Here is a 55,998-nt window from a genome sequence, read left to right on the forward strand (position 1 = left end):
AAAGAATGTTGCTGAAAACCCGCTGTACCACGACACCTGGAAGCTGCTGAAAAAATACCGTGATGTGGTTTGGAGCCTGGAGCTGTCTGTTCAGCATGTCCGGACAAAATTTGAGATCGAGTATGGCACTTCCATCGAGGATTTTCTGGATTCTGTCTACCTGGCCGGCGCCGATCTGGCGGGCAGCGATATTGAGCATCACGCCAAGTGCATTGAGCGCAGCCACAAAATGCTGAAATTGCTGGATTCGGCAGTCGATCTGCTCCGCACCAAGCACAAGAACGGTGAAGCATACTACTGGCTTCTGTACTACTCTTTCCTCTCCCCCCAGCAGCTGAAAAATGTGGAGGAGATCATCGAGAACCTGCGTCCTCATATCCGGGATATTTCCTTCCGCACCTATTACCGTAAGCGGCGGGAGGCCATCGAAGCCCTCAGTTCCGTGCTGTGGGGATATACCTCCAAGGACAGCCTGGATGTGCTGGAGCAATTTTTCCCAGACTTGAAGGCCGGCGAAAACGAGCAGGGCAAATAATTGGCACATATCGGGAAAATAATTGGCGCGTTTCTGCCCTTGAGGCGTAAATCTCCATGTGTTAGACTGAATATGCTCAAACTTGCACCCAAAACCGAATACGGACAGAGAACAGCGCCTTTTTCTGAGGTGCTTTTTTCTGTCCAAACGGCCGTCCGGCCCGGGAATAAGCCCGCATCTGCAAATCAGGTGCGGGCTTATTCTTTGCTTTTGAGCAACGATCATCACATTTGGATTGGAGGTCCTCAAACATTGAAGAAACTGAAACTTCCCCAGCCGAAGCGGAAAGATGCTGACCGCACGCCTCAGCATCATTTTTCCGCTGCCAAACTCGCCTACATGGCTTTTCTCTGTGTCACGATGTCGCTGGTCTTCTGTCAGCCGGCCTTCGCTGCAACCGATGTTTGGTCTAAAGCCAAAGAGATCATGCAGGATGTCTACACGCAGATCGTCGCCATTTCCACCATTGCGGCCATTGTGACCGCCTCGGTCGCCCTGCTGTTGATGAACTTCTCCCGCTCCGGCCGGACCGTCGATGAAAGCCGTGCTTGGCTGAAGCGCATCTGTATCACCTGGGCGATCCTCAACGGATTGGGCTTTATCATGGCTTATGTGACGCCTCTGTTTGCCGGCGGTCAGTGGGCTGGATGACAGAGACAACTCTACACCCGCTGGAAGGAGGCGTAATTTATGGGTATCCTGGATGGCATCGTTGAATGGATTGCAGAGCAGATCATGGCAGGTCTCGACCTTGTGACTACTTCGGTTTTGGGCGCGCTTGGTTGTGACATGACCGTTTTTCTGCGCTATTTCCCCGCCGCAGAGACGATGTACGGGATTTTCGCAGCTCTGGCTGTCGGTCTGATTTTGCTCAACTGGGTATGGCAGCTATTTAAGAATTTTGGTCTGAGCGCCGGTATCGAGGCAGAAGATCCTGTGAAGCTGAGCATCCGCTCGGTTCTCTTCATTCTGCTGGCACTTTTTTCAGACGAGATCATCAACACAATACTGACCATCGGCGGCACCCCGTACCGCTGGATCATGGATTCAGAACTGCCGCCCCTCAGCTTTGCTGATTTCAATTCGGTGATGCTGGTGATCATCGGTGTATGTGCCAATGGAGCCGTGGCCTTGATCACTTTGATTCTGGTCGTCATTTTGGCATGAAACTATCTGAAACTGCTGCTTGAAGCAGCGGAACGATATGTATTGCTTGGTGTGCTGGTCTATACTGCACCAGTCGCTTTTGCGATGGGGGCAAGCCAAACCACATCAAACATCTGGAAATCCTGGTGTCGGATGCTGGGCGGGCAGATTTTTCTGCTGCTTATGAACGCCTGGTGCCTGCGCCTATTTACGAGCATGGTTGGTTCGTTTATCTCCAACCCGCTTTCGCTTTAAGGAGGGACGTAATGAAAAAACTCAGAAGAATTCTGTTTCTTGCGCTCATGGTCGGCCTTCTTGCCTGCCTGTGCTACCAACCCGCTTTTGCCGCCGTTACGGAGGAAGAAGTGCAGGCGCAGGTAGACGCCGTAGGCAAAGAAGCAGTATCTGGCAATGTCCTGATTTGGTTCATGTGTGCGATTGGTTTTCTCAAAGTATCACAGAAAATCGACTCCTTCATGGCAAGTCTTGGGGTCAATGTAGGCCATACCGGCGGCAGTATGTTGGCGGAGGCCTTAATAGCCGCCCGGGGCTTCAGTGGATTCAAGAGCTTTTCCAGCCACCATTTCGGTGGTGGGCACAGCAGCAATTCCACTCATGTGAATGCAGGCGGTGGCGGCAAGGGCGGCGGCTTTGGTGCCGGCTTTGCCAGCGGCGGTCTGGCCGGGGTAATTGGCCGGAAGGTCACGAACAATGCGGTAAAAACAGCGACAACTCCCTCAGAAACAAAAGCCTCCGGCCTTGGTGGTCTCGTAGGCGGTGCTGCAGGGGGTATCGGCGTCCACATCTATACTTCGTCCGTCAGCAAGGGCGGCAATTTCGCCAACAATGTGATCGGTTCTGTTGCCACCGGGAACATCACCCAGATGGGTACGATTTCCGGTGAAAAAGCTGTTGACGCTCTTCACTCTTACATGGGGCACGCTGCTTTGGAAACTGGCGCTGAAAACATTCCCCAATACCAGAATGTTGAGATCGGCGGCGGGCGTATCACAGGCACCGAAGTTACCGCCGAGCATCCGGAGGGTATCGCTTTCGGAATGTATCATGCAGATCAGTATGTTGCACCCGAGGGCCAATACACAACGGTTCATTCCGCCGACGGTGCGGCATGGTATAAGCAATACGCTGTTGACACTGTAGAGAAATCCCCCTACATGGCGCCGGATGGTTCGATAGCCTACAACGAGTCAATCGTCAAAAAGCTGCCCCCCACTCCCCGCAGAAAGGACAGGCTCTAAATGGATGAAGAAAAAAAGACTGGTCTTGCCGACGCTGTGGAAACCGGAGCATCCGCCGCCCACACGATAAAAGGCGCCATTAAGGCAGGCAAGGCAATTTCCGGTGCCGCAAAAGGAGCTGCTGCCGGCGGCCCGTATGGTGCCGTGGCCGGGGCCGTTTGGGCCGGACGCAAGCACATCGGCAAGATCATTACCGTCATTATCATTCTGCTTTTACTTCCGGTACTGTTTGTCCTGATGCTCCCGGGGCTTATCTTTGGAGGTCTGGTTAACGCCTTTTCTCCGGCAGATTCCGAAGCCCCTGTTCTCAACAGCGAGACAGCTATTGTGGAAAACGCCAATGACATCACATTCACCATCAATTCCATTCTGGGCGAGGCGCTGGATGATGTGATGGCCCAGATTGAGGAAGATTTTGCTTCGTCTGGTGCTGACCACATGGAGATCAAGAATTCCTATTCCTCCGGCCCTGTTTTCAATGCCAATCTCATCATCTCTCAGTATTGTGCGGCCCGGGATGAGGATTTTGAAAGCATTTCACTGGATGATTTGGCCGCTGTTCTCCGGGACAATAAGGAACACCTGTATTCCTACACCAGCGTCCAGGAATCCCGTGAGGTTACTACCGAGGACCCGGAAACCGGCGAGGAAACCACCACTACCGAAACATGGATCATTTACACGATCCGGTATAACGGTGAATCCTATCTTGCGGACCATGTTTTCGCACTCACGGATGAGCAAAAGGAACTTGCCTCTGACTACGCTTCCAACCTGAGTACCTTTTTGGGTGATGGGCTGCTCCAGAACATGACAGAGTGGACTGGAAACAGCATCCCCTCTCTTGGGGATGTAACCTTTACCGATGGTGTGACACCGGTGGTGTACTATAACCAGCTGGATGAACGCTATGCCAGCCAGCCTTATGGAACTGACAACATTGGCGGCTACGGCTGCGGGCCGACCAGCATGGCAATCGTAGTGTCTTCCCTTACGGACGATACGGTTGATCCCGTGGAGATGGCGCAGTGGTCCTATGAAAATGGATACTGGTGTAACAACAGCGGCTCCTATCACGCCCTGATTCCTGCCGCAGCGGAGGCCTGGGGGCTGCCGGTATCCGGCTGTACGACATCCGAGCCGCAGCGCATCGTCGATACACTTTCTGAGGGAAAGCTGGTTGTGGCAATCATGGCTGAAGGGCATTTCACTTCTTCCGGCCACTTCATCGTTCTCCGAGGCGTAAAAGACGGTCAAATCATGGTGGCAGACCCGGCCAGCTATAAGCGCAGTGAGCAACTTTGGGATCTGTCCATTATCTTAAACGAGGCCAGCCGTCGTGCAGGCGCCGGCGGTCCGTTCTGGATTATCGGTTGACCTTCCTTCGGTTACGGAAATGAGGTATATATGAGCAACAAAAACGACCATGATATTTATATCATACCGCCGAATTTCATTGAATCAGGCACATTTTTCGGCGGTATGTTCCGTGCGCGGAATGTTATTGAGGCCGGTATCCTGGCTTTTGCCATCGGGGTGCCGGTCTTCATGTTTGTTCCGTTCGGGTTGACGACCCGCATTATCATTTTGTGCCTGACCGCCCTTCCTGCGGCTCTGGTCGCATTGATCGGCATTTCTGGCGAGAGTTTGTCGGAATTTCTGATTATCTTTTTGAAATATCTGCGGAATCGCCGCATCGTCGGCGGCGATGGTCAGCAGCCGAATGAGCAAGCGCCCCCTATGAAACGCCCCGGCAGACATCTCAAGCAGAGGGCTCCGAAAGAAAAGGAGTCTCGACCTCCGAAGCGCAGGCGTTCCGGTGAATCGGATTTTCCAGCTGAGTTTGACGAGGTTCGCAGTTACGAGATTCGTGAGAAACTCCGGCCCAAGAAAAAGCCGAAGAAAGAACTTTCGTCCAAAAAAGCGAAGAAAAAGCCCAACAAGCGGAAGGAGAAGGCACGTCCGCCCAAGCGCCCCGCTCATATCAAAGAGCAGCCGCCCGCCTGCCTGAATCCGGTGGCAGACTATCTTCCCATCGAAAAGATCCAGAACGGCATCATCTACACCAAAGACCACCGGTATGTCAAGGTGGTCGAGGTGGTTCCCATCAACTTTATGCTCCGCAGCGCGAGAGAGCAGCGCAATATCATCTACTCTTTTGTGTCGTATCTGAAAATCTCTCCCGTCAAGCTGCAGATCAAGGTGCTGACCCGTCGGGCGGACATCAATCGTCATTTGGACACAGTACGCAGGGAGATGGCTCAGGAGAAAAATGAGCAGTGCCGTTTGATGCAGGAAGACTATCTGAGCTTTGTGCAGCAGATCGGCGCCCGGGAAGCTGTCACACGGCGCTTTTTCCTGATTTTTGAGTATGAGCCCTGGAACAACACCCGGCGTTCGGAACAGGAAGAGGAAGCTATTCAATCCCTGCAAAGCGCCGTACATACTGCATCCAATTACCTCCGGCAATGCGGTAATGAATTGATTATCCCCGAAAACGAGGACGAATTTACGGTTGATGTTCTTTATAATCTCCTCTGCCGAAATGAGAGCACCATCAAACCGCTGGCACTCCGGGCACAGGAGGTTGTTGCACAGTATGCGGCAAAAGGCCGGGAAAGCGAGATTGACCATATCCCTGCAGCCGAGTTTGCCGCTCCCAAGAGTATTGATTTTACTCATGGGCGCTATCTGTGCATAGACGGGCTGTACTACGCCTATTTGCTGATTCCGTCGAATGGTTATAAGACGCAGGCTCCCGCCGGATGGCTGAGTTTAATCGTCAACGCCGGCGACGGCATCGACATGGACATGTTCCTTTCCAGGCAGCCCAAAGAGCGCATCATCCAGCGGGTAGGTCAGCAGCTCCGCATCAATCGTTCCAAAATCAAGGACGCGAGCGACACCAACACTGATTTTGACGACATCGACGGTGCCATCCGAAGCGGCTATTTTCTGAAGGAAGGTCTTGCCAACAACGAGGACTTCTACTATCTGAATCTGTTGATTACCGTTACTGCCCCTACTGAGGAAGATTTGGAATGGAAGGTCAGCGAGATGAAAAAGCTTCTGCTTTCGCAGGATATGGATGTCCGTTCCTGCCATTTTCGTGAGGAGCAGGCATTTCTCTCCGCGCTCCCGCTGGTATCCATGGAGAAAGGACTTTTTGAGCGTGGCAAGCGCAACCTGCTGACTGGCGGTGCCGCAAGCTGCTACCCCTTCACTTCCTTTGAGATGTGTGACGACAACGGCATCCTTTTGGGGGTGAACAAGTACAACAGTTCCCTCATCATCGTGGATATTTTCAATTCCGCGATTTACAAAAATGCCAACATTTCGATTTTAGGTACCAGCGGCGCAGGCAAAACCTTCACAATGCAGCTTATGGCGTTAAGAATGCGGCGTAAAAATATCCCTATTTTCATCGTCGCTCCCTTGAAGGGGCACGAGTTTCACCGCGCCTGTGCAAATGTGGGCGGCGAGTTTATCCAAATCTCCCCGGCAAGTCCTCACTGCATCAATGTTATGGAGATCCGCAAGGTTGATCGGTCTGTCAATGAACTCCTGGACGGCCCCGGAATCCAGCTTTCTGAATTGGCGGCAAAAATCCAGCAGCTGCACATCTTTTTCAGCCTGCTCATTCCCGATATGAGCCATGAAGAGCGTCAGCTTTTGGACGAAGCGTTGATCCGCACTTACAACGCAAAGGGCATCACGCATGATAACGCTTCACTGGATGACCCGGCCAATCCGGGTCAGTACCAGGAAATGCCGGTGCTGGGCGACCTGCATGAGATTCTGAAAGCTGCGCCGGAAACTACCCGCATGGCTCATATTCTCAACCGTCTGGTGCACGGTTCGGCCAGTACATTTAACAAGCAGACCAATGTAAGTCTGGATAACAAATATACCGTGCTGGACATTTCCTCGCTCACCGGCGATCTGCTGACTGTAGGTATGTTTGTGGCGCTTGATTTCGTGTGGGACCGGGCAAAGGCCGACCGCACAGAAGAAAAAACCATCTTCATCGATGAATGCTGGCAGCTCCTTTCCGGCGCCGGCGCCACAGGCACACGACTGGCCGGCGATTTCCTCTTGGAGATTGCAAAAACGATACGTGGGTATGGAGGCTCGGCGGTCTTCGCGAGCCAAGACCTCAACGATTTCTTCAATCTGGATGAAGGTCGCTTTGGCAAAGGTATCATCAACAACAGCAAGACAAAGATCATTCTTAACCTGGAGGATGATGAAGCGGAACGGGTTCAGGAGACCCTGCACCTGTCCGATGCGGAAACGATGGAGGTCACCCATTTTGAGCGTGGCAATGGCTTGATCTCGACCAACAACAACAATGTCATGGTTGAGTTTAAGGCCAGCCCTCTTGAGAAGGACCTGATTACCACCGACCGGCGTGAACTTCGTGAAATTCTGGAGCGCAAGCGTCGTGAACAGGAGTCTGCATAACCCTTGTTCTCCTACATTTCTTCAAAACACGCCAAATAGACGCTGCGATGATGCCTTTCAGCGATTATTTTTGAAAGGCGTCCCGATGGCGTCTTTTATGCGTCATCTATTTTTACAAACAGGAGGTGAGCTCATGAAGACCAGGGCTGAAATCTATGGAAATGAAGCTGCAACGCTACTGCGGACGGTGACTATGTATCCTGGTCTCAGCCAGCAGCAGCTTCTTTGCTTTCACCCTGGCAAGTCTGAAACAGCGAAAGCCCTGCTTTCCCATTTGGAAAGGCAGGGCCGCATTTTCCAAAGTGATAACGGCGGATATTTTCCTGCCGGCTATTCGCCCAAAGCTGATCAGGCGCTTATCAAGGCGGTGTGGGTCCTTTTGGATTTCATTCAGCAGGCTGATTATCATGCACCTGCGGAGTTTCCTGTCAAACTGGTCTTTTTTGCCGATGAGGAACTGTATGAAGTCGCCCATGTCGCCCATGGACAGGAAGCGTTAGTCTGTCATGCTCTACGGGGCAACAAGGGCGGTAGCCGCCGCATCATCTTGGTCGATTCTCCGACACAGATTGCCAAAATCGACTGTCCCGACATATCCGGTTTTTGCACCGTATCCCAAGATGGACAAACCCAGTATTTCAAGAAAGCAGGAGGCACATGATTTTTGGATCGAAAACTGATTTCCCGCAGAATAGGGAGCATTCTCGACGATATATCCCGTTTGAGTAATGCGCTGTATGCGATGGACACAACAGACATCCAACGCTATCCCGACAATTACGAAATTCTCTCTACCGATGCTGCGCTTCGGGCGGAACGGATCGCCTGCCGGCTGCGGCATTTGATATATTCCAGCACCTCCATCCAGAAGGGCGAGTATCTCCAATCCGCCAGCGTGGCGCAGGGCATCTCGATAGCCTATGAAAACGGGGTCCTGGAAGTGACCCTTCCCAGGCTTCTCCCGAAGCGCCGGCAACGGCAAAGTTCCGAGTTCCTGTTAGACCCGCTCTATTTCGCTCTGGAGCAGTACGCAAAGGAACAGCCTCTCCCCCATTACCGGAATTGTGTTGTCTGCTTTGCCCAAGTTTACGATCAAACACTTCCCACCAGGCGGGTGCGTGATTATGACAATCTGGAGGAAAAGCAGTTGCTGGATCTGTTGTCCACCTTTGTGATGGCCGATGATACCGGTTTGCTATGCGACGCCTATAATACCACAGAGCTGGGAGAGCAAGACTGCACCAAGATCTTTGTCATGGAAAAGAAGCGGTTTCCCCAATGGCTTGCAGAGCGCAAAGAGAGCTTGAAAACCATCTCGGATTTTTGAGCCTTTTGGCCCTTATTTTTCCCGACATACCTTGATGGCACAAAAAAGCCCGGATTTTCAACGCTTCCAGACTTGCGCCACCGCAGATTTTTACCGAAGTTCTCAGTCATCACGGTAAAAAAACACATCACAAGGGAGGTGATCACTTGGGAAAAGCAGCCGGACATTTCCACAACCGGACACGCTCCCATTCCGGCTTCTGGCGTTGACAGCCATCTCTGGAGAGTTCCCCACCAGCCAGCTCAACCGTCTCCCAGCCAGTCCTTACTATTTGGAGTCGGTTGTGACCGATCTGAAAAAGAGCGGGCTACTCCGCACCTATTACCGAGACAAACTCCGCGGCTATCGTTTAGGCGTTCGCGCCAAAAACAGGCTGCTGGACAACTGGCCTGAGCGTTTTGCTCCCTATCTGACAGGCGATACCGACACCAACCGGCTGAAAAGCGAGATTGGGCGTCGGCTTCGTCTTCACCGTCTGGCAGAAACCTATGTCACGATGGACAATGCTGGGGTGGGACTTTTCCAAGATGAAAAACCGAAGGTTTTTGCCCCGCAGGGCTATTCCGATGGGGCCGTGGAGTATCCCTCATTTTACAGTTCCCGTGAAGTCAAGGAGATGGGGGTGGATACCACGCAGATCCGCAGTTCTCGCTTCACTGGTGTGCTCCTTACCTCCAGCAGCATCTATGTCACTTACAACAGCAGCGCAGCGCTGATGAAATGGCGCTACAAGTCCGAGATGCGGGTAAAGGCTCTGATGTGGAGCGTTCTGTGTCAGCAGCGCCTCACCGGGCAATACAATGCAGACGCTGTGCAGGGGGTCGTTCTGGGGGAAAGCATGGAACTCGCTTACCAGATGCTGACCAGCACCGGCGGCGCCAAACATGATTATTTCATGCTGGACGGAAGCTACGACCATTTTTTCTTTTTTACTAACGACCATCAGGGTGAAGTGCTGCTGGCCTTGCTGTGCGATTGCGCCAAGACAGCGCAGCTCAACGACATCTTGAAGCAGGGCCTTACAACCGGGGCTGCGAGCCGAGCCGTCGAACACGATGCCTTTGAAGCGGATGGAACACCTGTTTTGTTTTGCTACTTCTTCGATTTGCCCAGGATTGCACGCTTCAACAGCGCCCTCGATCTTATGGACAGTTCCGGAACGATCATTTGCTTTGATTTTCAGGCAGATGTACTGCGGCGCTACTGCGGCAGCAGGGTGCGCTTTCAAACCATTGACTTCATCAAATTTGAGAGGAGGTTCTTCCCATAAACAAAAAGAAAATGATTGCCTGCCTGATGGCTGCTCCTTTGGCCATCCTCGCCATTCTCTATTCTGGCGGCTTTCTGGGGCAGATATTGGGCAATTACGCAGCTTGGAAACAGGGCGGCGGCGTTCCCGGGGACGGCACATCTCCGGTGGCGGCGTCGCCCGACTTTTTTACCTGCCTGACCTCAGTGCTGCGCCCTCCCTATGGGGTATACGGCGTCCTGATCTGCATCGGCCTGCTGGCTATCCTGCTCCTGATGGTGATGAAGATGGGCTACAGCGATACGGGCGAATATGATACCGACCGGAATTTCATCTATTCGGCCAAGGGGACCTATGGCACCTCTGGTTGGATGAGCCGCAAGGAAATGGCGGGTGTACTCGATTTGGTGCCCGACCTTCGCAAGCATAAAGGTGTTGTGCTGGGAATGTTAGATGGGAAAGCGGTCTGCATCCCTGAAAATCCCAAAATCAACGGCAATCTGGCCGTATACGGCTCCAGCGGCAGCATGAAAACCCGCTCCTTCTGTATGAACCGCATCCTTCAGGCGGTGATTCGCGGGGAATCTCTGATCATTTCTGACCCCAAAAGCGAGCTCTACGAAAAATCCAGCGAGTACCTGTGCGATCAAGGCTACTGTGTCAAGGTGTTCAATCTGGTGCTCCCGGAAAACTCGGACAGCTGGAACTGCCTTTCCGAAGTGGAAGGGCAAGAATTGATGGCCCAACTCTTTGTGGATGTCATCATCAAGAACACCAACAGCACCGGCAAGGGTGACCACTTCTGGGACAGCTGCGAAATGAATCTGCTGAAAGCCCTTGTCCTTTATGTAGATCAGAGTTATGCAGCGGAGAACCGCAATATTGGTGAGGTGTACCGTTTGCTGACGCTGAACGGAGAATCCGATCTGGACAATCTGTTCGATGTTCTGCCTCCCACTCATCCTGCCAAAGCTCCGTACAGTCTGTTCAAGCAGGCCAGCGATACCGTGCGCAGCGGCGTCATCATCGGTCTGGGGTCCCGCCTGCAGGTATTCCAGTCAGAGCTAATCAAGAAAATTACCACCCGGGATGAAATCGATCTGGAACTTCCCGGCCAGGAGCGGTGCGCCTACTTCCTTGTTACCAGCGACCAGGACAGTACCTTTGATTTTCTGGCAAGTCTGTTTCTCTCTTTCTGCTTTATCAAACTGGTTCGGTATGCGGACAAAAACTGTGAGGGAGGCAGGCTCCCGATTCCTGTCCACATTTTGGGAGAAGAGCTTACCGCCTGCGGCACCATCCCTGATCTCTCGCGGCGACTCAGTGTGATTCGCTCTCGCAACATTTCCATGAGCTGCGTGTTCCAAAATCTCGCGGGCCTTCAGAATCGCTATCCGCTCAATCTCTGGCAAGAAATTCTGGGCAACTGCGACGCGCAACTCTTTCTGGGCTGCACGGACGGCCTTACAGCCGAGTTTATCTCCGAGCGCACCGGTCTGGCCTCGGTGTCAGTATCCAGCAAATCCAAGCAGCTGGGCACCTGGCGCATTTCCAACTACACTCCGGAATTCCGGGAAACTTCTGGCGTTGGCAAGCGGCCTGTGCTCACCCCGGATGAAGTGCTGCGATTGCCCATCACGCAGGCTCTGGTCATCATCCGCGGTCAGAAGGTACTTAAAGTTGACAAGATGGACTATTCCAAGCACCCGGAGGCACCTAAGCTCCATTCTTGCAAAGCCTCTTCCCACATTCCTGAATGGCGGCAGATGGAGCAGGAACAGCCGGCTGCCCCTGTTGCTCCTCCCCCGCCGCCCGCCGCACCGAAAAAAACGGCACGAAAAAAGCCCAAGCCTTCCGCTCCTGCTGCTGACGTGAAAAAGCCTGGAGCCAAACCCCCGGAGGGCATTGTTTCAACCGACAAGGATTCGATCCTTTCGTAATACACCAAATTAAGGAGGTTTTACTTATATGGCAACCAAGAAAAAGGAACTTCTGGAACAGGAGGCCCCTGTTCCTGAGACCACCGCATTGGAGGATTCCCCCGTTCCCTCCGAGGATACGACTGCTCCTGATGCTGCCCCGGTTGACGGCGAGGACCTGAACGCTCTGTTGGCCGCTATGGATCGGCCCGACAGCGCGCCCCCTTCCGATGATACCACCGGTGATTTGCCGGAGCTTACGGAAGCCGAAATGTTCGGCGATGAAGCTGTGAGCAGCGACGAGGACGCCGCCGAGACTCCTTCTGACGAGAACACAGACTTCGAGCAGGGCGATGAGGCAACGGCTGACGGCGACGGAGAGCTCCCCGCAGAGGAAGACAGCGCAGGTGACGATACCGCTGCCCCTGAGCCGACTCCCCAGGCCGTCGAAGAACCGCCTGCCGCAAAGCCCAAGCGCACCTCCCGCAAGAAGAAGGTGTCGGATACCGCTGCTGAGGCGGAGGCCCCTGTTCCGCAGGCAGACGCTGAGCCGCTTCCGATGGATGAGGCCCCGGCCGAGGATATTACTGCGGAGGGTGAACCCGTTTTGGAGGATGATCCCGCTCCGGTGGAGGAGCAGGTGCCTGAAGCCACCACTCCCCGGGCGCCCGCTCGCCGGCGGAATGTGCAGACGCGCCGTGAGCCCTCTATTCTGACCATTCGCAGCCGTGAGGATGTAGAGACGGCGGAAGACCGTGAGGATGTCATCTGGCATGAGATCCACAATGCCTACCGTACCCGCCGTATTCTGACGGGCCAGCTGGGCGGCATCGAGCAGCTGGACAACCGTAAGACGGTGGCCGTGGTGGACTACAAGGGTTTCCGCATCATCATTCCCATCAAGGAAATGATGATCAACCTGGGCCGCAGCCCTTCCGGCCAGGACTACGCCGACCTGATGCTGCGCCAGAACAAGATCCTGGGCAATATGCTTGGCGCCGACATCGACTTTGTGGTGAGGGGCATTGACTCCAAGACCCGCAGCGTGGTCGCCAGCCGCCAGGAGGCGATGATGCGTAAGCGCCAGACCTTCTACTTCGATCTGGATGCTGACGGCATGTACCGTGTCTACGAAGGCCGCATTGTGCAGGCCCGTGTGATCGCCGTGGCTGAGAAAGTCATCCGCATAGAAGTGTTCGGCGTCGAGTGCTCCATCTTGGCACGGGATCTGGCCTGGGACTGGATCGGCGACGCCCATGAGCGTTTTGCTGTGGGCGATGAGGTGCTGGTACGCATCCTCAGTGTGCGGCGTGAGAGTCCGGAAGACCTGAGCATCCGGGCCGACGTTAAGAGTACCTCGGAAAACACCGACCGGGACAACCTGCAGAAGTGCCGCATCCAGGGCAAGTACGCCGGCAAAGTCACCGATGTCCACAAGGGCGTCGTCTATGTCCGGCTCTCCAACGGCGTCAATGCGGTGGCCCACTCCTGCTATGACTACCGGATGCCCGGCAAGAAAGATGATGTGTCCTTTGCCGTCACCCGCCTGGACATGGAACGTGGCGTAGCCGTGGGCATCATCACGCGGATCATCCGGCAGAACCTGTAATAACATAGTATTAAGCCCCCGCTCCAGTAAGACACAATCGAGTGTGCTACTGGAGCGGGGGCTTTATGTTTTGCTGCTATTTTATTCTACTTTTCCTCGCATTTTCCCCAGTCCCCATCCAAACAACATTCCAACAGAAGAAATAGCGATAATGACAAGGAAATCAAAAATGCCGGGGAATGCAGCAACTCCTGCAAGTATCTGTTGAAGAAGAGATTGGGTAAGCAACCGGGAAAACAAATAGGCAGCAGTAAAGCAAATCGGAACTAACCAGATGTACTTTTTGCTAGGGTGTTCTTTGCCAATAAGGATAGATAGGAGCAAAGTTACAATCGGCAAGAGTATGTATTGAACCACTATGACATGCAACATCGCCATTTGTGGATCTCTACAAAAAGCCCAGAACGTAGCTATTGATAGAAGCCAAATTAAGCCATACACACCAATAATATTACGGATACGACGATTAGTTCTCATATCATGCACCTACTATTCAACATTTCGTGAGGTAAGGCTTGAACTGGATGCAAGTGCTGCCGGAGTATAAATATGTCTTGGAATAGAAGACCCATGCAGATTTATTCCCGCATTATAGTAACCAGCCCATGCCAATTCTGAACAATACCAGTTGACAGTACTGCTGCTATGGCTCACTTCAGTGAGCAACGGAACTTCCAAACTCCATGGTTTTCCAATTTGACTAAGGCAAAATTCAACTGCATTACTTTTTTGAGTATCCGAAGCATTTGTAACATAATAAACATCGACGCCTCGATAGTCGTATCGTTCATCATCAAGGACACCATGAGTGACTGTTGGTAAAGTCGCTTCAACCGTTCGGATATAATACTGCCGATAGGTAGAGTCCCAGTACTTACCTTCAACAACAGCAATATGGCCAACAATTGTAGCTATGCCACCACTTGTCTCATGGATGATGTCACCTTTCTTTACCTTTGTAAGAATATTGTACGAACTATAGTCTGCTGCCTGGGGAAGTTTGGGATTTGTCTCTCCGATATTATCATACCACTGTCCACGAGTGCTGCGGGTAGAATACTCAGCAGAGGAAGCTTCGCTATGAGCGGCAAAGTACTCAGAAGCAATCTGCAAGTTTCGTCTCACCGTAGTGTTCAGACCAGGCGCCTGTCTCGTTTCATATTCAACAAGAGTACTAATATACTGCTCTATACTGCCACCAAAAGATTCATACCCAGAAATGAAGTCTTCCAAACAAGTTTGAGCCGAAACTCCTTTTTCTGCCAACTGTTCGGAAAAACTGATATACGCATCACTAAAGTCATTCCCATCAAGGCTGTTCTGGGTTGATGCTGCGTTTACAGAAACCCCGAGAGAAAGACAAAGCGAGAGCGACAAGAGGAATACCAATAGTCTTTTCTTCATTTCGTTTAATCCTTTCTGTTACGCAAATTTGATGATATGTATGATTATTGCCGCAGACATCTAATCTTCATTTCGTTTCACTAGTTCTTCGTTCTCAGTCCCATTGGAATCACACCTCTCAAAGAATCTCCATCATGATTTCCTCTAACCTATATAACGAAACAGTTTCCTGATTTTGGACGCCATACCTAAACAATTTTCACACGACAACTCGAAAGATCAATGTCTCCCCCTATTGTCACCCGCCTGGATATGGAGCGTGGCGTAGCCGTGGACATCATCATGCAGATCATCCGGCAGAATCTATAATGTAAAAGTCGCCTGGGAAGTATCGAACATATACTTTCCAGGCGACTTTTTTTATCGTCTTATAGCTCGCTTACATAGATATATACAAAGTTCTCTCGACCTGACAATCGCACATTACTTTTTGCAAAATCGATGTGTTATTGTCATGTAAGCGCAAGTAGGATGTCTCTGAGTTTTTTCCATTGTTCTACTACATAATCAAAAGACAGCACATCTTCTTCTGAAAAAACATAGTTCCGCTGCATATTCTGATAATCTTTACGCAATGCAGCGTTATCACCGAACCCTCCAAGCAGTTGAAAATCGGAAAACTTCTTTTCTGCCAAGTCGCTGCCTGTTCGTCTGGTTTCTTCCAGTCTTTTATACCCCAGCATTTCAAGAAACATTTGTTGGTTTCCAATCATTTTTTGAATCTGCTCTAAATCGAGCATGACACTGACATCATAAAGATGTTTTGCCACATCAAAATACATTTTACGTTCATAATAAAACTCAGCTGCAAAAATTTTGTCTGCAAAAATACGCTCCAGGCGAATTGTATTGATCTGGAAAGGTCCAACATCATATTGCGCTTGAAGGATTTGGCGTTGTTCTTCTGTGGCATAAGTATAAAGTATCGGTTCAATTTCAAGTGGAGTAAAGGGTTCGCTGACAGTGAAAGAGGTGCCTTCTACTTTCACATATCCGAAACGCTGTAGTGGATCATCTGAGTCAATCCCCACGAGTGGAGCATAGTCGTAAACTGCTGTGATACTGCCTTTACGGTCGTCCTCCAGTTCTTTTCTGGATGTGCGGGGGAGCGATTGATATTTCTTTGTTGCCAGTTCCAGCCGTTTCTTTGCCTGATTATTACTGCAGTTATCAATACATACCGTCAAATCAATATCCTCAGAAAAACGACGGATGCTTTTCTATGCTTTATACAGAGCTGTTCCGCCTTTAAAATAAGCCGGCAGCTCTGCTTGCTTGCCTGCCAACTCTCTAAGCAGTAGCGTAACATAATAGTCTTTTTCCAAAATATCGGATCTAATACCGCTATCTTCATGAACCAGATTGATGATATTCAAAAAAGCAAACTTATCCTCGTGCAGATTCATAACTACCCTCCAACATAATATCTATCGTCCGAACTAATGTCTTTTGCCCATAATACTTTCGAGCCATCAGAATCAGCTGATCCGTTTCTAACGCAAATTTCTGAACTGTTGCTCTTACTACATCAACCGGCCTCGCTGTATCGACGGGTGCCATATCCAGTTCTCGAATTGCATCCAAAATTTGCAGATATCGAAAATTGTCGGCATTGACTATAATTGGCGGTTTCCGAATCTCTATCTGCATTCCTTTCGGGATCCTTTTCATGTGCAAGTTTGTTGCAATGCACCTTTTTTTGGGCATCTGAGATACCAGACCAATGCGATTGAGGGCAGATAGTCCTGTTTCATATCCAATCACTTCGTTTTCATTGCGAAGAAGCTGCTTACAAAAAAGCGTTTCTCTATCCGGGGTATAGTATCCAAATGCTGTTTTTACCTTCCTACAATAAATACCTTTTGTCAAACGCACAATTTGCCCTTCTTTTTCAAGACGGGCCATATTTACATTGACTGTCTTTTTTACTGTTGCTGTTTCGAGTTGAAGTTGTTCCGCTACATACTGAGCAACTTGTTCTGTTGTAATTACTTGATTTGGGTCCAATGCAGTAAGATACCGCATGATCAAATCTCTATATTTTATCTTCTCCATACAGTTCTCCTTCCTGCCGCAGATACTCGCTTGTTATTATGATGCTCTATTGTCATTTATTTTATGCGCTTATAATAACATCTTTTTCTGTTGTGGTCAATGCTGACCGAGAAGACATGTTGAAATACTTTCCGCAGAACCGCATCAAAGGAATTCTTTTCACGGTTCCCAGTTGATTGGCACAATCTTGCCCCTACATTGGCGCAGTCCTGCCCTTTCGCCGTAAATCCATATCTGTTATACTTGGTACAGTCAATACTTTGTAAAGCAGCCGCTCCGGCAGGGGGCGGCTGCTTTCATTTGTCAGAAAAGGTGGTGGTTCACATTCATACTTTCCTGCAGAAAGCCCGCAGGACAATGAAGAGCGAGCGAGGTGAGGCCAACTATTTCTCCACGGTGTTCTTCATCTTTATCGCCGTTGTCCTGCTGGCATTTATCATCGATCTGTTCGGTATCATCTCCACGAAACAGGAGTTGGATCACGCAGCCGATCAGATGGTAAAGCAGATCCAGCTGTCCGGTGGCATCAACAGCGAGACGGATTCTCTCTTTGAATTTCTGTGCTCGGAGATCGAGGGAGCGGAAAACATAACCTACTCCATCGATGCCACATACAAGTCGCCCACACCGGCCGGAATGTCCAGGGCCATTCAGCTCGGGACTCCTTTCTATATCACCATTGAGGGTGAAGCAAAGCTGGGCGGCTTCTGGAATCTGGATCTGGTCAACATCACGGTGGTGGCCCGCGGCTCCGGCGTCAGCGAACACTACTGGAAGTGAGGTAGCCTATGAAGCATTTTATGCGGTGGCTGCGACGGCCACTCCGCAACGAGCGGGGTGAGATCACTTTCTTCGCCTGCTTTTTTGTGGTCGGCGTAGTGATGCTCATTTCCTTTCTTTTGTTGTACGCCTCAGTGCGGATCACTTGCATCAACATCCGAAACGGCGCTAAAATGGAGCTGAACAACCTGAGCGCCACCATCTATACGGACACTTACCGCTCCCAACGGGAAACTAACTTTGAAGAGTACCTGCGCACCCTCTATTCCAGCAGTGACTACACGGAAATGCTGGAGGCCACGGTGGCAGGCGGACTTGCCTCCAAAATTCCGCTTTCTACGGACGACTACCAGGTATCCGACATCAGCCTGGAGTTCAATGTGGTGGGCGACCGAGTCGAGTATATCTTCTATTGTGATGTGGAGTTCTATGTGCGGATGTTTGGGCACAACTACCCTACTATCACACAGCGGGTAGAACTGACTGGCTACCATAACACCAAATTTTAGCGGCGCTGTTGAAACATCAATCAGTTCCGCAGTATATGCTTTATATAACAGTAAAGAAGGAGTGTGGACACACATGAAAAAGTTTTTCCAATCCAAGGGCTTTATCGTTTCGGTCCTGGCCGTTCTCTGTGCTGCGATCCTGGACGTCTGCTGGTTCGTAAGCCGGGATCGAACGGAGGATTTTAAGCAGGAGGAATCGCCTCCCAGCAGCCCCACCAGCGATTGGTCGGACGGAGGCACCCAAAGCGGGGACAATTCCGGCGGAGCAGATGCGTATTCCCCTGGGCAGTCTCCCAGCTCTGAGGAGGAATACCCCAAGGTAACCTCCGAAACGGAAAGTGAAGTGGTGATCGACTTCACTGATACGGACAAGCCGGAGGAAACTCCGCCCCCTGCTCCGGAAGGTAAGACAGAGATCGCAGACCCCGGCGAAGATCACGATGTCAACCCCGACCCGTCTGTACCTCAAGTCACGGCGCCGCCGGCAGAAGAATCCACTTCCAGCAACGAGCCGGCCCCCGGCTCCAGCAATGGCAGCGGTGCCGTCTACGATCCCGTCTTTGGGTGGGTAGTGCCCGGCGATGTGCAGCAGTCCACCGGCGGCAGCGATGGTGACCTGAACAAGCAAGTCGGAAACATGGGCTGATTGCCCCACAACTAAACACGGATCTCCAGGGCCGTCACAGCTATGTGGCGGCCCTTCAATTTTATATGATTGGAGTGTGATGTCATTTGAAACGACTTCTCGCCCTCCTGTGCAGTCTGGCGCTGACCCTGTGCCTTGTTCCTGCCACTGCTTTTGCTGCCGGCGGGAACGGCAACATTGACGGCGGCGGCGGTGGTATGGGCCAGGGCACCAGCACCAACTTCTGGAACCCGGGCAATGACGGTGTTCGCATTACGGTGGTAGATGCAGCGAGCGGCTCTGCCGTCTCTTCTCCGATTGACTTTTCCAACCGTACGCAGAAAAGCAGCATTCTGCACTTCGGCAAAGTCAATAAACTGCAATATCTGGCCGGTACCGGGCTTTCTCTTCAATCCGGCGTGGCCTATACCTGCATCAAGCCCACCCAGTCTATGCCCACAATCGTCAGCAGCAGCGGGCAGAATAATATTGATGCCATCAAACGGTACTTCTGCTCAGAATATGCCTGCATGATGGTTGCTCAGGCAGCAGGTGTAGATTACGAGCGGATGATTGCCGGCGAATATAAGCTTCTTATCGAGCCCATCGCCTACTTTACCCACAATGGCCAGTATTACTGCATGACAGCAACTGAAGCCGGCCTGTACGATCAGCTGGCGGGTGGTTCACTGCGAAGGACTATGACCTCGCTCACCCATAAGAACTTGCCCTTGAGCATGTTTCTGGAGTTCAGTGACCTGGGCATTTCTGCATGGGGCGGCAGCACCACCGGGACGCAAAACAACTCCGACATCATCAATACCCTCGGCGTTGGCATCGTCTGGTTTGATGAAATCCCGCCCGAAGGCGAGATTGAGGCTCCTGATGTAGAGTATCGGGTAGATACCGATGTAATCACGACCGTGACACTTCGGACTGACACTGACCTTACACCGGATAACCCCGCTTCGGTGACTTTTTCTATTCTCGGCACATCCTACCGGGTCAACAATATCGTGATTCCGGCTGGCGACAGCCAGAAAGTCTGGGTCAAATGGCACACTCCCTCCACTCCCCAGACAGTCACTATAACGGTATCCGTCAGCGGCGCTTATACCGCTCAGGATACCTTTGTGGCGAAAATCGTAGATCTGAACGAACACATACCGCCCGATCCCGTAGCTACGGATACCAATCCGAGCTATACACTGCCTTCCCTTCCCAGCGAAACACAGAAGCTGACCGCCAACTGGGGTGTTTGGAGCTGTTACTGGGTGCCGGTATGGGTATGGTGTGACCACGGAGAAGATGGTGGTCACTGGGTCGATGAAGGATATTGGGAGTATGAATACACCGGTTACTCCGCTTCAATCAGCGGCGTCATGTCTCTGATGCCGGATGATATTGTACCGACTGCCTCCGGCAAGGCCATGAAGAGCGGGTATGGCGTCAAGCAGGATGTGACCGCAACACTCTCTACCGATGCCCCCACCAGTCACATTACCCATCCGCAGACTGCGTTTTCTGTGTTTCCGGAATTCCAGTACCAAACCTATCTGCGTCTTCTGCAGCGGGTGTCCAGTGGTCGAAGTGCAAAATTCACTTTCCAGCCCAACGATTTCTCCACTTACAACAGAACGGTGCATTTTACGCCTATCTGGTTCCCGGATTCTACCAACTACACAGTATTTACTCAGGTTTGGGACACGTGGACGCCGGATGGGATGCTGAGCATCAACCTGAACGATTATGTATCGATCAACGGGAGCCTCTATGATGACTGGTATACCAATCGAGAATAGTATCTGGTCGGCATATCTGCTCACCGCGTTTTTGGTGATTGTCGGTTTTGCCTTCTACGATATCTTTCATCGGCGAGTGCCCGACCGGGCGCTCGTCTTTTTTATCCCGCTGGCTGCGGCGGCGCCGCTGATCAAAGCGTGGTTCGCACTGGACTGCGGACAACCTCCGCTTTGGCTCTGGCCGATATTCGCAAAGTCCTTAATAGGTGCTCTGCTTGGATTCAGTATTCCTCTGGCTGCTGCCATGGTGACTGGAGGGACCGGCATGGGCGGCGGTGACATCAAATTCTGCGGTGTGCTGGGACTCATCTATGGTCCTTCCGGTATGTCCATCGTTTTTCTGGTTTCCGCAGTATGTGCTATGCCCATCATTTTGATGATTCGGCGGATTTACCGGGATCGGCGGCCTTTGTCTATCCCGTTTCTACCTTTTCTGGCCTGCGGCTGCTCTGCGGCGACATTGGCCGAACTATTTTTGCATTAGGAGATTATGCTTATGAAATTGAACAACCGTTTTATCTTCGGCATTTTGTCCCTGGTCCTGGCAGCAGTCATTGCCTTTGTTGCCCTCCCCACCATCGCCCGCCAGACCAACGGAAAAGCCGAAATCGTCCGTATTACGCAGTCGGTGCTGAAAGGCGAAAAGATCACCTCGGACAATGCCGAGGTTGTGGAAGTTGGCGGCTACAATCTGCCCTCCAATGTTGCGCACAGTCTCAGCGATGTGGAGGGGCTGTATGTAACAGCGGATCTGGCTGAGGGTGACTACATCCTTACCAGCAAGGTCAGCAGTGTTCCGGTTTCTTCGGATGTGGCACTCACTGACATCCCTTCTGGAAAGGTAGCTATCTCAATGACTGTTAAGACGCTGGCCTCCGGCCTCTCCGACAAGCTCCAGCCCAACGACATCATTCGGATCTATCACTTCCTGGAGACAGCAGAAGAGGTCCCGGAGCTCCGCTTTGTTAAAGTGCTGTCGGTTACCGATTCCGATGGTGTCAATGTGGACAATACCAAGGAACCCACGGAGGACGAAGAACGGCAGCAATCTGCTACCATCACAGTTCTGGCGACGCCTGAGCAGGCCCGGATCATCACAGAGATGGAAAACGACGACGTCGCCCATGTGGCCCTGATCTCTCGTAACAACGATCAGCTGGCCGAGGAACTTCTGGCAGCGCAGGACAAAACTCTGCAGGAGATCTATTTTCCCGAAACGCTGACGGAAGATGGTGAGACTACGGAGGGCAGCGAGCCTACGGCCGAGGACGGTTCTGAGGCGCCGGACAGTGGCGCTGAAACGCCCCCCGCGGACACCAGCCAACCGGCTGAGTAACAGAAGGAGGTCGGAAACGATGGGAAAAGTCATTACTGTCTGGGGCAGTCCGGGAAGCGGGAAAAGTATGTTTTCCTGCATTCTTGCAAAAGCCCTGACCCGAGATAAGCGGAAAGCCATCATCATCAACGCGGAGATCAGCGTTCCCATGCTCCCGGTCTGGCTGCCGGATCAGATCATTCAGACCAACGCCTCGGTAGGCCAGGTTCTCAGCAGCGTAGAGATCGATACCTCGCTGGTGGCAAGCCATGTCACGGTTCTGAAAAGCTATCCGTTTATTGGCCTGATGGGGTATTCCGCCGGTGAGAATCCTCTGAGTTACCCGGAAATCAAATACGCCATGGTGCTCCAGCTGGTCAATGCGGCAGCCAAACTGGTGGATTTCGTCATTTTGGACTGCAGTTCCAACATGACCAATGTGTTCACACCGGCGGCCATTGAATCCGGTGATCTGATCGTCAGACTGCTCACCCCTGATTTGAAAGGGATCAACTACTTGAAGGCCCATCAGCCGCTGCTGGTGGATGGACGTTTTCACTACGATCAGCACCTGACCTTTGCCGGTATGGCCCGGCCGTTCCACGCTCTGGATGAAATGGGGTATATCATCGGAGGGTTTGATGGTTTGCTCCCCTACGGCAAGGAAATCGACCGTTGTGCCACTGAGGGTGGCATGTTCCAGGCCATTAAATATTGCAATCCCAAGTACACCGCTTCGCTCAACAAGGTGCTGGACGCACTGGAGCAGATGGAGTTGGCGAAACAGGCCGCAGAAGAAGATTCTGACGATGAGGAAGAGTTCGAGGAGGACGATGCCGATGAATAACCTCAACGACATATTCTTTGCGCCTGCCGCCAATCAGGATCTGACCTATGACCAGGTGTTGGAGGATGTGCAGCGGTATTTTGCCGAGAATCACGCATCCACTATTGCCGAAGCTGGCGAAGCCAATGCCGAGCGGGCCACGGCCTTGCTGAAAGAACTGATGGTGCAGTACATCGTCAAACGCAAATATGCTATCAGCGGGCTGACCACCGAGCAGCTTTGCGAGCAGCTCTATGAAGATATGGCCGGGTACTCCTTTTTGAAGAAATGGATCTACAAGCCCGGCATCGAAGAAGTCAATATCAACGCCTACAATGACATTGAGGTGATCGAGGCCGGCGGCCGCAGCATCAAGATCCCGGACAAGTTTTCTTCTCCGCAGCACGCCATTGATGTGGTGCGGCGTATGCTCAACGCCTGCGGCATGGTCATCGACGATACGATGCCCAGCGTGGTGGGGTTTCTGGATAAGAACATCCGTATCTCCGTGGATAAGACCCCTATCGTGGACCCGGATGTTGGTATCAATGCCTCCATCCGTATCGTCAATCAGCAGACGGTCTCTGAACAGAAGCTTCTGGATTCCGGCAGCGCCACAGCTGAGATGCTTCACTTCCTGATGGCCTGTATTCGGTACGGTGTCAGTGTGTGCATCGCCGGTTCCACGGGTTCCGGCAAGACTACCATCATGGCCTGGCTGCTCTCCAATGTACCCAACAACCAGCGCCTCATTACCATCGAGGAGGGCAGCCGTGAGTTTGATCTGGTCAAACGGGACGAGAACGGCAGCATTCTGAATTCTGTCATCCACCTGCTGACCCGCCCCAGCGAGAATCCGGCTCTGAATATCAACCAGGACTTCCTCTTGGAGCGGGTTCTGCGCAAGCATCCCAATGTGATTGGCGTCGGTGAGATGCGGTCTGCGGCGGAAAGTCTGTCTGCAGCAGAGAGCTCTCGAACCGGCCACACGGTCTGCACCACCATCCACTCCAATTCCTGCAACAGCACATACCGCAGAATGATGACCCTCGCCAAGCGCAAATACAGTATGGATGACTCTGTGCTCATGGAAATCATGGTAGAGGCCTACCCCATCGTGGTGTTCACCAAACAGCTGGAGGATCGCTCCCGCAAAATCATGGAAATCCTGGAGGGTGAGGACTTCCGAGATGGTCAGCTCGTCTCCCACACACTATATCAGTTTGAGGTAGAGGACAATGTGACCGACAGGGATGGGAATGTCCGTGTGGTCGGGCACCATCGGAAGGTCGGCCTGATCTCCGACACTTTGAAAAAGCGCCTGCTGGACAACGGTATTTCCAACAAGGAATTGGCTGAGTTCATGCAGCCCCCTAAGGAGGTGGATTAAGCATTGCAGTGGATCTATATCATATGTTTTTCGCTTATCAGCGCGGGCCTCCTGGCTTTGTTCGGTGTGCGCCCGGGCGATTTCATTGACGCTCTCTTCCGCTCCCAGCGCAAAGCGGCCACGTTGTCTGATGAACTCAATGTTCTGATGGGCACACCCGCCAAGGGATTCTTCAATCAGGATTATGAGCTGAAGCAGATCCTGAAAGGCACCGGCCGGTCTGACCGTTATGAGGCCGTCAAACGGCTGTCGCTTATCCTATTTGCGGTGGGTGCCGTACTGGCGCTGCTCATCAATAATGTGTATATGGTGCCGATTCTGGGCATTGGATTTTCCCTTGCCCCCATTTGGTACCTGCGAAGCACCGCCGCCAGCTACAAGAAACATCTCAATGAGGAACTGGAGACCGCCATCTCCATCATCACCACCTCTTATCTGCGCACCGAGGATCTGATCCGGGCTGTCAAAGAGAACCTGCCCTACATCAACGAGCCGGTAAAGGCCAATTTTGAAGCTTTCGTCTACGAGGCGGAGCTGATCAATGCCAATCTGACAAGCGCCATCAACTCCCTCAAGATGAAGATACCCAACCGGGTCTTTCATGAGTGGTGCAACATCTTGATTCAGTGCCAGTCTGATCGTTCCATGAAAAACACGCTGCCCACCATTGCCCAAAAGTTCAGTGATGTGCGTGTGGTACAGTCTGAACTGGAAGCCATGATGCAGGGGCCGCGCCGGGAAGCTATCACAATGATGTTCCTGGTGATCGCCAATGTGCCGCTGCTCTACTTCCTGAACAAAGACTGGTTCCACACCCTCATCTTTACGACTCCCGGCAAAATTGCTCTGGCGATCTGTGCAGCCATCATTCTGTTCGCTTTGACCCAGATCATGAAGCTGAGCAAACCCATTGAATACGGAGGTGACGGCGCATGACGCTTCTGGCTCTTTTGGCGATTATCTGTTTTGGGTTCGCCACCTATAACCTGACTTGCGCCTTCGTGGACATTCCCACTAAGAAGACCTCCCGGATGATGATGCTGGCCCGTAAGCAGCAGGGCATCAAAGCAGAAAAGCTGCTGGACGTCTACACCACCAAGATTGCCGGGCTACTCGCTCCTTATCTGAAACTGGACAAGCTCAAGCGCAATAAGCTTCAGCGGGCACTGGACATTGTTGGCCTGGAACTGTCACCGGAAGCCTATACCGCCCGGGCATGGGTCCGAGCGGGCGCCGTTGGTCTCTGCGCTTTGCTCATGGCGCCGCTTATGCCGTTGGCCGTTCCGATCCTGATTGGTTTGGCGGTAGCACTGTGGTTTTCGACCTATTACAGCGTTTTCGATTTTGTTAAGAAGCGTCGCAAACTCATTGAGAGCGAGATACCCCGATTTGCTTTGACCATTGGGCAGAATCTGGAGAATGATCGTGATGTACTGAAAATTCTCACTTCCTACCGTCGCGTTGCAGGTAAGGATTTCGGTGCAGAGCTGGATCAGACGATTGCTGACATGAAAACCGGCAATTATGAAAACGCTCTGATCCACTTTGAGACCCGCATCGGCAGTCCCATGTTGTCTGATGTGATCCGAGGCCTGATTGGCGTACTACGCGGTGACGACCAGCGGATGTACTTCAAGATGATCTGCTTTGATATGCGGCAGATTGAACAGAACAACCTGAAAAAAGAAGCTGCCAAACGGCCCAAGAAGATCCAGCGTTATTCCATGATGATGCTGATCTGTATTATGATCATCTATCTGGTTGTCCTCTGTACGGAGGTGCTGGCTTCTCTCGGGGCTTTCTTCGGCTAAAAGGTTCCCGCTCACACTTCAAGTCTGAGCTTTAATATACCAACTCCCCGCTCGGGAACCAACCCATAATGGAGGTGATACCGTGTATGTCAGCGGGTTCCCATAGCAGCCGGCGTACCGGCTGCTATCAACCTTGCCACAAGGCCGGCCTGCTGACAGGCCGGCCTTGATTTATCGTCTGAACAGGAGAATTCCATGGCGAAGAAAAAGTTTATTCCGCCTGACGGCGAAAATCGGATTCGCCGCCGGTTCCACCAGCTTCTGCATCAGAAGCCCAAGGTATATCCTGACAAGCCCCGTTCCAACAAAAACGGCCTGCTCAAGCCGATCCGTCGCTCCTAACAGGCTGCACCCAACCATTCAATAATCACACTCTCAGGAGGTATTTTCATGAAGAAGTTTACCAGCTGCATCTGCAACAAAGCCAACAGCCTCGTCCTTCGCACCCGCACGGCGCTCTCCAACCAGCGCGGCGATTTTTATATCTCTGACGCTGTGAAGATCATCATCGCTGTCGTCCTCGGCGCGCTGCTCCTGGCGGCTCTGACCCTCATCTTCAACGATACGGTCATCCCCCGGATCACCCAGGAGATCGAGGGTCTGTTCGCCTAAGCGCCAATATGTGGGGGTCGGTTTGTGGATATCCACAACCGGCCCCCGCTTTTTGTTTTTCAAAAAACGAATAACGGAGGTACAGGATGAATACACCCTGCAAATTTTATTCCTTTCTGCGTGCCACTGGTGGAAACTGGCGCAACGCCATTTTTATCTCCTGTGATTGTGAGGTCTGCCCACATGAACATGAAAAACCATGCTCGGGTTTTCTGTTTACCGTGGATGAGTGCGGGCAGGTCATGCTGCTGTCTGCCGAATCGGTTCATCAGCTGACCGGCGAGCAAGTTGATCCCGCCGAGTGCAGCGCTGTCCTGCCGCGCCGTTCCTTTGAATCTGCCTTTTCAAAATACATTGAATGGCACACGCCGGACCCGTCTGACTGCACACTTCACCAGCGTTGCTCTGCGTGGTCCTGTGGCAGCGCCCCCTAATTTATACCCAAAAAGACGTCATTGCGCCGTCTTCGGCGCGTTTTTGGAGGTGATGATTTTATGATGAAGTCAAAAAATATTAAATGCCCATACTGTCACGCCAACGCTTCGCTTCGCCCCGCTAGTGTTGTATATGGGCACAACCGACGCTCTCAGGGAAAATTTCTCTATCTCTGTGATCGCTGGCCTGCCTGTGACGCTTATGTGAGCGCCCATGATCGAACGCACCTGCCCATGGGGGTCTTGGCCAATGGTGATCTGCGACACAAACGGATTTTGGCGCACCAGGCACTTCGTCAGCTGCAACAGAGCCGGAACATGGAAAAATGGGAGGTCTATATCTGGCTACAGGCCAAATTGGGCTTAAACGAGCACCAGACTCATATCGGACAGTTTTCTGATTGGATGTGCGATGAAGTGATTCGTCTGTGCAAACAGGCGTCTGGCCCTCCCGCCGACATGAAGGCGGCAGCCTGATGGGGGGCGAAAATATGAATAGCCTAACGAAAGCACAACAGGAACTCGTTGCACAGAATCTGCCTGTGGTACATTGGGTGATTTGTGACTATATCCATGTCAATCCCACCATTTGCGGCCTGGAGTATAGCGATTTGTTTCAAGAGGGATGCCTCTGGCTCTGTAAAGCTGCAGCCACTTATAAGGATGACGGGCGGGCACAATTTTCCACCTACGCCAAAACAGTCGTAAAAAACGGTCTCTTATCCTACTGTAGAAAGGTATGCAATCACCGGAGCCATTTCAGCCGTCTTATCATTGGCGAGCATGGCGAGTTGGCGGCAGACGGTGAGGCGTTGGAACCGCAGGCCGATGATTTTGATGCTCGTATGTCCCTGGTAGAAACACTGTCGCTCCTGGAGGCCAGCAAACAGGAATATGACGGTGTAGCCAGACTCGGTATTGAGGCGCTTGCTCTTAAACTACAAGGGATGCGGGTCACAGATATTGCGGAAATCTATCATGTGCCTCCTTCTCATGTAGGCGCCTGGATCTCTCGCTCTGCGGCCAAGCTGCGCTGTGATCCCCGCTTTTTGGCAAGTCTGCTTTGAGTCTGTTGAAAACCGCGGTCATACAGCAGTAAAGGATATTTAAAAGGAGGTTTTGAAGCTATGGAATTAAAAAAGCTGTATACTGCGGTCGGCCGTCTGGAGCGGGAGGCCAACGGGTGCGGACATTCCTGCCCGGTCATTGTGCTGGGTGGTGAGCGATACATGGTGGATATGCAGGAAATGGTCGTGTGGACTGCACTGAACTGGCGGATCTCCAAATGGGATGATATTTCCTTCCAGTGTGACAAGCTGGCCTCCTCCCTGGGCGGATGTGTTGCCCGTCCCTGGGATGCCTGCGTCAACCGTTTGCTCATCCGCGGCCTTCTGGTATCCGGATGCGGCGAAACAGAATTCGATGCATTGTACGACCTGCTCAGCTCTCTTGGGGTCATCCCCACCAATGGCTCCGCATTTGTACGCGGCGTGTCCGCTGCCAAACTGGTACTCAGCCGGCGGATAACGATGAAGCAGGCTATGAAGCTATTCCATAAAGACCGCCAGACTGATTATGAATCCCGTGTAATGAGGCTGGCCCATCAGGCGCTTCTTTCCACCGCCGAAATCATCAAATGTGTGGAGCAGGATGTCTTCTCTCTCCCCAGTGAACGGGTCCTGATGGAAAAGGTGTACGGTGACAGCGAGACCACCTGCCAGAATATCGCCAGCATGATGAAGAACAGCCGGAGCAGTCAGGCTGTCACGCTGGCTGTGGCCAACCTGTACCTGCGCCAGCAAATCATTTTTGAAAGGATCAGCACATGAAAAAACAATGGGATCAATTCCCCTTTGTGCTGCGGCGTAAGATTCTACTGACCGCTTTGGCCGGACTTGCCAGCCTCGCTGTCAGTCTCGTAATTTTTACCGCAACCACAGATCACATCCTTCTGGCATTGGGCGGAATTATTTTCATCGCTTCGCTGGTGCTGAGCGAAAGCCTGTGGAGCACCGCCGCTCGTGGCCGGTATGAGGTAGTCGAAGGAGTTTGTACCAGTGTCACTGCCCCCGCATTGCATCGTTATCGCAAGGTACAGTTAGTAGATGCCCAAGGCGCAGAAACCACTCTGCTTTTGAGCAAAGCTTCCAGGTTTCGGATTGGTTCCCACTACAGATTCTATTTCCAGACTGGGAGCCGTCCCGCAGTTGGAAATGACTACCTGGACGCAACCCTTTCTACCAATAGTTTTCTGGGGTATGAAGAGCTTGAAACGACTTCCTCTGCGGATGAAAACCTTGAATAAGAACCCACGGAATAAGGAAAAAGCTGCGGTGCCGTTCAAACCGTTATGGTGCCGCAGTTTTTGCTTGCCTTTTCAAATTTAATCTGCATTGCAGAAAAGTGAAAATACTTCCCTTCCCGCCGCCGGCAAAACTGGAAGATGTGCAGGCCTTTCTCCAAACTTTCCGTGCGCTTGATCCAAAGCCGAAGCTGCATTCCTTTGAAGATGTCACACGCTGGTGGTTAAGTCATTCGAATCCTTTGACCTACCAGCAGGCCCTGTGCCTGTCGGACGAACTCTATCGCCGCTTTCTTTCCCGCCTAATGCTCCAGGAAGAAGATTGCTGCCGACTGGCCGCCTCCGGCCTTGTAACCGAGGAAGAATACCAGGACATTCAGCTCTGGTTCTTTGACGAGGGCAAAAATTACTGCTGGCTGGGTCCCCTTGGAGTGGATGGTACCGGAAACATCTACGGTCTGACAATTCACTATGGCAAAACTTATGCCAGAAGATTGAAGTTTTACCTGCTGGATGACTACTATCGTTACATGAACCATATGTTGTAAGTCGCCGCGCAAAAATATCTATATATAGAATTATACCACTTGACAGGTACAAGATATAGTGTTACAATTACCTTGTAATTGATTTTTGTGCGCTTCCCGTATGGGATACAGACCGATGTTCTGTACCGCAGGCCAAAAGCCCGCATTGCACACGCTGTTAAGTTTGTATGCAAGTGTCAGTGGTATCTCCGCGCCCATTTTGTGGCCGGATTGCTGCTGGCACTTTTTATATATAGATAGTAACGCCAAAGGCGAAGAAAGGAAGTGTTATGGCACAGATCCATGTATTTGGCCGAGTCATGCATGATCTTGTTCCCAAAGAAGGCCAGACAAAACAACCGTATGTCTGCTTTGACCTTATGGAGTGAAACGGCGGTAACCAGCCGGACTTTTATCAGGTATGGGCCCGTGGCGACGCTGTTGCCAGGCTCATGAAGCTCAAGGTTAGAAAGGGCAGCATGATCTGGCTCACCGGATCGCAAAAACTGGTGGATGTCCGCCAAAAGGACGGAAGCACGGTCAAGAAGCTGAAAGTATGGCTGACTGACTTTGGCTACCTTCCCGGACAAACCTCCAGAGCAAAGCCGGAAAGTGATCAGAATGGCTCCGACCAAGCGGAGACTGTTCCTGCACCCGCAGAGGTGATGGACGGTGACCGCGAACCCCTGCCGGGATAAGTACCGGCACCTCAGAGGGACCGTATCAAGTTTTCAGAATGGACTGAAAAACTTGGTGCGGTCCCTCTTTTTTTGTTTTCAGGCAAAATCTAAAGGAAGGACGGCAACAAAAATGAGTAACGACAAAGGACTTTTGAGCGGCAGCATCACCATTCTGATCGGTGCTGTTATCGCCATCATGGCTCTGGTGCGCGGACCGTGGCAGGCTTGGCTGCTGATTGGGGTATTCACCCTCTGGGGGCTTTGGGTCGTACTGATCCTCCTGCTCCCCTATATGCAGCAGGCCAAACGCCGTCGGCAGCGCCAGCAGCGGGAACGGCAGCTCCATGCCGAGGGCGTTGGCCGGAGCACATTTCAGATCCCGGAACTGGAAGAACCGATTTCAGATGATCTGCTGCTCCGCTATGCAAACCACCGCATTCTGACCTACCTACGCTCCTCGTATGCAAATGCCTGCTTTGAATGGTGCGAACCTAAACCGACTGAACTGATCCGCACCAATGGTACCGGACGCATCCGCCTTTACAATGTGGGTGATTTTGACCATGCGGACATCACCTTCGGCAAGGACGCAGCTATTCGCTGCGACCTGCTCCGGATTGTACCGCTGTCCAAGACTGAAGCAGGGGCAGACGACCCGAACAATATTCCCCCCAACAAGCAGCCAATCGATCCGCGCATCTGGTATGAAAACAGCGGACGCACGGTTTTGGAGGCACTGGTGGCGGATTTGAACTCTCGTGGCCACAGCAAGCTCACTCTGCGTGAAAACGGCGATATCTGCATTCAGCAGGGTGAGGAGTTGGTGCCGCAGGAACACCTCTCCAACTTTCCGGCGAAGGTCTACTGGCCCCGTCTGGTGGAAGTATTTGAGAGCAATGGTCTTTCTGCCGAAACAACGGCGCAGGGCATTCAGGTCTCTTGGTAAGCACCATCATACAAAGAAGGGAGTGAAAACACAATGAAATCCGGGATAAGCCTTGTTGAGATGGCAAAGGAGATCCAGCGTCAGGCCGAACTGAAGGCCGATTATGTGATGGATACCCGAAGCCTCCGTCTGGAGCCTTTTGGCTCGGACTTATATCTCAATGCCTATACTCCGTCTGGCGAGATGGCTGTGGAGCCGCTGGAGATCGATGCCATCGCCCACAGGCAGATCGGCACCCATCTGAAGATCCCGGCGGCCTACTACGACAAGATGCTGACACAGCATCCCCAGCTGCTTTCGGAAAATGTGAACGCCTGGTTCGAGCGTGAGCCCGCTGTGCGCTTAGTCCGCACCATTGGCGGCACCGCCCGGGCATTCCTTAGCAACCGCTACCGGCGTATCGACAATCTGGATATTGCCGGCATCGTTCTTCCTGTCCTGCAGGATATGGAAGGGATGCACTTTGAAAGCTGCCAGCTCACCGAAAGCCGTATGTATATCAAGGTGGTGAACACCCGGCTGCAAGCAGAGGTCTCTCCCGGCGATATCGTCCAGTCAGGCATCATCATCAGCAACAGCGAGGTGGGGCTTGGCTCGGTGAATATCCAGCCGTTGGTCTACCGTCTGGTGTGCAGCAATGGCATGGTGGTCAACGACGCCCAGACGCGCCGCAACCATGTTGGCCGTGTCAACGAGGCCACGGAGAATTATCAGCTATACTCCGATAAGACGCTGGAAGCCGACGATAAAGCGTTTGCCATGAAGATTCAGGATACGGTACGGGCCGTGGTGGATGAGGTGCGTTTCACTCAGGTGGTCAACCTGATGAAAGATGCCAAAGACGCCCGGATGAATACCGCGGATGTTCCTGGTGTCGTCAAGCTGGTCAGCAGAGACTTTCATATCACGGAAGAAGAAAGCTCCGGTGTGCTGCAGCGGCTGATTGAAGGAAACGATCTGACGCTGTATGGCTTGTCCAACGCAGTGACCCGCCACAGCCAGGATGTCGAGGACTATGACAGAGCCACCGCTCTGGAGGGCATCGGATACAACATTCTTTCCATGCCGGCAAGGCAGTGGAGCCGTATCAATCAGATGGCCGCCTGAGTGGCTACCAACCAGTCAATTCTAAGGAGGAACGAACTATGTACGAACAGAACACTTCCATGATGAACATTCCCGAGCAGAACGCTTTCCTGCTTCCCGCCATGGTAGAGGGCGACTTCAGCAGCGAGGAGATCGCGGAGGATGCCGACGGTCTGCAGATGATGAGTTTCCAGCGGGTGAAGATTCCCGCCGGCGGCCAGCTGCAGTTCGAGATCCCCACCGAAGACCCGGACAATCCGGACTATGCCCGGACGCTGGAGGGCGTGATTCTCTATAATCACGCCGCCTGCACCCTCTGGCCGGAAGGCAGTGAGTATGACGAGGACACCAAGCCTCTCTGCTCCTCTGTGGACGGCAAGACGGGAATTGGTGAACCTGGCGGCGCCTGCGCCACTTGCCCGATGAACGAGTATGGCTCGGCCCGAGACGGCGGACGGGGCAAGGCGTGCAAGAATATGCGGGACATCTACCTGCTGCGCAGCGGCGAGTATATGCCTCTGCTGATCTCGCTCCCGCCCACCAGCATTAAGCCGTTCAAAGAGTTCCTGAACAGAGCCTTTGTCTACCGGCAGCGTGCCACCTACGGCAGCCTGGTGCAGATTTCGCTGAAGAAGGAAAACAACGGCAGCAACGACTACAGCGTTGCCACCTTCCGTCTCGTGCGCGACTTCCAGGGCGAGGAGTTGAGTCAGATCCGTGCCTATGCCAATGGCTTCAAGGAGCAGATCAAGCTCATCAACATCCAGCGGGCCCTGATCAACGAAGAGCAGCGCACCAACGACTGCGAGTATGAGATCCCCGCATCCGCCACCGAAGCCGCAAATCCTGATGGGAGCTATGAGGTCGGAGCGATCAACGGCGACTACGAAAAGCTGCCGGCATAATGGATTTTCTGCGGGCATAACCGCATGACATGTCATCACGGGATACCTCTGGCTCACGCCGGGGGTATCCCTTTTTTGTTTTAGACTGGAGGAAATATATATGTTGTGTGAAGTACCGTTAACAAAGGAACAGCAAGAGTTTGCCGCCGAACATCACGGCCTGGTTTATAAATTTCTGAATGATAACCATCTCTCTGAAGACGAATTTTATGACGTGGTTATTTTTCCCTATTTAGCTGCAGTCCGGGATTACTGTAACAGTTCGTCTGCTCAGAAATACTCGTTCAGCACCATTGCCATGAGGCAAATGAAATTTCGGTTATGTGATTATTTTCGGGCTCAAGAGCGTCACAAACGAAATGCCGAAATCCTCAGCATCCACCTTGGCCTGTATCCCGACGGCACTCCTTTGGAAGATACACTGGCGGTGCAGGACAAACTGATGCAGGAATTCGAGATGGGCCAGCTGCTCCATGATCTGGCTGGTCGCATTTCCAGACAGCAGATGAACATTGTCCGTATGAAAGGTTGCGGCTATGGCGAACGAGAGATTGCCAAAAGCGAAAAGCTCCCTGTCCGGTGTATCAAAGATCTTCTTGAGGAAGCCCATGTGGTGTTTCTGGAACTCTGCCGCGAGTAATCTGCCCCGGCGGGAAATCAAAATCATTTTGAATGGAGGTCGAATACTATGACGAAATCGAAGAAATCCATTGTGATGCACGGAACGCTTCTGTGCCCGCTGGTTCTGGGCCACTGCGCTTTTCTGCGTGCCAACGGCACCACCTACCGCACCTCGACCGTCGTGGCGATCCACGAGCAGTCGGCGGATATGATCCATTTTGAGACGCTCAATTCCGACTACTACCTCTCTATGGACCCTTTCCCGATGGCAGCCGTCTTCCCGGCTTATACGGCCCTGGCCGCGTGCGCGTAGAATTCAACAAGTAAGGGGCCACGCCCCATAAGTCCCGGCCGTGGCAGGCGTCTTTGTCTGCCGCGGCCTTTTTTATGGAGGAATACGATGGAAGAGCAATCCAAAACCCTTGCCGTGTCGGTACGAGCAAAGGAGTTCGTTTCATATCACTGCAGTTGCTGCGGTCATTGCTGCCGTCATATTGAAAATTGCGTCATGGTTGAGAGCCTGGATGCCTACCGGATGGCTAAGCACCTGCGTAACCAGCATTGCGGTATCAGCAGCACGGACGATGTGCTGCTCCGATACTGCGAACCCATGCCGCTTACCGATGAAGGTTATCCCATTTATGTACTCAAAACGGTCGGCGCAGATGCCACTTGTATTTTTCTGCGCGAAAACCAGTGCAGCATCTATGCTGCCCGCCCTCGAACCTGCCGCCTTTACCCGTTCTCGGTGGGGCCTGGTGAGCGTGGACGGGATTTTGAATACTGCCTGTGCTTTGATGATAATCAGCAGCATCACTTCAACGGCGGAAAGGTATTGGTCAAAGACTGGCTGTACCACAACTTTCCCAAAGAGGACAAGGAATTTTTGAAGCAACAGTATCTGGTCATCCCAGAGATTGGCCGGCTGATGCACCGTATGCCGGAAGAAATGCGCCAAGCAGCTGTATTCAAGATATTGTTCTATCACTACTATCATTTTGAGCTGGATCAGCCATTCCTGCCTCAGTACGAGCAGAACAACCGCAGCTTGCTGAACGAGCTTCGCAAATTGGCTCCTTCAGAGTGAGGTGGTACCCGTGATTTATGTGCTGGAGCATCTCTCGTCACAGAACGGTAACGGTCAACCGTGCCATCAATGGTTGCAATATGCCGTCTGCGGAAAGCATGAAATTTTGCAAAAGATCTGCCGAAGCCAGCGTCACCCGGAAGAATGGCGTGTGACACCACTGGCTGTAAGCACAGCAGAGAAAAGGAGCGTTGCATGAGTACCAATCAATATCAGGAGATGCGTAATCGCCAACAGGCGGAAATCAACGCATTCCCTATGTTCTTTGCGTTCAACAAACAACAGTTTGCCGAAGGGATGCGCACACTGGGCCTCTCTCTTTCGGACACCTGCCAGATGTGCAGCATTTTCGGTGGCGGCTACTGCCGCAAAAGCGATGCTGCCAAGCTGGATGAAATGCTTGCCCGACATCGCAAAGAGCTGGAAGATGCTATTTCCTCGGATAAAACGGGGAAAGGCTTTATATTCGATATGTTCCTACAGGAATTGGAGAATCACGAGTATAGTTACACCGGCGATGTGCAGGAAGAATTGGATGCTTTGGGTATTACGCCCCAGTATATGGAGGCTATGCCACAGTTGATGACAGGCCTCTCTCTGGCCTGCAATAAGGCTATGCAGCACGACTGTTTTGGCTGATTTTCAGTATCTATTATGGATGGTCTATGACCTTATCAGAGGTCTCAATCAGTAACCACCGCAGCTTTTGTACCGTCGGTGGTTCTTTCATTGACAGGAGGTACCAACCTTTGAATTTCCACGAAACGATATACGGTCACCGCTTTTTTGAGGCCCAGCTGCCCAATCTTATCAAGGCGATGGAACGAATTGCTGACGGACTTGCGCATCTTGAGGCGGGTTCGCCGCAGAGTGCAGCTCCTACATCCAATTTTCTGCACGACCTCTACTACGGTGACTGTGAGCCGAGCGTGTTCAAAACGCAGAGCAGTGAGCAGAAAAAAATGGACAAGTCGGTTTCCGCTGCCGAAGCAGCCCTGCGAAACATCCTGCAGAAATCCCCGTCAGCCATAAAAGCGTTCGAGGCCTATCAGATCGCTGTTGGTGAGCAACACGGCGCCGTTACTGAACAAGCGTTTGAATCCGGTTTTCAGACTGCCTTTCAGATGCTATTGGCTGGTCTTCCGCTGCCTGAAGGCACGCATGATGACGAGTTTCCTCTCACTCTGCAGGAACTCAGAAAAATGAACGGCCAACGAGTGTTCTGTCTCGAAACAAATGAGGAAGTCCAGGTCGTGGCCTACAAAAAGGGATTTATCCGAGTAACCAATGACAAAGAGAACCTCCCTATCCATGGCTTGACTTTATATCGTCGTCGGCCAAGCTGGTGTGAATAGAACCAATGCCTCAATCAAGGAGAATACGGCATGAATATTTGCGAAGATAAAATCAAAGTGTTTCTTGAGCGGCTTTTACCCCTTCATGAATCGGAACAACAGATTCTCTGCCCAAGGTGCGGCCACAATGAGTTATATACCGGCAATTACTTTTTTCTGAACCCGCTGATCCGATACGCTCATGTTTATATCTGTGAAAAGTGCTGGATGGATGAAGCGTTGCGGGAAATAGACCGCCAACCAATTCCTCTCAGGATATGGAGTGCGGCACTTCCCCTGGTTTTAAGCGGAGAGTTACCGTCATCTATGAATCCAACAGCTGAGGAACCACATCCATGAAGTATGAGAACTATAGACTGCCCGGTGGAAAAACCCTCTCTGAAGCTACATTCGAGGATATCCGCTGGCAATATGGAGTGTTCCGCTGTAACAGCACCGGTGCTGGCCGAGATAAAAAATATACTCCTTGGCGGGCTGTCAAAACCAAATTAGGTGAGATCGAAGAATGTGACTGGTGCAAGCTGGTGGAGGCTGTCATCGAGCGGGAAAATGAGGTTCCGTTGCTGAATGCGCTTATCCAATGGTGCAATGAGCACAACTATGTCTCAGCATCTGTGTCTGAAATGCGGAAGGAGGCGCTCCAGCTTCATGCTTCCCGGATCTTCGACAATCCTCAATGGATCGGTTTTATCTCCTTTAACGCAAAATATCGGCCAGAAATACTGAACACTGCCAACATCGTTTTTGTTCGCATGGCGTGCTGCCCCGAAGCCGGCACAGTCACCCAAGAACAAATTGACCGCGCTTGCAGCGGCCAGATTTCTTGCCCACACTGTGGGCGTTGGAACAGCTTCACGATTTTGGAGCGAGGATCTGTCCCTGGTACTTATCCTTTCGATTCAGAGCACACCCGCGTGGAGCACATGGAGCATATGACAAAGAAGGAGGCTGACACAAATGATGCAGATTCCCCTTGGGAAGAAGATGACGAACTTTAAGTGTAAACCGCCTGAGAATCGGCTGAACCTACCCGGCAGGGGTTCCGTCAAGCAGTCCTCTAAAATGCAGGCGTACCGCGCCTATGGTGCCGCCCATTTTTATGTTCAGGAACGGTGCCGCCACTTCCGGCGTGGATAGCCAAAATCAATCCAGGGGCAAGGATATACCCCTACCCTCTAAAGAAGGAGGTATGACCTACGATCTACCAAAATGAAAACGAAGAACTCTGGCACGAAGGCATCTGCTTCAAAATCGGTGCACGGGTCTTTGCCAACGATCAGAGCGAATACGAAGGACTCTTTGGAACCATCTTCGAGATCCGCACCGGAACCGACAAAGAAACTGAAAACGACACGCCGGATATTTACTGCAGGTTTGACCTGCCTGTTCTCTCCGCTGACCGCAAAGCTCTGGAACGGACTTTTTCTGAACTCTACCATGAGCCAAAGAGCGTGGAGGATCTGGGACTTGATTTTGTTATCATGTCACCGGAAATGTTGATTCCTTTGCCGGCTCCGAAACAGGATTATCCCCAAGCGACACTTTATATTGTGGCTTCCCACTGGGCCAGCGACGGAGAATATGGCTCTTATGAGATCCCATTCACCAGTCTGATCGATGCCCAGAGGCAGTTCCATGATGATCTCCGGGAGGAACAGGACGGCGGCAGCATTGATAGTTGGCGCCAAAAGTGTCAGTTTGTGGAGGAAGAGACGCAAAATAGCTATGAATGCTATCTGGACGGTGAGTATTGTGAAAACCACTTTTCCATTGAGCTGAAAAGTTTTTCGTTGCCGATGGCCCCCTGCTTTATGGAAAATGTGGCTGGTCTCTGGCAGGGAAAAAATATGCAAGAGGACTTCAGAGAGCAGGTTGAAGACTGGGAGGAATTTCAGGAGCTTACTGTATCCCAGCGTGAAAGATTGCTGGCCTCTCCGGATTTTCCCCGGCGCCTTCTTGCACAGTTAAGAAGCAGTTCTGCTTATCAGGAGGCCTATTGGGAAGCGGTGTCTGAAGTAGCGGCGGCGCTTTTGACGGAAATCAGCCGACAGCCTGATACTGATAAATGAATGGAGGGATATGTTTTTATGGACGAAATGGAAAAGGCTCTTCGTGAAGAATTGGAAAAGCATCTGGACACGCTCCGCCGCAATCTGGAGGTCGTGCCTATGGATGTGCTGAAAACCAAGTATAAGAAACCCTATCAGGAGTTGAAGGAAAGCATCTGCAAAGCCGCTACGGCGTACACCCGCCATGTGTCTCTCGGGGGTATTCGCATCAAACAAAAGTATGGAGATGAGGCAACGAGCTATGCCAACGAAGCGGTAAAAGACTCCCAATGTCTGAAGCGGATTTCCGAGGCTGCTTTTGAGCGGCAGGACATGAATGAGATCGCTGCTTTGGCGAAACAGCTGAGAGAGGAAATTCTTCAGGTCCTCCATGTTTTTTACCTGCAGCATATGTGCATTTATGTGTCCAAAGAATGCATGAGCGACCATCATCTGGCGCCGGAGGTCTATAACGACGCTACCGCACAGGTTTGGCGAAACGGAGAATGGCAGACTATGGAGGATACTTCCTGCGGTGCGTTGCTTCCCGTTGAGGTCATCTATGAGGTTCCTGGCCCTGTCGAGGCAGCCGCATGACAAAAAAGCAGAAATATCTGAACAGCGAGGCCCATGGCTATCTGTTGGAATCGGACGCCTATGCTCTTCTGATCAAAGAATTGGAGCGAGTTTGCACCAAGTTTCAGCGCCGCATAGACAAGGAAAATGCCGCACGGCAGGCTGATTTCGATGCCGCTATGGAGTACCACAGTGAAAATGAGATCCAGGATGCTTACGGCTGGGAGTTGATCACCGAAGCACAGTACCATGCATACATGGACCTGTTCCACCGCGGTCGGCAGGCTCTTGAGGAACACGCTCCCACCGTATCTGAGCTGGCGTTGTCCATCGCAAGGCGGGTCATCTATGATTTGGAGTCTGATCAGCGTGAGTTTGCCTTCTCTGCTCTCACACCAGAACAACAGACTGCCGAACTGCTGCGCGCAGAGAAAGCTCGCAAAGAGTGGAAAGAACATATTGCCCGGTTGAAAGAGCAGCAGGGGCGAATCGTCAAATGGGAAGACAGAGACAGTACATCAATATGGGAAGACAGAGACAGTACATCAATGTTGACTCTTTGACTATGAGAAAAAGACCCTTCTGGTTCATTCAGAGTAAGTGTCAAAAGCCCGGCAGATTGTTTTCTTGCAATCTGCCGGGCACTTTTATGGAGGGACAGTTTTATGATCATATACCATGATACATCTTATGTGAAACCGTCCAACGCAAAGTGGAGCGCAAAGGATATGCGATGGAGGACATCTATTCTCTGCGCCTGCAGTTCTTATATACGGAAGCGCAGCAGGAAGAAAACAGAATGGCTCATGCGGCCGGAATCAGGGATACCGTTCAGCTCCGGCAGGCCGCCGAACACAGAAACGCGGTTATGGCTCCGATCATGGCTGCCATTGCTCATAATTTCATTTGCTACGGCTACACAGAAGATGAGCCGGCACCCTACCTCAGCGATGGTTGGGAAGTCTATTTCTGGTGCAACGATTTCAGCAATACTGCACACGGCTGTGGACTCTCCCGCAGAGATTATTCTTACTTTACGCTGACTTTCAATGAACGGCAGACGGTTATTCAGCGCAGAGAGCTTTGTGAGCGGCTGCTGGAATTTCTGGATACGCATTTTAAAAACCATCCGAACCTGCATGTGGCGGTTCAGTATTCCACCTGGTATGACACCAAAAAAATTGAAAGGGACGCCCGAAAGATGCAGTATCTTCTGGATGGGCGCCGCCATACCTACGGTGGGAAAGAGGGGCGATTTTTCCTTGAAAACGGAGACTTGCTCTTCCGCCCCAAATACGCCAAACGAACTGTCTATCGTGTAGACCGGGCAGACATTCTCACAATCTGCTGGGAATTGGGACTAATGCCTGATAGTTGTAGCGAAGATAGTCATCCCACATCTGCGGAAACCGACTCTGCCACCACGCTTCTCCCCTATGAGAAGTATGGCTCTACCCACCAGATCCAGCTCGCAGTTACCTCCTATGTCGGCGGCAATCTTGCAATTCAAATGGTGGCCTGGGAGGACGGCTATCCCGAGCCGTGGGCATCTCTGACTGTCAATTTGGACGGCAAGCGTCAGAAAGACTGTGCATTCATTGACACCAACGGGGACCCCGACTTTCCTGTTTGGATCATCCGCAACGGGCTGGCAGTCCCTACTGGCATCCTACAGCGCAGCGGGTTCTGCGAGTACCCGGAATACCGTTTCCGAGCAGGCCGGCTGCAAGAGCTTGATCCGGATGGGTACGCCTCTTACCTTGCTTCACAGCAAAGCGGGAAAAGCGCATAAACAACAATGACGACGAGACTGCTCTCCCCTATCCTGCACTCTGGAGTCAGTCTTACAACACAACGACCGGTGGGTTGCTTTTTGCAGCCCACCGGTTTTGCTTGGAGGAAAGCAATGCAGCCAATACCATTCAAAATGAAAGGAACAGACTATGCCATAACCATTAAAGTTGCCACCTACTCGGAAGGCAACCTCGCTATCAAACTTTATCAAGAGAATTTCGGGCAGTTGATATTCTGGGACACTCTCACCACAAATCTGGGTGGTCTGCGGCCGAAGGACTGTGGTTTTGTCAACACAAAGACCACTGGCAAACGGTTTTATGCATGGATTAAGCGCAACGGACTAGGAGAACCAACAGGCCAAATTCGCTCTGAAAACGGAGTGGATAATGTGGAATATCTCTTTAATAGCAAGAAGCTTAAAAAGCTTGACCCTGACGGCTATACCTACTATTCCAGGCGATTGAAAGGAGAGCTTGGCCGCCAATATGAACGCTTGTATTTGGCACTTCGCCGGCTCGCAAATCATGTTCCTCACTTCCACTACACGGATTACAGCGGATGGCGAAAACTCCAAGGCTCTGATGATACGCTCCCATTATGGATTGAAGCCGAAGATCCGGCTCACTGCTTGCGGTATATTTTTGAGCAGCGCGGAATTATGCTGCGGACCACAATCATTAACTGCGAGACCCAAACTGTGCAACGCTATATTCACCGCCGCAAAGAAGATATGGCCACCAACCTGCTTTCGTTTTATCAAGGGGAACTTCCTGTATACCCGCCTTGGTCAGAAGATCGGCGGCGCCAGAGTGACACAAGACACGAAAATCCCCTTATCCAGACTTTCAAAGAAACCGCAGAAATCCGCCAGCAGGCAGGAAAGAAAAAGAAATCTCAAAAAAGGAGGACTTGACAATGAAACTGCTGCTCTACCCCAAGGGGCTGTTAGAAGCAGCCTGGCGCAAAGACAAAAAACTTTATGCGGACGGTGACGCCGCAGATCCGCCCAGATGTCTGCGGTGTGGCGCCCCGTTGGCTCCCCATTTGATGGTAAACGCCCTTAGCCGCTATGTGGATGTCCAGATCTGTGAGGCCTGCGGGATGGACGAAGCTCTCCGAGATGCAGCGCATATTCCCTTGCCTCTTGAAGAATGGGACGCGATTAAGCAGGGGCGGCTGTTGAGGCCCAAAAAAAGTCGTGACTGCTATCTGAAGACCACCTGCAGCTTCGATCAAGTGTTCCAGCACACCTATACTCCCCCCATGCAGGCCACCAAGCGACCTGTCAGCGAGGCGGCTTACTCCCGCTCCGATTATGACGGGTGCCGGTGGTGGACAACCTGGCATGATGAGCGTGAGAAAAAACCAGCTCCGGAGCTGGTAAAAGAAATCGACGAGTTCCAGAGTGCCCTGTTCAAACTGCCGGCCTTCAAAACGCTGGATACCATGCGGCGGTTCTGCAGGTACGCACAGTCTACCAACGAGGCAACGGAATTCAACCTGTATTCCGAGACCGATCATCTGTATATCTGGATTCGTTTGATCACCCGGTTTCGGGATTACAATGTCTATGTTCACTATTACGATAAGGCTGCTGTTGAAGTCAAGCAATGAGGCTGAGCCCCTATGGATCACCTTTCTTATGTACTCTGGAGCCTATCTAATAAACTGTCGGCTAGGTCAGCTGTAGCCGCAGACTTTTTTGATGATAGTTAGGCTGGGATTTCAGCACGATTTCTAAGCTCCAACGGAGATTAGGCACCGACATTATCGAAGTAATGCGGGGGCACGGCTGCAAATTTGTTATCCCTGACTCCTGCCCAAAATAAAGCAAGCGCACAGCGGGTCTCCTTCCGCTGTGCGCTTCTTTCATTCCTCGCGCCGTCAATGTGGCTCCGGCATATGGGGTTCCTTCTGCTACTTTCAGTATTTCTCCAACGTCCGTACCGATTTCCCAAGGCTTCCCACACTGTAGTCAACCGGCTCATCACAAACCACGCCCAGCATAATGCGCTCTAAATGCTCAAATTCTGAAAATTGATCCAGAGATGCCATCACAAAAGAGTCTCGGACATAGCCGGCATTAGCTGCCATCAACTCTTGATCCACATAATATCCGTGATACTCCACAAAGAAGTTGATCATCATTGCGACAGTCCGTGTATTGCCCTTTCGAAAGGGATGCACTTGCCAGATCACCGGGAAGAGTCTGGTTATTTGATGAACAAATTGTTCTCGACCAATGCCCTCCCAGTGAGCATTTTTCAGCCACTGAAAAGCATCATTCAGATCTTCTTCTATTCTATCTTTATTGCTGTACCAGACACTCCGGCCTGCCAGCAGCTTCTCTTTCTTTTCGATATTGATAATGCGATACTGGCCAGCCCATTCATAAATGTCACCAAACGGGAACCGATGGATTTCCCGCAGTCCATCTGGTGAAAAATTCTGAAATCCCTTTTCATGCAAAAGCATTATATTTACTCTGGACTGCTCAGCCTCGATGCGATCCAGGATTTTCTCATTTTTGATGTCCAGTTTGTTTTTCAAAACAAGAGATTCTTCATACAGATATGGGTCAACCATGGCTCTGGTGCTCCTGTTCCGCGATCCGGCGATGATTCGCCAGAAGTGCTTGCTTCATCTGTTTGCCTGTCAACTCGCCGTGGGCCCAGCTTACAGACAATGACTGTGCATAGCTGGAAATTGGCGCGCCTCCAATAGCGGTAATAGCATCAGCAGCGTTGACCGCTGCAATTTGTTTCTTTTCCAATGGGCTCATGCCGGCTCCACCTCCTTAATTAAGCCCAGTATAGCACAGGGCAGATCCTGTTGCCAATAGGCCAGTAAAATACAGGTTTTTATAAATTAGCAGCATGCCTCAATGGTTTCTGATTGGTAACTAATTTATATTTAGAACATTCTTTCCCCACAGGTCGAACCTGGCAGGGCACAACACACTACTGTTTAGTTGTATATAGCTTCCCAGTGAAATTATATCTCAACTATTTTAAGCTCACGAGAAAGACCCTGAGACAATGCGCTCTCAGAGCCTTCCTCATAAACTCAAATCCGGAACAGTTTGATAGCCCGCATCAGCGTGATACACAACTCCTGGTACAGATCCTCGTCCAACCTGCCATCAAGCACAGCATTTTTGAGCAGCATAGGTTGGTACATGAGCAAAATGCTTGTGATTGCCTCATGGTCTCCGTCCTTGGCTCGCCGCAGCATCTGTTCAAATGTCACAATTATTCACTCCCTTGATGCTCCTCTTCAGCTTTTGAATGGCTCGGTAGTATACCGCGGCCGTTCCTTTATACGATAATCCCAGATGCGCGCCGATCACATCGAAAGAGCGTTCATCCAACACGCGGGAAAGGAGCACATACCGCTCACGCTCATCCAGCCTTTTCAATGCGTTCAGAAGATCACTGCTCTCGATCTGCTCCCAGAGAGGCAGTCGCTCTATCAGTTCCTGCTCCAGCGACTGGCCCACAGCGCAAAACACTTCCGAAAGTATCTCGTTTTCACCATATTTGCAAAGAGCTCTCAGATAGTCCCGCTGTGTGCGCCTAACCGCCTGGATTAAGTAACCTGTAAATCTGATTTGCAGTTCTTCCCTTGCTTGTCCATTATTTCGTTGCCACATGACCTTTTCCTCCAAATCATTCAAGAAGTCCAACAGGTTTCTTGAACTTTCGGAGGAGACCGGCATCGAACTAACGGGCGTGTGTGTTTGTTACATAAACAAACACAGACAACCGCACACCGCAAAAGTGAACGGTCGGCCGTGTAAAACACATAAAGAAGTCCGTCACGACTTCCGCCGCCCACAGGAGGAGGCTTGTCGCTCGATTTGCGATGTTCCGCCTGCTCCTGTGAAAAGGGCGGCGGAAAAACCGTATTGTAAAGTAAGCTGTGTGTCGAAATGTAAGCAGATGGACGAACCTCTTTATGTGCATGATCCATCTTTCTCTCATGCACCTTTGGCTCCCTGCCATCTGAACCACACTCTGCACACGAGCCCGCAACTATCAAGACTAGGTAGAGGGCCTGCCAACGCTTTGGGTTCAGTATCGTTCTAAAAATATTGTCGTTTTTTGTCGTCTGTAAACAAAGAGGCGGCCTCATTCATCTGCGAATAAGGCCGCCAAAAGCAATTTGAAATTTCTTTTGCCTTTCTGATTTTTAGTTTTCATATTCATTTCTCCATTTCTTTGAGTGCAGTTTATACCGATCCAACTAAAATCTCATTTTCATTGTAGTCGACAAAGCTGTCTGAATTCTGACTAAATTACCATTTTATTGCACTCTCTATAGAGTAAGAAAGTGCAGCCCCGCTGATGGACAAGAGCCGCACTTTCTTAGGTTACTTTTTTTCTAACAAAGTCGTCCGCAATCAACTGCGTAAGACTGCTGCGCAATGGAAAGCGTCGATGTGCGATGGGAAACCAGGATCACGGTTCGGTCATCCTGTTCCTCACGCAAAGCTCGTAAAATAATTCCTTCATTGAGGCTGTCCAAGTTGCTGGTGGGTTCGTCCAACAACAAAAAGGGCGCCTCATGAAGAAAGGCTCGGGCCAGGCCGATCCGCTGTCGTTCACCGCCAGAGAGGGTATCGCCCAGCTCGCCCACCGGCGTATCATAGCCCTGGGGCAATGTGAGAATAAAGTCGTGGAGGGCTGCCTTGCGGGCTGCCGCTTCGATCTCCGCCTGAGTGGCATCCAGTTTTCCGATGCGGATGTTGTCCGCAATGCTGTCATGAAAGAGGTCGGTGTCCTGGATCATATAGCTTTCCAAATGCCGCAGGTGATGGGTGGGGATATTACCCACATCGGTGTCTGAGATCAAAACACTTCCCGCCGGCGCAGACCAGAAGCGCATCAGCAGTTTGAGCAGGGTGGATTTCCCGGAACCGCTCTTCCCTGTGACGGCAATGATCTTTCCCTTGGGAAACTGAGCGGAGAGATCGTGAAGGATCTCCTCAGAGCCATAGGAAAATGTGAGACGCTTTACCTCCGCCCCGGAGAAGTCCGGGCATTGGCCGGTCAGCACCTCCTCCGTCTCCGGCTTTTCTTCCAGAAGCGCCAGCACTCGTTCCCCGGAAGCCAGCGTCTGATCCATGGTGGCGGAGAGATTTGCCAGCGCCAGTACAGGTCCAAAGGATGACGAGAGCATTACTGTGGTCAACAGAAGTACGGGGAACGATACATTCAACACCATTCCCACACCCAGCATCGCCAAAGTCAGCCCCATGACCGCCCCGCCGGACCAGGAGGACGCCGCCGCCTCATGCCGCTTGAGCTGCTTTTGCAGCCGGTTGAGCCGCTCTGTTTTCCGCTCCATTTCACGTGCCCTGGCTCCATCCTGTCCGTACTGAAGACTCTCGCGCAGACCACGCAGACTTTCCAGCACATAGCTGTTCAGCTCACCCAGCTGATTTCGAACCTCCATGCCCTGCCTCCGTCCGATACGGGAGGTAGCTAAGGGGATAACACAGCCCACCAGCAGATAGGAGATGCCAGCCAGCAGGCCCAGCAAAGGATGGAAGCTGCCGATCAAAACCGTCATGGAAAGAGAGACCAGCACGGCAATACAGACGGGGGCAATGGTATGGGCGTAAAAGACCTCCAGAAGCTCAATATCACTGGTGATCAGAGAGATCAGGTCACCCCGTCCCTTGCCCTCCAGCTTTGCCGGAGTCAGACGCCGCAGGGCGGCAAACACCTTGTCCCGGATGACCGCCAGCAGTTTGAATGCGATGTAGTGTCCGCAGGTCTGTTCTCCATAACGAAGCAATGCCCGGGCCACGGCGCACACAGCCATAATCGCGCCACCGGCAGCAAAGGTGAGGCTCCAGGGGGAAAGTTCCATGGCAGTGAGCAGCAGATTCACCGCCAGAACCGTGATGGCAATGGCGCAGAAAAAACCAAGTGTACCAAGGGCAATACAGAACACCATGATATGGGCCAGAGGCCGCAGCAGACCCAGCAGACCCCACATGATCTTTATGCCGTTTCTTCGCATTCCTCCCCCTCCTTTCCACCCGGATGCTCCAGTTCCTGCTGTGCCCGGAACAGGGCGGCATAGCCTCCGCCCATCCTCATCAGTGCGTTATGGGACCCGCTTTCACACAGCCGGCCATGTTCCAGATACAAGATCTTATCTGCGTCCGTCACATTGGCAAGCCGGTGAGAGATGACCAGAACTGTGTGCCGCCCTTTGAGGGAACGGATCACACCCATGATGTCCTCTTCGCTCTCTGCGTCAATGTTACTTGTGGCTTCATCAAAGATATAAATCGGGCTGTCCTTGAGTAAAGCGCGGGCCAAAGCAAGACGCTGCCGCTGCCCGCCCGAGAGGTTGGACGCCCGTTCCATCAGGGGCATATCCAGACCGCCCTGGGACTGCACGAAATCCAGCAAATTGACCCGGCGCAGCACCTCCTGCAGCGCCGACTCGTCGGCGTCCGGCCGTCCTTCCAGGAGCGTACTGCGTACCGAACCGCCAAAGATATAGCTATTAAAGGACACCACTGTGATCAGGCTTCGCAGGCTCTCCGCGGATCCCTCCCGCAGTTCGGTACCGCCGATTTGAAGACTGCCCCGGTAATGGGTCTGTGCGCCGCTGATGACAGCGGCAAGCGTAGACTTTCCACAGCCGCTCCGGCCGGACACGGCGAAAAAGCCGCCCTGAGGGATGGTGCATTCCAGCCCCGAAAGGGCATCCTTCCTGCCGTCATAGGAGAACGAGAGTTCCTGAATTGAGATGGGGCCGTTCTCCAGCGTTTTACCCCCTTCCTCCGGTTCCGTCAGATCCAGAAGACGAAACATCCGCTCGCTGGCAGCCATGCCGTTCATGGCCACATGAAAAAAACTGCCCAGCGCCCGCATGGCAAGGAAGAATTCGCTGGCCAGCAGGATCATGGCTACGGCTCCGGCAAAAGAGACCTGACCCAGCAGGAATGCACGCCCCGAAAGAATACTTCCCAGGGCTGTCCCGCCATAGGCCACCAGATCCATGATGGTTACGGAATTGAGCTGCATGGTTAGCACCTTCATGGTAACCTTGCGGAAATGTTCCGCTTCCTCATTCATCGCCTTATGCCGGGCCTGGTCCGCGCCATAAACCTTCAAAGTGGTCAGCCCCTGAATATTCTCCAGAAAACTGTCCCCCAGATTGGCATAGGCGTCCCAATATTTCCTCAACAGGCGCTTTGCCACTCGCTGGACGGCAATGATAGCCGCAGGAATCAAAGGCACACAGAGAAACAAGACCGCCGCCGTCAGAGGCGAGAGGGGTAGGAACACGATTAGAAGCGTTAGGGGTGCCAACATTGCATAAAAAAACTGGGGCAGATAATTTCCAAAGTAGGTCTCCAGCTGTTCCACGCCTTCACCCGCCAGCTGAACTGCTTCCGCTGTTGGGAATCGGTCTGTGTAGCTGCTGCCCAGCCTGCGCAGCTTATCATAAATGGCCGGGCGAAGCCTGGCCTTGACGCAGGCCGACGCCTGGTGGGTGTATCCGGCCGACAGGCGGGTGAGGAAAAAGCGGATCACGATGCATCCCCCGGCGACAAGAAACGCAGTCCCGGTGTCCTCCGGCCCTTGCTCCAGAACCTGTTCCAGCGTCCTGGCCACGGTGAACCAGAGAAGGATACCTGCCAGCAGCGAGACCCAACTGGCCACCACTTTTTTGAAAATAAACGGTTTCACCTCGGGTACCATGGCAATGAGACGCTTATTGATCATCATATCATGTCACCTCACCGGACTTACCGTGCTTGGACGGGCAGGTCTTGATAATAAAGCAAAAGGCAATGACGTGGGCAATCCAAACCACAGCAAGGCAGATCCGACCAACAAGAACGTTCTGCATGGCGATAAAAGCAATTGCCATAATGACGGTCACGGTGCCCATGATGCGCAGCTTTGCTTTCCAGGTCATTCCCTGGCCCCGAACAAATGTCTCCAGATTATTTTTGTAAAGCTTAGTCCCCTTAAACCAAGTGTTCAGCCGCTCCGAACTTCTGGCAAAGCAAAAAGTGGATACCAGTAAGAAGGGGGTGGTGGGCAGGACAGGAATCACAAGCCCTACGGCGCCCAGACCAAGGGCCAAAAAGCCCAGAATAATAAGCATGATTTTCATGAAATTGATTCCCCTCGCTACACTGCCATGACACACAGCCGGCCATCCGCCCGGATCACCGGCAAATCAATGCCATACAGAGTTTGAATACTCTCGGAGGTAATGACCTCTTCCGGAGGCCCCTGAATGGATACCTGACCGTCCAGCAGTCCGATCACCTCGTCCGAATAGGACAGCGCCTGGTTGATATCGTGGAGTACCATTACAATGGTGATCCCTTCCTCTTTGTTCAGCCGCTCCACCAGGCGCAGAATCTCTACCTGATAGCGGACATCCAGAAAAGTAGTGGGCTCGTCCAGGAATAGCAGCTTCGTATTCTGTGCCAGCGCCATGGCAATAAAAGCCCGCTGCCGCTGACCACCGGACAGTGCGCCCACCCGTCGGTCCCGAAGCTCCGTCAGGTCGGTAAGCGCCAGAGCCCGTTCTACCTGCGTCTGATTCTCCTGGTCCAGCCCTGCCTTAAAAATCGAGCTGTACGGCAGGCGGCCATAGGCCACCAGCCGCTCCACAGTCAGATCATCGGGCGCTGTGTTCTTTTGGTGGACGATGGCGGCTCTCCTGGCAAATTCTTTGAGGGAGATGGCGGAAAGCTCCGCTTGATCGAAACGAATTGTCCCGCTGTCCGGCTTCAGATTTTTTGTGAGGATCTGGAGCAGGGTGGATTTTCCGCAGCCGTTGGCTCCCATCAGCGTGGTGATGGCTCCGCTCCGGATGGTCAGGGACAAGTCCCGCAGAACGGGCGGATCGTTGTCATAATGAAAGGTAAGATGCTCAACGCTTACCATGCCGGTCACCTCGCTTCAACAGGATGATAAAGAACGGGCCGCCCACGATGCTCATAATGACGGAGGCAGCGATTTCATTGGGCGGCGCAATGCACCGGCCCACGGTATCCGCCAGCAGCAGCACAAAGCCGCCCAGCAAGATACAGAAGGGCACCAGAATACGGTGGTCGGAGCCTACGATCCGCCGGGCCATATGGGGCACGATCAGGGCCAAAAAGCCAACCACACCAATCACAGCGGTGACGCCGGAAACCAGCAGCACCGCCGCCACAGAGATCACAAAGCGGACCAGATCCACATTGACCCCCAGACCACGAACCGTTTTGTCGTCCAACGCCAGCAGATTGCAGACAGGCGACAGCACCAGCGCCAGGACCAGTCCGACAATGGAATACACCGCCATCATTGCAACATCCGACCATACCAGCTGGGCAAGTCCACTGACGGACACGGACACACCGGTGCGGTCCGTCAGCCCACCCAGCACCGACTCCAGTCCGGTGAACACCGCCGCCACGGCAATGCCGATGAGGATGATGCGCACCGGATCCAGGCTCCCCTTCCAGGAGAGAGAGTAGATCAGCACAAAGGCAAGAAGCCCGCCGAGAAAAGCGAAGAGGGGCACAGAGAAATAGAGGACGGGAAAAAGGTCCGAGATGACGGATGCTGCCAGAGATGCGCCGCCGGAAATACCGATGATTCCCGGGTCAGCCAGAGGGTTCTTCAGCACCGCCTGGAACAGCAAACCGGAGCAGGACAGGGCCGCACCTCCCAGCAAGGCTACGATGATCCGGGGAAACCGCAGGTCATAGATCGTGGCCACCCGTTTGTCATAGGTCACGAACAGCCCCTCAAAGAGCTCCCGGTAGGAAATGGAGATACTGCCCATCTTCATAGCAATCAGCGCAAGGATAAAAATCAGCAGCGCCAGAACCAGGCAGCCCACAAGGCCCTTCAGGGCATCCTTATGTACCGCTTTCCGCATAAGCCGCCTCCGCATCATAGGCTTCATAGGTACCGTCATAGAGGATCTCCTTCAGGATCTCCAGGGCCTCCGGCCAGTCAAAGGTACAGCTCATGCCGAAGGTGTTGTAGTCCAGCTGATAGACCCTCCCCTCCTGCACGGCCCGGAAATGTTTCCAGATGTCGTTGGTGGTAAATTCCTCCGCAAACATTTCCATGGCCAGATCAGGAAGGCCGTGGGCAGTCAGCAGGATCACATCGGGATCCAGTTCCAAAAGCTCCTCCGTGTTCCAGGAGACAAAATTCATCTCATCTTCCACCTGAACCACGCTGGTGGCGCCGGCCAACTCCACCAAAGAGCCCACATAGGAGTTAGGGGTACACTCGATATAGGCCCCGGGCAGCCCCATCAGTACCAGCACCGTGGGATGCTCCTTCCCGGCGATGGATGACTCGAACTCTGCCATGGTCTCTTCGTATTCTGAGATCAGGGCCTCAGCCTCAACTTCTTTTCCGTACTTTTCTCCAAGCATGGCAATGCTGTCGTACATACCCTGAACACTTTGCAGATCGATCCAGGTGTAGGGAACGCCGGCCGCCTGGTAGGTCGGCTCAATATTTTCTTTCAGTGTATCCGGCCCAATCACATCCGTGGGATCCAGAAGGGCAATCTGTTCTGCATCGGGAGCCATGGCAGTGCCGATTTCGGGCAGCCCCTGATAGCGCTCCGGCACCTCGCCGGTGGTGGTGGGGATGGCAACCAAGTCCAGCCCCAGCCAGTCGCAGATCTGGAGGGTGGCGTTGGAGGTGGCCACGATACGGCTCTCTCCAGCCGTCTCACCATTCCCGGTATTTGAGCTCTCCTCCGGGTGCTGGTCCACACAGGTTGTGAGAGAAAGCGCCATTGCACAGGCCAACCCGCCTGCCAACAGCCGATTCAAAAAACGGTGCTTCATCTTTATTTCTTCCTCTTTACAAAGTAAATCACTGCGCCCACAACGATAGCTGCCACGACCACGATTGCTGCAATCACTCCGCCGGACACGCCCGCAGAAGCCGACTCCTGCTCAACGGTGCTGCCGGTCTCAGCGTTATTCTGCTCAGGAGTCTGACTGCTCTCCGAGTCCTTTTCAGTTGTATCGGGTGTTTCTGGGGTTTCAGTGGGCTCCACCATATCTGTCTCCTCCGGAAGTGTGCTCTCCACAGGTTCCTCCGACTGCACAGGATCTGCGCTGTTTCCAGGTGTTTCCTCCGGTTCCTGAGCAGAGGGCACGGAAGGAGTCGTGGATGCCGCGGGGGTAGAAGGTGCCTGGGTGGAGGGAGCGGAAGTCCCGACGTTTTGCTCCGGTGCGGATGTCTCCGGCTCCGCACTGGGGTCGATGCTCACCACAAAGTCGCCGCTGCCGGCAGTCAAGGAAGCGGTGTCTACATATAAGTACCACAGCACATCACGCCCCATGGGAGAAACATACATGGTGCATTTCAGCTTTTGCCCCACATCACTGACCTTGATCCGATAATCAATCGAGTCATTCGCGGCATCTTCAGACATGATGTCATAACTGACCTGCGAGTAACTGTCATATCCACTGCGGGAATAGAGAGCAACATTACTACAGTTGCTCTGAAGCAACAAGCGGACAGTGATCCAAATATCATCGCCATCAACCTCGACAAGGCAGGTTTCATCGGTCGCTGAGCGACACATGCCCTCGCCCAGCGCAGCATTGGCAGTTCCACCATCATCCACATTTCCAGTATCCGGATTATAATAGGTGGTGACCATGCTGGCGGTATAGACACCGCTTTTGACCTCTGCTGCAGAAGCGCTGACGGACAACAAACCGGTCATCAGGCCCAGGCACAATACCAATGAGAATATCCTTCGTCTCAACATGTTCATAACTCCAATCATTGTGTTATACCATCGTGGAAGCGGATTCATTGCACAGCTTCAACTGATCCAGCAAAAACACTAAATCCGCCTCACTCTCCGGCATTCTGAAAACAGGAACTCGCGCTCTGACCCGGATGCGGAGCTTTGCAATGTGGCCATCCAGTCCGCTCTCACACACCAGTGCTTCTCCGGGGATCATACGGCTTCCGCTCTCTTCCTCCGGCGACTCATGCCATACTCCGGAAAGCGAATACCAGAGTCGCTCCAGCACACCTGTATGTCGGCGAGCTTTAACCGTTGATAGGCGGTACTGAAAGCTGCGCGGAAACAGGAATACCGAGCATCCGTCTTCCTGACAAACCAAGATGGCCGGTTTCCTAAATCCTTGATCACCCATGGACGGCTCATTGCTATCTTTTTTCCATACATGGAACGGAAGCTGATAGACGCCATATGTAAGGTGAGAAAAGAAATCATCCTGAACCAACGCCTGGGCTTGTCTGGGCTGCTCCCAATCTCTAATAATTGCCTCTACTGTTTCCGGCTTTAATGTAACTACCATGCGCCGTGCCTCGTGCTCAGCAAGATTCGGAGCAAGCCCTAATCCGGAGACCATCCAGGTTTCTAACTCTTTTGCACGATTCAGCTTTTCCATGATTTGAGCGTAGCCAAGTTCCGTAAGTTCGATTCTTCCATAATCACTCTTGCGGATCATGCCCAACTCTTCCAGCGCAGTGCTCAGATGGGAGGCGGTTGCCTTAGACACTCCAAACTCTTCTGATGCATTTGCGATACAACCTCCACTGCTACTGCGTACTGCAAACAAAAGCAAATATTCCTCTTGTCGATTTGTCATCTACAGTTCCTCCTATGTACGCAGACAGGGTGGGTGGCAGGAAGCTCTATTTCAGGCCTCCTGCCAACTCCCACCCGATCTTAGAAATCAGCCTGCGTAATCCAGGTAGCGGCAGAGCATGGTAGCAATCTGAGAGCGGCTGGCACCCACCTCAGGAGAGAGCGTGGTGGAGCTGGTACCGCTGATGATCCCAGCCGCATTGGCCCAAGCCATAGCATCCTTTGCCCAGGAGGCCACGGTGCTGACATCCGTATACTTGGACAGATCCGCTCCGGAACCAGGAGTCTTGCTCAGCTTATAGAAGTTATACAGCATAGTGGCAAACTCTTGACGGCTCACAGCCTGATCAGGGTAGAAAGTCTTGTAGCCGCCAATAATGCCGTTGTTATAGCCCCAGGCGCAGGCAATCTCATACCAGGAGCCCACAGCCACATTCTCCATGGAGTCCGGCAGCGTGGTGGCAGGAGAACCCGCCATGCGGTAGAGGACCGTAATCACCATCCCGGCCGTCATGGAGGTGTCAGGGCTGAAGGTGGTAGAACTGGTCCCGCTGAACAATCCCTGGTTCGTGGCGCGGATGATATACTCCTCCGCCCAATGACCGGAAATATCAGTAAAGGCAGAAGCAACATCCGTGGTAGGCGTGTCATCGCCATTCCCGGTGTCAGGCTTGACCGTAATTTCCATCTTGGTGCCGCCGAAAATGGCAAAGAGTCCAATCTTTGTGGTCATGATCTCATAACCCTCGTCACCTTCCGTACCCCGGAGGACGGTTTTGGTGCCGGTATCATTGATGCGGTACATAGAACTCACATCACTGTACGGGAAATACAGGGTGACCGCACCGAACGGATCAGTCTGGGTGCCGTTTTCGGTCACCAGAGAAACTTTATAAAGGGTGAAGCTGCCGGAGACGCCGGTGAGGGCTTTCTTAGCAAGGGTATAATCCGAACCGGAGGTCACCTGCTCCACCTTGAACTGGGTCGTAGTGGCCACCTTGGTGCTGTCAGTCACCAGGCGGACGCCGGTGGCAGCATCCGTGCGGTCCACATTTTCAACCTCGCCGCTGCTCATGGTATTGTCCGGCTGGATCTGGGTCAGAGAGGTGGTGGACACCTGATCCCAGTCGATGCGCAGGCGGGCATCCAGATACCCCTCCCCTACTACCTCATCCATGGGGGTATAGGGAACCATCATATGCAGGGAGATATATTCCACGCCCTCGCCGGTGATGTAGTCCGGCAGCTCAATCTCAAAGCTGCTGAGATAAGTGACGGTATGGTCGGTGCCGTCATATTTGGTCCCGGTCTGGACCGTTCCGGTAGAGAGGATCTCCACATCCTCATAGTTACCCTTGCCGGTGGTATCGTACTGCGCCTTGGTGATGGCGGACTGATAGCCGCTGACACTGACAGGATTGGTGGCAATCTGAAGTGTGTTTTCCTCGGGGTTATAAAGTGCTTTGCTGTTATTGTCGGTAGCCACGTTGCCCATAGACGCCTGGTTGCGGGTGGCATGCCAGAGATCCACTTCCACCAGCTTGTTGCTTTCCGCGGCAGCCGCGGGAACCACTGCCATACCAAGCGCCAGAGCCCCGGCCAGCAGAGAGCTCGTCAGCTTCTTAAGCCATGTCTGTTTCATTTCCATAATTCCTTTCTTTACAAAGTGTGGTCAAATAACCAGCTCAGGAACCGCCCTTATCGGGCAGCTCCCGTTGCTGAATTCAGCCAAACAGTTCGGCTTTCCGTGTCGTTATTTTGTCTTTGTGCCCTCCTCCTTCTGCTGCTCAGCGGGAACGGCGATCTTTTCCTCAAAGCGCATCAGGATCACCGCCACCTGAGAACGGGTGGCGCTGCCCTTCGGGGAGAGCGTGGTGCTGCCGGTCCCATGGACGATCCCATTCGCCGCCGCCCACTGCATGGCACGGATGGCATAGCCGGATACCTGATCGCTGTCCGTGTAGTCATTCAGCCCCTTAACCAGGCTGACATCGTATTTCATGTGCTGCGCATAGCGATAGAGCACCACAGCCAGCTGCTCCCGGCTGACGGGATCCGTGACGCCGAAAAGTCCGTTGCCATAGCCCCCGGCGATCCCGTTTTGTGTGGCCCAGAGCACGGCGTTGGTGTAGTAGGCATCAGGCGCAACGTCCGAGAATTTGCTGGTTCCTTCCACCGCGGGGGAACCGGCCAGACGATACAGGACCGTAACCAGCATGGACCGGCTCATGGTCAGATTCGGTTCAAAGGTAGTTTCAGAGGTGCCTGCGAACAGGCCCTTCTGAACCACATACTTTACGGCCTCATAGAACCAATCCTCTTCCTTGACATCCGTGAAGGGGTTTT

65 protein-coding genes and 1 pseudogene (2 of these 66 only partly in view) are annotated in these 55,998 nt (G+C 52.4%); 46 read left to right on the forward strand and 20 right to left on the reverse strand.

Features of this window, described 5'->3' with window-relative positions:
- From B5G43_RS05585 to B5G43_RS05635, 11 genes and pseudogenes are all read left to right on the forward strand, one after another.
- Window positions 1–535 carry the 3' portion of a hypothetical protein gene (locus B5G43_RS05585; RefSeq protein ID WP_087259491.1) on the forward strand. The gene continues 17 nt to the left of window position 1, outside the view, so 535 of the gene's 552 nt are visible here — the last part of the coding sequence; the start codon falls outside the window, past its left edge; its stop codon occupies window positions 533–535.
- Between the two features lie 252 nt (window positions 536–787).
- On the forward strand, window positions 788–1,186 hold the full coding sequence (locus B5G43_RS05590) for a hypothetical protein (protein ID WP_007712699.1): 399 nt from the start codon (window positions 788–790) through the stop codon (window positions 1,184–1,186).
- Between the two features lie 39 nt (window positions 1,187–1,225).
- Window positions 1,226–1,936: pseudogene (locus B5G43_RS05595) on the forward strand (hypothetical protein).
- Between the two features lie 11 nt (window positions 1,937–1,947).
- Complete coding sequence (locus B5G43_RS05600) at window positions 1,948–2,940, forward strand: hypothetical protein (protein WP_087259492.1); 993 nt, start codon at window positions 1,948–1,950, stop codon at window positions 2,938–2,940.
- Window positions 2,941–4,317, forward strand: a complete 1,377-nt coding sequence (locus B5G43_RS05605) for a C39 family peptidase (protein ID WP_087259493.1) — start codon at window positions 2,941–2,943, stop codon at window positions 4,315–4,317.
- 30 nt (window positions 4,318–4,347) lie between these two features.
- On the forward strand, window positions 4,348–7,404 hold the full coding sequence (locus B5G43_RS05610) for an ATP-binding protein (RefSeq protein ID WP_087259494.1): 3,057 nt from the start codon (window positions 4,348–4,350) through the stop codon (window positions 7,402–7,404).
- Window positions 7,405–7,537: 133 nt separating this feature from the next.
- Window positions 7,538–8,065: a DUF5697 family protein gene (locus B5G43_RS05615; RefSeq protein ID WP_087259495.1), complete on the forward strand. Its 528-nt coding sequence runs from the start codon at window positions 7,538–7,540 to the stop codon at window positions 8,063–8,065.
- A 3-nt stretch (window positions 8,066–8,068) separates the two neighbouring features.
- Complete coding sequence (locus B5G43_RS05620; protein ID WP_087259496.1) at window positions 8,069–8,731, forward strand: DUF6100 family protein; 663 nt, start codon at window positions 8,069–8,071, stop codon at window positions 8,729–8,731.
- Window positions 8,732–9,014: 283 nt separating this feature from the next.
- Window positions 9,015–10,001: a hypothetical protein gene (locus tag B5G43_RS05625; RefSeq protein ID WP_343214392.1), complete on the forward strand. Its 987-nt coding sequence runs from the start codon at window positions 9,015–9,017 to the stop codon at window positions 9,999–10,001.
- A 26-nt stretch (window positions 10,002–10,027) separates the two neighbouring features.
- Window positions 10,028–11,920 (forward strand): type IV secretory system conjugative DNA transfer family protein, encoded by a 1,893-nt coding sequence (locus B5G43_RS05630; RefSeq protein WP_206405008.1) that lies wholly within the window; start codon window positions 10,028–10,030, stop codon window positions 11,918–11,920.
- Window positions 11,921–11,948: 28 nt separating this feature from the next.
- Window positions 11,949–13,508 carry a S1 RNA-binding domain-containing protein gene (locus tag B5G43_RS05635; RefSeq protein ID WP_087259499.1) on the forward strand — a complete coding sequence of 520 codons (1,560 nt, stop codon included), beginning with the start codon at window positions 11,949–11,951 and terminating at the stop codon, window positions 13,506–13,508.
- 81 nt (window positions 13,509–13,589) lie between these two features.
- Here the strand turns inward: B5G43_RS05635 and B5G43_RS05640 are convergent, their stop codons facing one another.
- From B5G43_RS05640 to B5G43_RS05655, 5 genes are all read right to left on the reverse strand, one after another.
- Window positions 13,590–13,985 (reverse strand): hypothetical protein, encoded by a 396-nt coding sequence (locus B5G43_RS05640; RefSeq protein ID WP_140397562.1) that lies wholly within the window; start codon window positions 13,983–13,985, stop codon window positions 13,590–13,592.
- Window positions 13,986–13,997: 12 nt separating this feature from the next.
- A complete protein-coding gene (locus B5G43_RS17025; protein WP_140397561.1) occupies window positions 13,998–14,912 on the reverse strand; it encodes a hypothetical protein in 915 nt (304 codons plus the stop codon).
- A gap of 452 nt (window positions 14,913–15,364) precedes the next feature.
- The gene (locus tag B5G43_RS05650; protein ID WP_275532313.1) at window positions 15,365–16,126 is read right to left on the reverse strand and encodes a nucleotidyl transferase AbiEii/AbiGii toxin family protein; all 762 of its coding nucleotides are present in this window, start codon (window positions 16,124–16,126) and stop codon (window positions 15,365–15,367) included.
- Window positions 16,127–16,132: 6 nt separating this feature from the next.
- Complete coding sequence (locus B5G43_RS17735; protein ID WP_242960468.1) at window positions 16,133–16,318, reverse strand: hypothetical protein; 186 nt, start codon at window positions 16,316–16,318, stop codon at window positions 16,133–16,135.
- On the reverse strand, window positions 16,299–16,967 hold the full coding sequence (locus B5G43_RS05655; RefSeq protein WP_087259502.1) for a DUF6088 family protein: 669 nt from the start codon (window positions 16,965–16,967) through the stop codon (window positions 16,299–16,301). The genes B5G43_RS17735 and B5G43_RS05655 overlap by 20 nt, the downstream gene beginning before the upstream one ends.
- A gap of 357 nt (window positions 16,968–17,324) precedes the next feature.
- Between B5G43_RS05655 and B5G43_RS05660 the strand changes: the two genes are divergently transcribed.
- From B5G43_RS05660 to B5G43_RS05795, 29 genes are all read left to right on the forward strand, one after another.
- Entirely contained in the window at window positions 17,325–17,747 is a 423-nt protein-coding gene (locus tag B5G43_RS05660; protein ID WP_007712733.1) for a DUF4320 family protein, read from the forward strand.
- Window positions 17,748–17,755: 8 nt separating this feature from the next.
- Window positions 17,756–18,256 carry a hypothetical protein gene (locus tag B5G43_RS05665; RefSeq protein WP_087259503.1) on the forward strand — a complete coding sequence of 167 codons (501 nt, stop codon included), beginning with the start codon at window positions 17,756–17,758 and terminating at the stop codon, window positions 18,254–18,256.
- Between the two features lie 73 nt (window positions 18,257–18,329).
- Window positions 18,330–18,902 carry a DUF6550 family protein gene (locus B5G43_RS05670; protein WP_087259504.1) on the forward strand — a complete coding sequence of 191 codons (573 nt, stop codon included), beginning with the start codon at window positions 18,330–18,332 and terminating at the stop codon, window positions 18,900–18,902.
- Between the two features lie 86 nt (window positions 18,903–18,988).
- Window positions 18,989–20,683 carry a hypothetical protein gene (locus tag B5G43_RS05675; protein ID WP_087259505.1) on the forward strand — a complete coding sequence of 565 codons (1,695 nt, stop codon included), beginning with the start codon at window positions 18,989–18,991 and terminating at the stop codon, window positions 20,681–20,683.
- Window positions 20,655–21,167, forward strand: a complete 513-nt coding sequence (locus tag B5G43_RS05680; protein ID WP_087259506.1) for a prepilin peptidase — start codon at window positions 20,655–20,657, stop codon at window positions 21,165–21,167. Before B5G43_RS05675 ends, B5G43_RS05680 begins: the two co-directional genes overlap by 29 nt.
- 12 nt (window positions 21,168–21,179) lie before the next feature.
- Window positions 21,180–22,019: an RcpC/CpaB family pilus assembly protein gene (locus B5G43_RS05685; RefSeq protein ID WP_087259507.1), complete on the forward strand. Its 840-nt coding sequence runs from the start codon at window positions 21,180–21,182 to the stop codon at window positions 22,017–22,019.
- 19 nt (window positions 22,020–22,038) lie between these two features.
- Window positions 22,039–22,845, forward strand: a complete 807-nt coding sequence (locus B5G43_RS05690) for a hypothetical protein (RefSeq protein WP_087259508.1) — start codon at window positions 22,039–22,041, stop codon at window positions 22,843–22,845.
- Window positions 22,838–24,214 carry a CpaF/VirB11 family protein gene (locus tag B5G43_RS05695; RefSeq protein WP_087259509.1) on the forward strand — a complete coding sequence of 459 codons (1,377 nt, stop codon included), beginning with the start codon at window positions 22,838–22,840 and terminating at the stop codon, window positions 24,212–24,214. The genes B5G43_RS05690 and B5G43_RS05695 overlap by 8 nt, the downstream gene beginning before the upstream one ends.
- A 3-nt stretch (window positions 24,215–24,217) precedes the next feature.
- On the forward strand, window positions 24,218–25,150 hold the full coding sequence (locus B5G43_RS05700) for a hypothetical protein (protein ID WP_087259510.1): 933 nt from the start codon (window positions 24,218–24,220) through the stop codon (window positions 25,148–25,150).
- On the forward strand, window positions 25,147–26,025 hold the full coding sequence (locus B5G43_RS05705; RefSeq protein ID WP_087259511.1) for a hypothetical protein: 879 nt from the start codon (window positions 25,147–25,149) through the stop codon (window positions 26,023–26,025). The genes B5G43_RS05700 and B5G43_RS05705 overlap by 4 nt, the downstream gene beginning before the upstream one ends.
- 195 nt (window positions 26,026–26,220) lie before the next feature.
- Window positions 26,221–26,367: a hypothetical protein gene (locus tag B5G43_RS17495; RefSeq protein WP_164488728.1), complete on the forward strand. Its 147-nt coding sequence runs from the start codon at window positions 26,221–26,223 to the stop codon at window positions 26,365–26,367.
- 48 nt (window positions 26,368–26,415) lie between these two features.
- A complete protein-coding gene (locus B5G43_RS05710) occupies window positions 26,416–26,637 on the forward strand; it encodes a DUF6133 family protein (RefSeq protein WP_087259512.1) in 222 nt (73 codons plus the stop codon).
- Window positions 26,638–26,723: 86 nt separating this feature from the next.
- Complete coding sequence (locus B5G43_RS17740) at window positions 26,724–27,071, forward strand: hypothetical protein (RefSeq protein ID WP_242960469.1); 348 nt, start codon at window positions 26,724–26,726, stop codon at window positions 27,069–27,071.
- Window positions 27,072–27,131: 60 nt separating this feature from the next.
- On the forward strand, window positions 27,132–27,548 hold the full coding sequence (locus B5G43_RS05720) for a zinc-finger-containing protein (RefSeq protein ID WP_087259513.1): 417 nt from the start codon (window positions 27,132–27,134) through the stop codon (window positions 27,546–27,548).
- A 14-nt stretch (window positions 27,549–27,562) separates the two neighbouring features.
- Window positions 27,563–28,138, forward strand: coding sequence for a sigma-70 family RNA polymerase sigma factor (locus B5G43_RS05725; protein WP_087259544.1), 576 nt, complete (start codon window positions 27,563–27,565; stop codon window positions 28,136–28,138).
- A 60-nt stretch (window positions 28,139–28,198) separates the two neighbouring features.
- On the forward strand, window positions 28,199–28,900 hold the full coding sequence (locus B5G43_RS05730) for a hypothetical protein (RefSeq protein WP_087259514.1): 702 nt from the start codon (window positions 28,199–28,201) through the stop codon (window positions 28,898–28,900).
- Window positions 28,897–29,376, forward strand: a complete 480-nt coding sequence (locus B5G43_RS05735; RefSeq protein WP_087259515.1) for a hypothetical protein — start codon at window positions 28,897–28,899, stop codon at window positions 29,374–29,376. Before B5G43_RS05730 ends, B5G43_RS05735 begins: the two co-directional genes overlap by 4 nt.
- Window positions 29,377–29,516: 140 nt before the next feature.
- Entirely contained in the window at window positions 29,517–29,921 is a 405-nt protein-coding gene (locus B5G43_RS05740) for a hypothetical protein (protein ID WP_206405006.1), read from the forward strand.
- A gap of 431 nt (window positions 29,922–30,352) precedes the next feature.
- Window positions 30,353–30,598, forward strand: coding sequence for a hypothetical protein (locus B5G43_RS17745; RefSeq protein ID WP_242960470.1), 246 nt, complete (start codon window positions 30,353–30,355; stop codon window positions 30,596–30,598).
- A gap of 112 nt (window positions 30,599–30,710) precedes the next feature.
- Window positions 30,711–31,526, forward strand: coding sequence for a hypothetical protein (locus B5G43_RS05750; protein WP_087259516.1), 816 nt, complete (start codon window positions 30,711–30,713; stop codon window positions 31,524–31,526).
- 33 nt (window positions 31,527–31,559) lie between these two features.
- Window positions 31,560–32,633 (forward strand): DUF932 domain-containing protein, encoded by a 1,074-nt coding sequence (locus B5G43_RS05755; RefSeq protein WP_087259517.1) that lies wholly within the window; start codon window positions 31,560–31,562, stop codon window positions 32,631–32,633.
- A 38-nt stretch (window positions 32,634–32,671) separates the two neighbouring features.
- Complete coding sequence (locus tag B5G43_RS05760; RefSeq protein ID WP_087259518.1) at window positions 32,672–33,517, forward strand: hypothetical protein; 846 nt, start codon at window positions 32,672–32,674, stop codon at window positions 33,515–33,517.
- A 100-nt stretch (window positions 33,518–33,617) separates the two neighbouring features.
- The gene (locus B5G43_RS05765; protein ID WP_087259519.1) at window positions 33,618–34,157 is read left to right on the forward strand and encodes an RNA polymerase subunit sigma-70; all 540 of its coding nucleotides are present in this window, start codon (window positions 33,618–33,620) and stop codon (window positions 34,155–34,157) included.
- Between the two features lie 48 nt (window positions 34,158–34,205).
- Window positions 34,206–34,451: a hypothetical protein gene (locus tag B5G43_RS05770; protein WP_007712849.1), complete on the forward strand. Its 246-nt coding sequence runs from the start codon at window positions 34,206–34,208 to the stop codon at window positions 34,449–34,451.
- Window positions 34,452–34,538: 87 nt separating this feature from the next.
- Window positions 34,539–35,225, forward strand: a complete 687-nt coding sequence (locus tag B5G43_RS05775) for a YkgJ family cysteine cluster protein (RefSeq protein WP_087259520.1) — start codon at window positions 34,539–34,541, stop codon at window positions 35,223–35,225.
- Window positions 35,226–35,420: 195 nt separating this feature from the next.
- Window positions 35,421–35,864, forward strand: coding sequence for a hypothetical protein (locus tag B5G43_RS05780; protein ID WP_087259521.1), 444 nt, complete (start codon window positions 35,421–35,423; stop codon window positions 35,862–35,864).
- A 110-nt stretch (window positions 35,865–35,974) separates the two neighbouring features.
- On the forward strand, window positions 35,975–36,580 hold the full coding sequence (locus B5G43_RS05785; protein WP_242960472.1) for a DUF6809 family protein: 606 nt from the start codon (window positions 35,975–35,977) through the stop codon (window positions 36,578–36,580).
- Window positions 36,581–36,610: 30 nt separating this feature from the next.
- Window positions 36,611–36,919, forward strand: coding sequence for a hypothetical protein (locus B5G43_RS05790; RefSeq protein ID WP_087259523.1), 309 nt, complete (start codon window positions 36,611–36,613; stop codon window positions 36,917–36,919).
- Window positions 36,916–37,578 carry a hypothetical protein gene (locus B5G43_RS05795; RefSeq protein WP_087259524.1) on the forward strand — a complete coding sequence of 221 codons (663 nt, stop codon included), beginning with the start codon at window positions 36,916–36,918 and terminating at the stop codon, window positions 37,576–37,578. Before B5G43_RS05790 ends, B5G43_RS05795 begins: the two co-directional genes overlap by 4 nt.
- A 177-nt stretch (window positions 37,579–37,755) precedes the next feature.
- Here B5G43_RS05795 and B5G43_RS17750 read toward each other — a convergent pair whose 3' ends face one another.
- Window positions 37,756–38,019 (reverse strand): hypothetical protein, encoded by a 264-nt coding sequence (locus B5G43_RS17750; protein ID WP_242960473.1) that lies wholly within the window; start codon window positions 38,017–38,019, stop codon window positions 37,756–37,758.
- Window positions 38,020–38,031: 12 nt separating this feature from the next.
- On the opposite strand from B5G43_RS17750, the gene B5G43_RS05800 reads away from it, so the two are divergent.
- The 6 genes from B5G43_RS05800 to B5G43_RS05825 all read left to right on the forward strand — a co-directional run bounded on the left by B5G43_RS05800 (window position 38,032) and on the right by B5G43_RS05825 (window position 42,615).
- Entirely contained in the window at window positions 38,032–38,649 is a 618-nt protein-coding gene (locus B5G43_RS05800) for a hypothetical protein (protein WP_242960474.1), read from the forward strand.
- Window positions 38,650–38,667: 18 nt separating this feature from the next.
- Window positions 38,668–39,225: a hypothetical protein gene (locus B5G43_RS05805; RefSeq protein WP_040411874.1), complete on the forward strand. Its 558-nt coding sequence runs from the start codon at window positions 38,668–38,670 to the stop codon at window positions 39,223–39,225.
- Window positions 39,222–39,767 carry an adenylosuccinate lyase gene (locus B5G43_RS05810; protein WP_087259526.1) on the forward strand — a complete coding sequence of 182 codons (546 nt, stop codon included), beginning with the start codon at window positions 39,222–39,224 and terminating at the stop codon, window positions 39,765–39,767. Before B5G43_RS05805 ends, B5G43_RS05810 begins: the two co-directional genes overlap by 4 nt.
- A gap of 170 nt (window positions 39,768–39,937) precedes the next feature.
- Complete coding sequence (locus B5G43_RS05815) at window positions 39,938–40,996, forward strand: DUF4313 domain-containing protein (RefSeq protein ID WP_242960475.1); 1,059 nt, start codon at window positions 39,938–39,940, stop codon at window positions 40,994–40,996.
- Window positions 40,997–41,002: 6 nt separating this feature from the next.
- Window positions 41,003–41,914 (forward strand): DUF4313 domain-containing protein, encoded by a 912-nt coding sequence (locus B5G43_RS05820; RefSeq protein WP_242960476.1) that lies wholly within the window; start codon window positions 41,003–41,005, stop codon window positions 41,912–41,914.
- A gap of 2 nt (window positions 41,915–41,916) precedes the next feature.
- On the forward strand, window positions 41,917–42,615 hold the full coding sequence (locus B5G43_RS05825) for a hypothetical protein (protein ID WP_204244532.1): 699 nt from the start codon (window positions 41,917–41,919) through the stop codon (window positions 42,613–42,615).
- Window positions 42,616–42,924: 309 nt separating this feature from the next.
- Here B5G43_RS05825 and B5G43_RS05830 read toward each other — a convergent pair whose 3' ends face one another.
- The 14 genes from B5G43_RS05830 to B5G43_RS05895 all read right to left on the reverse strand — a co-directional run.
- Window positions 42,925–43,587 (reverse strand): Fic family protein, encoded by a 663-nt coding sequence (locus tag B5G43_RS05830; protein ID WP_087259528.1) that lies wholly within the window; start codon window positions 43,585–43,587, stop codon window positions 42,925–42,927.
- Window positions 43,580–43,783 (reverse strand): antitoxin VbhA family protein, encoded by a 204-nt coding sequence (locus B5G43_RS05835; RefSeq protein WP_087259529.1) that lies wholly within the window; start codon window positions 43,781–43,783, stop codon window positions 43,580–43,582. Before B5G43_RS05835 ends, B5G43_RS05830 begins: the two co-directional genes overlap by 8 nt.
- Window positions 43,784–44,067: 284 nt before the next feature.
- A complete protein-coding gene (locus B5G43_RS05840) occupies window positions 44,068–44,250 on the reverse strand; it encodes a helix-turn-helix domain-containing protein (protein WP_087259530.1) in 183 nt (60 codons plus the stop codon).
- Window positions 44,240–44,653, reverse strand: a complete 414-nt coding sequence (locus B5G43_RS05845; RefSeq protein WP_242960477.1) for a sigma-70 family RNA polymerase sigma factor — start codon at window positions 44,651–44,653, stop codon at window positions 44,240–44,242. Before B5G43_RS05845 ends, B5G43_RS05840 begins: the two co-directional genes overlap by 11 nt.
- Window positions 44,654–45,384: 731 nt before the next feature.
- Window positions 45,385–47,031 (reverse strand): thiol reductant ABC exporter subunit CydC, encoded by a 1,647-nt coding sequence (gene cydC, locus B5G43_RS05850; RefSeq protein ID WP_087259532.1) that lies wholly within the window; start codon window positions 47,029–47,031, stop codon window positions 45,385–45,387.
- Window positions 47,013–48,758 carry an ABC transporter ATP-binding protein/permease gene (locus B5G43_RS05855; RefSeq protein WP_206405007.1) on the reverse strand — a complete coding sequence of 582 codons (1,746 nt, stop codon included), beginning with the start codon at window positions 48,756–48,758 and terminating at the stop codon, window positions 47,013–47,015. The genes cydC and B5G43_RS05855 overlap by 19 nt, the downstream gene beginning before the upstream one ends.
- A 1-nt stretch (window position 48,759) precedes the next feature.
- Window positions 48,760–49,152: a YbaN family protein gene (locus B5G43_RS05860; RefSeq protein ID WP_204244530.1), complete on the reverse strand. Its 393-nt coding sequence runs from the start codon at window positions 49,150–49,152 to the stop codon at window positions 48,760–48,762.
- Window positions 49,153–49,169: 17 nt separating this feature from the next.
- Window positions 49,170–49,937 carry an ABC transporter ATP-binding protein gene (locus tag B5G43_RS05865; protein ID WP_087259533.1) on the reverse strand — a complete coding sequence of 256 codons (768 nt, stop codon included), beginning with the start codon at window positions 49,935–49,937 and terminating at the stop codon, window positions 49,170–49,172.
- A complete protein-coding gene (locus tag B5G43_RS05870; protein WP_087259534.1) occupies window positions 49,924–50,922 on the reverse strand; it encodes an iron ABC transporter permease in 999 nt (332 codons plus the stop codon). Before B5G43_RS05870 ends, B5G43_RS05865 begins: the two co-directional genes overlap by 14 nt.
- The gene (isdE, locus tag B5G43_RS05875) at window positions 50,903–51,856 is read right to left on the reverse strand and encodes a heme ABC transporter substrate-binding protein IsdE (protein ID WP_087259535.1); all 954 of its coding nucleotides are present in this window, start codon (window positions 51,854–51,856) and stop codon (window positions 50,903–50,905) included. The genes B5G43_RS05870 and isdE overlap by 20 nt, the downstream gene beginning before the upstream one ends.
- Before the next feature lie 2 nt (window positions 51,857–51,858).
- Window positions 51,859–52,752: a heme-binding Shp domain-containing protein gene (locus B5G43_RS05880; RefSeq protein WP_158097366.1), complete on the reverse strand. Its 894-nt coding sequence runs from the start codon at window positions 52,750–52,752 to the stop codon at window positions 51,859–51,861.
- A gap of 67 nt (window positions 52,753–52,819) precedes the next feature.
- Window positions 52,820–53,653 carry a hypothetical protein gene (locus B5G43_RS05885; protein WP_087259537.1) on the reverse strand — a complete coding sequence of 278 codons (834 nt, stop codon included), beginning with the start codon at window positions 53,651–53,653 and terminating at the stop codon, window positions 52,820–52,822.
- 87 nt (window positions 53,654–53,740) lie between these two features.
- Window positions 53,741–55,294 (reverse strand): S-layer homology domain-containing protein, encoded by a 1,554-nt coding sequence (locus tag B5G43_RS05890; protein ID WP_158097367.1) that lies wholly within the window; start codon window positions 55,292–55,294, stop codon window positions 53,741–53,743.
- A gap of 111 nt (window positions 55,295–55,405) precedes the next feature.
- Window positions 55,406–55,998: the final stretch of an S-layer homology domain-containing protein gene (locus B5G43_RS05895; RefSeq protein WP_140397560.1), read on the reverse strand. It continues 3,937 nt past the right edge of the window; only the last 593 of its 4,530 coding nucleotides appear in the window; its start codon lies off the right edge, out of view — the gene reads right to left on this strand; it ends in the stop codon at window positions 55,406–55,408.

The organism is Flavonifractor sp. An92, from assembly GCF_002159175.1.
Taxonomy (GTDB): Bacteria; Bacillota; Clostridia; order Oscillospirales; family Oscillospiraceae; genus Pseudoflavonifractor_A.

What these genes read in the sequence shown, in the direction of transcription:
- B5G43_RS05600 (WP_087259492.1), top strand. Translation starts at nt 1,948, where the DNA reads ATGAAAAAACTCAGAAGAATTCTGTTTCTTGCGCTCATGGTCGGCCTT.
- B5G43_RS05605 (WP_087259493.1), top strand. Translation starts at nt 2,941, where the DNA reads ATGGATGAAGAAAAAAAGACTGGTCTTGCCGACGCTGTGGAAACCGGA.
- B5G43_RS05610 (WP_087259494.1), top strand. Translation starts at nt 4,348, where the DNA reads ATGAGCAACAAAAACGACCATGATATTTATATCATACCGCCGAATTTC.
- B5G43_RS05615 (WP_087259495.1), top strand. Translation starts at nt 7,538, where the DNA reads ATGAAGACCAGGGCTGAAATCTATGGAAATGAAGCTGCAACGCTACTG.
- B5G43_RS05630 (WP_206405008.1), top strand. Translation starts at nt 10,028, where the DNA reads ATGGCTGCTCCTTTGGCCATCCTCGCCATTCTCTATTCTGGCGGCTTT.
- B5G43_RS05635 (WP_087259499.1), top strand. Translation starts at nt 11,949, where the DNA reads ATGGCAACCAAGAAAAAGGAACTTCTGGAACAGGAGGCCCCTGTTCCT.
- B5G43_RS05640 (WP_140397562.1), bottom strand. Translation starts at nt 13,985, where the DNA reads ATGAGAACTAATCGTCGTATCCGTAATATTATTGGTGTGTATGGCTTA.
- B5G43_RS17025 (WP_140397561.1), bottom strand. Translation starts at nt 14,912, where the DNA reads ATGAAGAAAAGACTATTGGTATTCCTCTTGTCGCTCTCGCTTTGTCTT.
- B5G43_RS17735 (WP_242960468.1), bottom strand. Translation starts at nt 16,318, where the DNA reads ATGAATCTGCACGAGGATAAGTTTGCTTTTTTGAATATCATCAATCTG.
- B5G43_RS05655 (WP_087259502.1), bottom strand. Translation starts at nt 16,967, where the DNA reads ATGGAGAAGATAAAATATAGAGATTTGATCATGCGGTATCTTACTGCA.
- B5G43_RS05660 (WP_007712733.1), top strand. Translation starts at nt 17,325, where the DNA reads ATGAAGAGCGAGCGAGGTGAGGCCAACTATTTCTCCACGGTGTTCTTC.
- B5G43_RS05665 (WP_087259503.1), top strand. Translation starts at nt 17,756, where the DNA reads ATGAAGCATTTTATGCGGTGGCTGCGACGGCCACTCCGCAACGAGCGG.
- B5G43_RS05670 (WP_087259504.1), top strand. Translation starts at nt 18,330, where the DNA reads ATGAAAAAGTTTTTCCAATCCAAGGGCTTTATCGTTTCGGTCCTGGCC.
- B5G43_RS05680 (WP_087259506.1), top strand. Translation starts at nt 20,655, where the DNA reads ATGATGACTGGTATACCAATCGAGAATAGTATCTGGTCGGCATATCTG.
- B5G43_RS05685 (WP_087259507.1), top strand. Translation starts at nt 21,180, where the DNA reads ATGAAATTGAACAACCGTTTTATCTTCGGCATTTTGTCCCTGGTCCTG.
- B5G43_RS05690 (WP_087259508.1), top strand. Translation starts at nt 22,039, where the DNA reads ATGGGAAAAGTCATTACTGTCTGGGGCAGTCCGGGAAGCGGGAAAAGT.
- B5G43_RS05695 (WP_087259509.1), top strand. Translation starts at nt 22,838, where the DNA reads ATGAATAACCTCAACGACATATTCTTTGCGCCTGCCGCCAATCAGGAT.
- B5G43_RS05705 (WP_087259511.1), top strand. Translation starts at nt 25,147, where the DNA reads ATGACGCTTCTGGCTCTTTTGGCGATTATCTGTTTTGGGTTCGCCACC.
- B5G43_RS17495 (WP_164488728.1), top strand. Translation starts at nt 26,221, where the DNA reads ATGGCGAAGAAAAAGTTTATTCCGCCTGACGGCGAAAATCGGATTCGC.
- B5G43_RS05710 (WP_087259512.1), top strand. Translation starts at nt 26,416, where the DNA reads ATGAAGAAGTTTACCAGCTGCATCTGCAACAAAGCCAACAGCCTCGTC.
- B5G43_RS17740 (WP_242960469.1), top strand. Translation starts at nt 26,724, where the DNA reads ATGAATACACCCTGCAAATTTTATTCCTTTCTGCGTGCCACTGGTGGA.
- B5G43_RS05720 (WP_087259513.1), top strand. Translation starts at nt 27,132, where the DNA reads ATGATGAAGTCAAAAAATATTAAATGCCCATACTGTCACGCCAACGCT.
- B5G43_RS05725 (WP_087259544.1), top strand. Translation starts at nt 27,563, where the DNA reads ATGAATAGCCTAACGAAAGCACAACAGGAACTCGTTGCACAGAATCTG.
- B5G43_RS05730 (WP_087259514.1), top strand. Translation starts at nt 28,199, where the DNA reads ATGGAATTAAAAAAGCTGTATACTGCGGTCGGCCGTCTGGAGCGGGAG.
- B5G43_RS05735 (WP_087259515.1), top strand. Translation starts at nt 28,897, where the DNA reads ATGAAAAAACAATGGGATCAATTCCCCTTTGTGCTGCGGCGTAAGATT.
- B5G43_RS17745 (WP_242960470.1), top strand. Translation starts at nt 30,353, where the DNA reads ATGAAGCTCAAGGTTAGAAAGGGCAGCATGATCTGGCTCACCGGATCG.
- B5G43_RS05750 (WP_087259516.1), top strand. Translation starts at nt 30,711, where the DNA reads ATGAGTAACGACAAAGGACTTTTGAGCGGCAGCATCACCATTCTGATC.
- B5G43_RS05755 (WP_087259517.1), top strand. Translation starts at nt 31,560, where the DNA reads ATGAAATCCGGGATAAGCCTTGTTGAGATGGCAAAGGAGATCCAGCGT.
- B5G43_RS05760 (WP_087259518.1), top strand. Translation starts at nt 32,672, where the DNA reads ATGTACGAACAGAACACTTCCATGATGAACATTCCCGAGCAGAACGCT.
- B5G43_RS05765 (WP_087259519.1), top strand. Translation starts at nt 33,618, where the DNA reads ATGTTGTGTGAAGTACCGTTAACAAAGGAACAGCAAGAGTTTGCCGCC.
- B5G43_RS05770 (WP_007712849.1), top strand. Translation starts at nt 34,206, where the DNA reads ATGACGAAATCGAAGAAATCCATTGTGATGCACGGAACGCTTCTGTGC.
- B5G43_RS05775 (WP_087259520.1), top strand. Translation starts at nt 34,539, where the DNA reads ATGGAAGAGCAATCCAAAACCCTTGCCGTGTCGGTACGAGCAAAGGAG.
- B5G43_RS05780 (WP_087259521.1), top strand. Translation starts at nt 35,421, where the DNA reads ATGAGTACCAATCAATATCAGGAGATGCGTAATCGCCAACAGGCGGAA.
- B5G43_RS05790 (WP_087259523.1), top strand. Translation starts at nt 36,611, where the DNA reads ATGAATATTTGCGAAGATAAAATCAAAGTGTTTCTTGAGCGGCTTTTA.
- B5G43_RS05795 (WP_087259524.1), top strand. Translation starts at nt 36,916, where the DNA reads ATGAAGTATGAGAACTATAGACTGCCCGGTGGAAAAACCCTCTCTGAA.
- B5G43_RS17750 (WP_242960473.1), bottom strand. Translation starts at nt 38,019, where the DNA reads ATGGTAGAGTTCAGAAAAAGTCCGTTCCAGAGCTTTGCGGTCAGCGGA.
- B5G43_RS05805 (WP_040411874.1), top strand. Translation starts at nt 38,668, where the DNA reads ATGGACGAAATGGAAAAGGCTCTTCGTGAAGAATTGGAAAAGCATCTG.
- B5G43_RS05810 (WP_087259526.1), top strand. Translation starts at nt 39,222, where the DNA reads ATGACAAAAAAGCAGAAATATCTGAACAGCGAGGCCCATGGCTATCTG.
- B5G43_RS05815 (WP_242960475.1), top strand. Translation starts at nt 39,938, where the DNA reads ATGGAGGACATCTATTCTCTGCGCCTGCAGTTCTTATATACGGAAGCG.
- B5G43_RS05820 (WP_242960476.1), top strand. Translation starts at nt 41,003, where the DNA reads ATGACGACGAGACTGCTCTCCCCTATCCTGCACTCTGGAGTCAGTCTT.
- B5G43_RS05825 (WP_204244532.1), top strand. Translation starts at nt 41,917, where the DNA reads ATGAAACTGCTGCTCTACCCCAAGGGGCTGTTAGAAGCAGCCTGGCGC.
- B5G43_RS05830 (WP_087259528.1), bottom strand. Translation starts at nt 43,587, where the DNA reads ATGGTTGACCCATATCTGTATGAAGAATCTCTTGTTTTGAAAAACAAA.
- B5G43_RS05835 (WP_087259529.1), bottom strand. Translation starts at nt 43,783, where the DNA reads ATGAGCCCATTGGAAAAGAAACAAATTGCAGCGGTCAACGCTGCTGAT.
- B5G43_RS05845 (WP_242960477.1), bottom strand. Translation starts at nt 44,653, where the DNA reads ATGTGGCAACGAAATAATGGACAAGCAAGGGAAGAACTGCAAATCAGA.
- cydC (WP_087259532.1), bottom strand. Translation starts at nt 47,031, where the DNA reads ATGCGAAGAAACGGCATAAAGATCATGTGGGGTCTGCTGGGTCTGCTG.
- B5G43_RS05855 (WP_206405007.1), bottom strand. Translation starts at nt 48,758, where the DNA reads ATGATGATCAATAAGCGTCTCATTGCCATGGTACCCGAGGTGAAACCG.
- B5G43_RS05860 (WP_204244530.1), bottom strand. Translation starts at nt 49,152, where the DNA reads ATGAAAATCATGCTTATTATTCTGGGCTTTTTGGCCCTTGGTCTGGGC.
- B5G43_RS05865 (WP_087259533.1), bottom strand. Translation starts at nt 49,937, where the DNA reads ATGGTAAGCGTTGAGCATCTTACCTTTCATTATGACAACGATCCGCCC.
- B5G43_RS05870 (WP_087259534.1), bottom strand. Translation starts at nt 50,922, where the DNA reads ATGCGGAAAGCGGTACATAAGGATGCCCTGAAGGGCCTTGTGGGCTGC.
- isdE (WP_087259535.1), bottom strand. Translation starts at nt 51,856, where the DNA reads ATGAAGCACCGTTTTTTGAATCGGCTGTTGGCAGGCGGGTTGGCCTGT.
- B5G43_RS05880 (WP_158097366.1), bottom strand. Translation starts at nt 52,752, where the DNA reads ATGACCGGTTTGTTGTCCGTCAGCGCTTCTGCAGCAGAGGTCAAAAGC.
- B5G43_RS05885 (WP_087259537.1), bottom strand. Translation starts at nt 53,653, where the DNA reads ATGACAAATCGACAAGAGGAATATTTGCTTTTGTTTGCAGTACGCAGT.
- B5G43_RS05890 (WP_158097367.1), bottom strand. Translation starts at nt 55,294, where the DNA reads ATGAAACAGACATGGCTTAAGAAGCTGACGAGCTCTCTGCTGGCCGGG.